Source organism: Kocuria sp. CH-021, from assembly GCF_049716185.1.
Lineage (GTDB): Bacteria > Actinomycetota > Actinomycetes > Actinomycetales > Micrococcaceae > Kocuria > Kocuria cellulosilytica.
In genome coordinates this window covers 1-56,802 of sequence record NZ_JBNAFK010000001.1, presented here as the reverse complement: position 1 = coordinate 56,802, position 56,802 = coordinate 1, and the positions used below count along the sequence as shown (strand labels likewise).

The following is a 56,802-nucleotide window of genomic DNA, read 5'->3' as shown; positions in this document are numbered from 1 at the left end:
CCTAGTGGCGGACTGCATCGATTTACATGCACCAGCGCACCGGCACGCTTGTCCCCCGAACGGCGTCAGTACAGCCCTGGCAGAAGGTACTCCCGCGCCAGCAGCTCTCCCCAGACGACCGCCACCAGGGCGCCGGCCAGCATCGACGGGCCGAACGGCACGTCGCTGCGCAGGCCGCCGCGGCGGGACGCCAGCACGGCGAGCCCCACCACCATGCCGACCACCGATGCCAGCACCGCCCCGACGAAAAGGGCTCCCCACCCCTGGAAGCCGAGGAACAGCCCGAGCACCGCGGCGAGCTTGACGTCCCCCATGCCGAGCCCTGCCGGCGAGATGAGCGCGAGCACGAGGTAGAGGACGAACAGCGCGAGCGCGCCCAGCGCGGCGCGCAACAGCGCACCCCAGGTGCCCTCCCCCATAGCGGCGAGCGCGAGCAGCACGAAGCCGATGCCCAGCGCCGGCAGCACCACGGCGTTGGGGAGCAGATGGTGGCGCAGATCGATCACCGTCAGCACCACAGCGACCGCCGCGAAGAAGAGATAGGCGGGAAGTTCCCAGCTGAGCCCGAAGAACGCGGCCACCAGGACGAAGAGCGCCGCCGTGGCGACAGCCAGCAGCGGATGGGACGGCGCAGAGGTGGATTCGTCCGTGACAGGGCTGTACCGGAGGACGACACGGGGCAGGAACCACCCCACGACGGCGCCGACGAGACCGGCGGCCAGCACCAGGACAAGAGGCGCTGATCCGAGCATGGGCTCCACGCGAGTGTTCCTCCGGCTTGTGGGCGCTTCGACTGACACCCGGTGAATGGTTGTCCCCCATTCGGGGTCCCCGTACGGGACAGAGACTAACCGAGCGGACGACCTTTTCAGTGTTTGAGCACGTCAGTCAGCATTTCCCGACAATGCGGCCTTCCGGTCGAGACATTTCTGACTCGAAATCGACAGGAATTGCTGTCCCCGAGAATTCGGGTTTGACGCCCTGCTCGATCGAGCTTCGACAGTGGTGTTCCTCAGGCGCTGGCTTTCTCGGGCGGACCACCGGCATCAGGTGACGAGCCAGGCCAGCAATGGCGGGACGAGCACGCACCCGAGGGCCATGGCCACGACGACTGATCCCAGCACCAGCTGCTCCCGGCGTGCCGCGGCGGCACCGGAAAGCTCCAGCGACGGACGGGGGCCGAACTCCCAGTCGAGGGCCTCCTGCTCCCACCGGGTGCCGGCCAGCTCGTCGGCTCCGCTCAGCAGGCGCAGACGCTCGGAGGTGTCACCGTGATCGCGTGCGCCGAGCGGGGGCAGCGCCCAGGTGTGCCGCAAGCCCTGCAGGAGTGAGAGCACCGCCTCCAGCGGTCTGTTCTCGAGGTAGCTGCGCTGGGTCCAGGCCACCTTCGCCCGCTCGAGCGGAAGGCCGAGCGCCGCCTCGGCCCCGTCCCTGCGGACGACGAAGACTACCCGGTGCGCTCGCCGGCGGGACGGCCCGGGCGGGTCCTCCGGTGCCGTGATCTGCCGGACGTGCAACCAGTGGAAAGCCGCCACGACGCGGGGGCGCGCGCCGCGGCCCAGGAACAGGACGCCGTTGCGCTCGACCACCACGGTGACGAGCCGCGGCAGGCCGGCGTGGCGAACACCGGCGAAGAGGTCCGGGCGCAGCGACCGCAGGGCGCGCAGGAACGGCGCGTCCCGCCGCCCCTGCAGCACGGTGTACCTGCTGAGTCCCTCGGCGGCGCGGAAGAAGGCCTGCGCCCGGGAGTCGAGCAGGGCGGCCAGGGCAGCACCGGCGACGGCTCCCATCAGGCCGGCGAGCACGATGAGCCGGCCCGAGAGTTCCAGGGAGACCGCCCGAGCCGACCACCAGAAGACCACGATGGCAACGATCGCCAGCGCCGTCGACAGCTGAGTCCGGTGCTCGCGCGCCCATAGAGTCCACCCCCTGTGGGACAGGTGGTTCTGCTCGGCCTCGCCGGCGGTCCGGGGCCGCCCCGGACGCCCGGAGACGACGAAGGACGTCCGCGCCGCGTCCGCCCGCCCCGCAGTGGCCGGGGGCTGCCGCCGGGCGGCGTCCCCGGTCGGTCCCCAGGAGGTGTACGCGCTGCTCAGCTCCGGCAGCCGGTCCCGGAGCTTCGAGAGCTCGGTCCGCAGGCGGTCGCCGTCGAGATCGGTGGGCGAGATCCCGTAGGCGTCCAGCCGCCCGCGCGCCGCCAGGGCCACCAGCCGGTCGGGATCTGGCCGGGACCGCAGGAGGTGCCGGGCGAAGGGGGTGGTCATGAAGTGGCAGGCGTCGAGGGCGTCCGCGTAGGCGTCCATGCCGGAGTAGCCCATGGACGCGGTGATGTGGGCGGAGGTCCTGCTGAGCTGCACGGTGGCGAGGGATGCCGCGACGTCGAGCAGCAGGAACACGCTCGCCGCTCCGTACTCCGCGAAGCCCGTCTCCGCGAGGCTGTCGTGCGGGGGCAGTCCCAGGGCCTCCTGGAGGTCGCGCACGGACCGGTCGAACATCGTGGTGCCGTGGGCGATCCGGATCTCCCGGAAGACCAGCGTGTCCAGCAGCCTGGCTCGGATCTGTGGGACCGGCGTGCTCGGTCGGTAGCGGGAGGCGGGGAACGCCGCGGCGTAGCGCGGGCCGAGAAAGGCCGCGAGGCCACCGTGGGCTCCCCCGCCCGGCCTGGTGATCATGCTGTCCGGGCGGGCGAGCTCCCGCTCGATCTCCCGCAGCGTCCGGAGGTCGAGCTCCCCGAGGAACGCGAGGGCGTGCTCCAGCTGCTGAGCACCCTCCGCCCCGTCCCGCGCGTCGGCGCGGGCCACGCCCCTCAGCCGTTCCAGCACCGTGGCGCGCTCTGCCGGCTCATCACCGTCCATGGGGGTCCCTGCTCCTCGGCGCACCGGGCCGGACGCCCGGCGACAACGTGTTTCCAGACGCAAACTACACGGGTTGCCGCCGTCCGGAGATCACCAGGACGTGAGCACCGACAGCGCCGTCCGCAGGCCGTGCTCCGTCCGCACCGCACGACCCACCCGCTCGGCAGTGGAACGGCACCCCAGGGCCTCGTCGATCGCCGCGGTGAGCCGATCGACCGTCAGCTTCTTCTGCGGGATCGGAGCCGCCGCGAGCCCGAGCGCGTGGAGCTGCCGGCCCCAGAACGGCTGGTCGGCGAGGAACGGCACCACCACGTGCGGGACGCCGGCGCGGGCCACGGTGTGCACGGTCCCGGCTCCGCCGTGGTGGACGGCGAGCGCCGCACCGGGCAGCACCGCGTCGAGCGGCAGGGACGGCACGGCCAGCACGTCGTCGCCCCGGAGGTCGTCCGGCAGGGCGAGCCCGCCCCATCCGGTGAGCAGGAGAGTGCGCAGCCCGTGGGTCCGGGCGCTCTCCACCACGGCCCTCCCCCGGGCCTGCGGGTCCCCGGAGGCCATGGAACCGAACGTCGCCACCAGGTACGACCCGCCCCGGAAGAACTCGAGCACGTCCGGATCGAGAACCGGCACCGGGCCGTCGGAGTGCCAGGACCCGGTGAGGTGCACCGAGGCCGGCCAGTCGGCCGGGCGCGGCAGCAGCTGCGGACTGATCGGCAGCAGGGTTGCGGCCGCGGCGGACACGGAGGCCGGCACGCCACCGGGCAGCTGGGCGCACGCCCGTTCGATGTCGCGGCGGAACATTCGTTCGGCACCGCGAGCCACCGCATAGGTCGCGCGGTTGAACCGGCCGAGGTCCCGGTTCAGCACGCCGGGCGCCGGGAACTGCCGGGTGGGCGTGAGCACGGGCACGGCCTCCACCACCACGTGCGGAACGCCCAGGGCGTCCGCCGCCGCCGGCGCCGTGAGCACCTTGGCGTGGCGGACCACGACGTCCGGCTCGAAGGCGAGGGTCTCCCGCACCGCGGCGGCCAGCATCCGGCGCATGCCGGGGCCCACCTCGGTGCGGAAGTGCCGCACGGCCGTCCACGGCGAGATCCCGTGCGTCTGGACCAGCCGGTGGAAGTCCACCTCGAGACCGACGGTGTCGAGGCCGGCCAGGTCCACCCCCGAGTTCTCGGGCACGCCCAGCCGGACCTCGTGCCCGCGCTCGGTGGCGAAACGTGCCAGGGCGGCGAACGGCTCCACGTCCCCGCGGGTGCCGGAGGTCAGCAGCATCATCCTCATGGAGTCAGTGTGCTCCTGAAGCGTCCGGCCCGCAGGCAGCTCAGGAGGACGGCGCGGTGCAGCCCTCCTCGGGGCCCCAGCGCAGCCAGCCGGGCAGGTCGGCCGTGAAGGCGTCCCGCACGGCGGAAGTGTTGGTGGTGGTCCAGTCCACGGGTCCGTCGATCTCCACCTCGTGCTTGTCCCACTCGAACCAGCTGAGCATCTTCAGCTGCGGGAAGTCTTCCGGAATCGACTCGTCGAAGACCTGGCCCCACCACGCCTGCTTGATCGCCAGCTCGTCGGCGCCGCCCTCGGCCGGGTTGTACAGGGCGGCGGTCTCCGGGACGGCCACGGGCTTTCCCCGCCGCTGCCCGTACTCGGCGTAGAAGTCGGCCACAGCGCGGTCGTCGCCTCCCGCCCCGGCGTAGGTGCCCGTGAGCTGCTGCAGGAACTTGCCGTCCTCCGGCAGCTCGTTCTCGCCCCACGGGTGGGCGGAGCCCCAGTGGTACAGGGACATGCCCACCCAGTCCACGGCGTCGTCGCCCGGGTAGTACGGGGCGTAGGCGTCATCGGCCATGGTCAGCTCCCCGTTGCCGTCGGTGTCGAGGGCGGCGAAGTCGGCGGTGCCGGGCTCGGCCTCGTACCGCCCGCCGGCGAAGGGATAGCCGCCCCCGTAGTTGGGCGCCCACATCATCGCCGAGCCAGGTGCCTGCTCGTGCACCGCGTCCGCCACCTGCCGATAGGCCTCCACGTAGGCGGTCGGCTGCTGACCCCACGCGTACCAGGAGCCGTTCATCTCGTGGGCGAAGCGCACGATGACCGGCACCCCGGAGTCGTTGATCGCCGCGAGGTCGTTCACCAGCGCCTGCACAGCGGCGTCGTCGATCTCCTCGAGCCCGCCCTCGGGTTCGAGGGTCAGCAGCATCATCCGGCCATCGGCCCGAACCTGGTCGGCCCCCATGCGCAGGTAGCCGGCCCCCTGCTCGTCGTAGGGGAAGCCGGTGAAGGAGACGGACACGGCCGGCTTGTGCCCCAGCCGCTCGGCGTAGTCGGCCAGCGAGCGGTCCTCCCAGTCCAGGTTCACCCCGTAGAGGGCACCGGTCTCGGGCTCCAGCTGGGACCGGTCCAGAACGGTGCACTCCGGAGGCGCGGCAACTTGAGTCTCCTCCGCCGACTCGGAGGAAATCTGCGCCGCGAGGGTGCCCCCGCCCAGGGCGAGGGTGGCGACGAACACGACGGCGACGAGCGAGGATTCCTTCACTGCGTCAGCTTAAGAAGAGGTCGATAGAAATACATGGAAATGAGCGTCCGGCGGCGCGGTCCATGACGGACGACGACGACGCCCCGCCCGCCGCGCCGGCCGGTCAGCCCGGCCGGCTCAGGGCCCGTCGTCGAGATCGGGGCGGTCGTCGGTCTCGCCGGCCTGGCGCCGGCGGTAGGCGGTCATGTTGGTGCGGTTGGCGCAGCGCTGGCTGCAGAAGCGCTTGGACCGGTTGCGGGAGAGATCCAGGAGCACCCCGTCGCAGTCCTCGGCCCCGCACTCGCGCAACCGGTCCGTCTCGTCGGCACGGATCACGTCCACGAGCGCGAACGCCGTCTCCAGGCGCAGGCGGGCGGCCAGGGGGGCGTGCGAGGGCGAGGCGTGCAGGTGCCAGTCCTTGCCGTCGTGCCGGGCGAGGTGGGGGGCGAGCTCGGTGGTGTCGAGCACGGCGTTGACCGCGTCCACCATGGCGTCCCGGTCCAGGGCCCAGACCCGCCGCAGCTCGCCGCGCACCTCGCGCACCTCGGCCAGCTCCTGCTCGTCGCGGTCGAAGCGCCCCGACCAGCCGTGCTCCTCCAGGAGGACCCGCAGCTGCTCGGTGGTCACCAGCTCGTCCTCCCCGGAGCGCGACGCTCCCGGCGCGGTGTTCATCAGCGCCACATCGGACTCGAGCACGTCTTCAGTGTCATAGGCAAAATGCACTTGACTACTTATCCTCTCCACGACTAGCGTGAGTGTCATCAACAGTTTAGACCCTTACGCGACGATGGTCGCGAGAAGGAGTTCCTCATGGTCGGCGGACTCTACCTCCTGGCGCTGCTCTTCGTGTTCGCCACCGTGGGTCGGCAGTCCGTCCCGCGGCGGGAGCGCACGGCCCTGCGCAGCTGGACGCTCCGGGACGTGTACTACAACGTGCGGCGCGGACTGATGGTGCTCGGCGAGCACGGGCCGTCCTACCCCGCCCTGGACAGCGCGGAACGGCCGGCGGCGCAGCGCACCCGCTGAGCGACACCGGATCGGCCGGAGGCCCCGGCAGTTCTCGGCTCCGGGCGGCTCGAGGTCCCCGCGTCATGACGGGGTCGGCAGATCAGGGCGGGGCCCCCGGTCAGAGCGCGACCTTCTCGAACAGGGCGGCCGTGCCCATCCCGCCGGCGGAGCTGATCATCGCCAGCAGCAGGCTCCCCGGCGGCAGCGCCCGCGACCGGGCGAGCAGGCGCACCATGGACACCGCTCCGGAGGCGCCGTAGGCGTGGCCCAGGGCCAGGGCGCCGCCCTCGGCGTTGAGCACCTGCTCGTCGAGGCCGAGCAGGTCGGTGCAGGCCAGGACCTGCCCGGCGAAGGCCTCGTTGAACTCGACCGCCGCCAGCGCCTCCACGGGCACGCCCTGCTCCGTCAGCAGCTGCCGGGCGGCCACGGCGGCCCCGAGGCCCAGGCGCGCCGGGTCCACCCCGACCGTGGCCGCGCCGCGAAAGGCCAGTCCGGCCGGAACACCCAGGCCCTGCGCCGTGGCGGGGTCGGTGACAAGGACGGCGGCCGCGCCGTCGGCGTCGCCGCAGGAGTTGCCGGCCGTGACCGTCCCGCCGGCCTCGAACGCGGCCGGGAAGCGCGCCAGCAGCCGGGCGGTCAGCGCCGGCCGCGGGCCGTTGTCGGCTCGCACCTCCCCACGCGGTCCGGCCACCGGCACGAGCTCGTCCTCGAACGCTTCCGCCTCCGCGGCGGCCAGCGCCCGCCGGTGGCTGCGCAGCGCGTAGGCGTCCTGGCGCTCCCGGCCGATCCCGTGCTCGCGGGCGACGGTCTCGGCGGCCGCACCCATGTCCGGGTCGCCCAGGTGCTCCGGGGCGAACTGGGCGCGGCGGTAGAACTCGACTCCCCCGTCCTGGCGTCGTCGTCCGCGCAGCGGTGCGGTGCTGATGCTCTCCGCCCCGCCGGCGAGGAAGGCCCGGCCGGCCCCGGCCTGGGCGAGTCGGCAGGCCAGCACCACGGCGTCCAGGCCCGAGCCGCACTGCCGATCCACCGTGAGGCCCGGCACGGACAGCGGCAGACCGGCCTCCAGCGCCGCGAGCCGGGCGGGATTGCCCCCGGCGCCCACGGCGTTGCCGACCACCACGTCCGCCAGGTGCTCGGGATCCAGCCCGGAGTCCACCAGCAGGGACCGGAGCACCGGGGCCAGGAGCCGGTGGACGGGCACGCCGTCGAGCAGGGTCCCGGCACGGGCCAGGGGCGTGCGCCGGCCCAGCACCAGCACGGGGGCATCAGCCGAGGGGACGGGCACGGGGGTCTCCTTCGAGAATCCAGTCGCGGAGCAGCGAGCGGCTGAGCTTGCCGGCCGCGGTGAGGGGCAGCTCCTGCAGCTCCAGGTACTGCTGCGGGCGCTTGGCCGGCGCCAGGCGCCCCTCCAGCCCGGCGCGGAGCCGGAGCCGGTCCGGTCCGCCGTGGCGAGTGGGGAGGATCCCGGCCACGATCCGCTGACCGCGGGCGCCGTCGGGAAGCCCCACGACGACGACGCCGGCCACTCCCGGCACCACGGCCAGGGCCTCTTCCACCTCGTGCGGATAGACGTTGTGCCCGCCGCTGTTGATCATCTCCGCGGCCCTGCCCAGCACGTGCAGCCGGCCGTCGCGCAGGACGCCCCGGTCCCGCACGGTGGCCATGCCGCCGAGCCGGCCGAAGGCCCGGCCGTCGTCGCCCCAGAGGTAGCCGTCGCAGACCAGCTCCGAGCGGACGGCGACGGTCCCGGCCGTCCCCTCCGGCAGCGGGGCGCCGTCGTCGTCGAGGACGGCGAGCTCCACCCCCGGGAACGCGGTGCCCACGGCGGTGCCGGCGTCGCTGGCAGCCTCGGGGACGGCCTCGCCCGCCGGGTGGCAGCGGGCAGCGACGAAGCCGAGCTCCGCGGCGCCGTAGTACTCCCATATCATGGCGCGCGGCGCCCAGCGGCGGGCCGCCGCCAGCGTGCCGGGGTCCAGCTTCTGCCCGGCGCACACGATCGTGCTCACCCCGCTCGCGTCGGCACCGCCGGCCGGGCCGCGCTCGGCGAGGACCCGCAGCATCGTGGGCACGAGCACCAGACGGGTGACGCCGTGCCCGCTGATCGCGGCGCGGGCGGCCGCCACGTCGAAGCGCGGCAGGGTGACGAACGTGGCTCCGGCGTGCAGGCACTCCGACAGGGCGTAGAGGTTCAGGCTCGCCGAGAGCGGGCCGGGGGCCAGCACCCGGTCCTGCGGTGCCAGGCCGAAGTGCTCGGCGGACGCCGCGAAGGAGCGCTGCCAGGAGGCGCGGCTGCGGCGGAAGCCCTTGGGCAGGGCCGTGGTGCCGGAGGTCAGGCCGATGAGGAACGCCGAGGCGGGGTCGCCGTCGCGCAGCCGCGCCGAGGCCGAGTGCTCGGGGAGCCGGTCCGCGCAGCGCTCCTGCACCGGCGCGGCCACCTCCTCCGGCCAGGACGGGTCGAGGACGGCGCACTCGCGCTCCTCGGCCACGCCCGCGGCCCACCGGACGGCGAAGTCGGTGCCGTTGCCCTGCCGCAGGACAACCGTGGCCTCGCCGGAGGCCGCCAGGGCCGAGGCCTGGGCCCGCAGCTCGCTCCAGCTCAGCCGCTCAGTTCCACAGACGACGGCGGGCTCGTCCGGGCGCTCGTCGGCCCAGCGGTTCAGGCGGTCCAGGAAGGGCATGTCCTCGTCCTCGTCGGTGGTCCCACGGTCCGGGTGCGGCGCTGGGCGGTGAGCAGGGTGTCGAGATCGCCGCAGCGGACGGCGCTCCCCCGGCGGTCAGCGACCGGCGGTCGGCACCCCGCCGAGGAGGCGGCGGTAGCTGCGGTGGACGTTGATCGCGGCCAGGGTCGCCACGACCGCCTTGAGGAGGTCCCCGGGAACGAACACGAGCGAGCCCAGGGCGGAGGTGGCCAGCGGCAGCCCGGTGACCACGGCCGTCCACGGCACGCCGAAGGCGTAGATGACCACGATGCCGCCGAGGACCACGCTGAGCAGCACGGCGGCGAAGCGGGCCGTGCGGCCGGTGCGCCGGATCGCCCAGTACTTGACCAGCAGGCCGACGACCAGGGCCGCGGGGATCCAGCCGACCAGGTAGCCGCCGGTCGGGCCGAGGAACACCCCGAGCCCGCCCCGGCCCCCGGCCAGCAGCGGCAGTCCGGCCAGCACGAGGGCGTGCAGGACGACGACGGAGAGCATGCCGCGCACCGGCCCGAGCAGCGCGCCGGCGAGCATCACCCCGAGGGTCTGCAGGGTGATGGGCACCGGGACGATCCCGACCGTGATCGGCGGCACGAGGCCCAGCGCGGCGATGAGGGCTGCGAACACCGCCACGAGCACCGTGTTCTGGGTGCTCTGGGAGGTGTCCGCGGTCCGGGAGGTCGTGGTGGTCGGGGTCCTGGTGGTCATGAGGTCCTTCGGGTCGGGGCCGGGCCGGTGGGCCCGGCCGCTGGGAGGCAGCGAATGCGGAGAGTTCGGACGGAGCAGGGAGCGGACGAGGCGGGACCGGACGCGGTGGAAACGGACCGGGCGAAAACGGACGGAACAGGTCAGTCGGGCGCGGCCGCGCCGCGACGCGGGGGCGGCGCGGCGTCGTAGCAGCGGGCGTCGAGGGCGGCGGCGATCTGCTGGGCCGACTCCAGGGTGCGCACCAGCAGCGGCACCAGCACGGCGAGCGGGCTGTTGTGCAGGCCGCGGGCGAACTGCGCCTCGCGGACCTCGAGGTACTGGCCGCGGATCTGCGGGATGAACCGGATCGTCATCGACAGGGCCAGGCTCATCTGGGCCGGGTTCAGCCCGAGGTGCCGGGTCGGGGCCAGCAGCCGCTCGAACAGGGAGAGCATCTCGCCGAACGTCGTGGACAGGCTCACGGCCCAGGCGAACAGGCACAGGCTCAGCAGCCGCAGGGCCGCCACGGACGCGGCCTCCCAGCTCGTGCTGACCCCCAGGGTGACGAAGACGATCCCGACGATGAGCGCCAGCCCCGCCAGCATCCGGGCCAGGCGGGCGAGCGGGGTGCGGGTCAGCACCGCGGCGGCCACGGCCAGGGCGAAGACCGCGACCAGGACGCCCAGGTCCGTCACGGCGTAGATGCCGAGGCTGGCCGCGAACAGGAACGCGAACTTCCACCCGGCCGGGATCCGGGTCAGCGGCCCGGTGCGCTGCGGACCGGTCACCGGTCGCTGATCCCGCAGTAGAACTCCACGGCCGGCTCCGGGGCGCCGTCGAAGGCGATCCGGCCCTCGTGCACCACCAGGACCCGCTGGTAGTTCTCGATCAGGTCCAGGTCGTGGGTGACCACGACCGCGCGCTGGTCGAGGCCGTCGATGGTGGTCTGCAGCCGGCGCCGGTTGCGCCGGTCGAGCATGGTGGTCGGTTCGTCGAAGACGATTGTGGACGGCTCCATGACCAGCACCGAGGCCAGGGCCACCAGCTGCTTCTCGCCCCCGGACAGGGCGTGGGACTCCCGCTCGCGCAGGTGGCCGATGCCCAGCCGCTCCAGGACTCCGTCGACCCGTGCGGTGAGCTCGACCCCGCGCAGGCCCAGGTTCTTCGCCCCGAAGGCGAGGTCCTCGTCGACCAGGGGCATCACGATCTGGTTCTCCGGATTCTGGAACACGAAGCCGACCTGGCGCCGGATGAGTTTGGCGTCCTTCGCGGTGGACAGCCCGTCCACGTGGACCGTGCCGCGGGTGGGCAGCAGCAGGCCGTTGAGCAGGCGAACCAGGGTGGACTTGCCCGAGCCGTTGAGCCCGATCACCGCGATCCGGTGCTCGTCCAGGGACAGGTCCACGTCCGTCAGGACGTCGTGGCCCTCCCGGGTGACGGTGACCCCGCTCAGCCGGATGCCCGAGCGCTGCGTGCCCGGCGCCGACGGTGCGGCAGGCTCGCCCCGGCGCGGACGGTTGCGGAGCGGGTGCTTGATCGACACCGTGGACGCCTTCCTCTCCTCGTCGTGCGCGCTCGCCCGCGGACGTCGCCGTGTCCCGGTGCCACTCGGAGGCACAGCCCACCGGCCCGGGACGTCCCGGATCCGAGGGGCACGGGGCCGATGGGGCTCAGTCCCGGGGTCCCGGCTCGAAGTACAGGTCGGCGTGCAGGGCGCACCCGGGGTTGAACCGTGCCGCGCACCGCGGGCACTCGTCCGCCGCCAGGTAGGCGCGGACGGAGAGCTCGTGTCCGCACACCCCGCAGAGCACGGCCTCGGCGTCGTGGTCCTCGGCCGGCCACTGCGCCGCCGGGTGACCGGCGGTCTCCTCGTGGCACAAGTGACAAGGATAGTACTCCCGGCAGCACCAGAACTTGATCGCGATCACGTCCAGCGGCGTCCGGTAGTGCACACACCGCGTCTGCTCGTCCACCGGACGTCCCAGGATCCGTCGCATCGCTGCTCCTCTCGCGGGGTCCGCGCCCGGCTCCTCCCTCGGGCGCCCGGCCGGAGGTTCTCGTCCGACAGCGACCACTGTACGGAGCAAGGACCGCACGGAGCAGGGACCGCACTCATCGGGCACTGAACGGAGCAGGGCCCACTCGGAGCGGGAACCGCACGGAGCGGGAACAGCACGGAGCGGGAACAGCACGGAGCAGCAGATGTACGGCCCGGAACCGCCGCACGGGTGGGGCCGGAGCTCAGCCGAGCAGGATCACGTCGAGCGTCCGGGGCCCGTGCACGCCCTCCACGCGCTCGAGCTCGATGTCCGAGGTCGCGGAGGGCCCGGAGATCATCGTGACCGGGGCCGTGGGCTCCACCCGGGCCAGGGCCTCGGGGATCAGCTCGACCACCGTGTCCAGCGGCACCACGCAGATGTGGTGGTCGGGGACCAGGCTGATCGCCCGGCGGCCCTCGTCGGGACGGCCGGTAAGGAAGATCGTGCCGGTCTCGGCGCAGGAGACGGTCGATGAGGTCACCACGGCGTCCACGGCATTGAGCTCCCGCACCCCCAGCGCGGACGCGGCCCGGGCGTCGCCGGGGTCCGCCAGCGCCCGGCGGGCGGCGGTGTCCTCGGGCAGCCAGGACAGGTCGAGGCCGGCGGGGACCACGTAGCGGGCCGAGGCGCCCAGCAGCTCGGCGATCCTGCCCGGCAGGGACTCGGGCGTCTCGTGGTGCACGGCGGCCCGGTAGTCGACCAGCCGGTCCTCGAGCATCTCGACGACCTCCTCGCGCGGACGCTCCGAGGCCCAGCGATAGCGGCGCTCCGCGGGCGCGGGCGCCGGGGTGTCGTGCAGGGCCCCGCGGATCCGGTTCAGGATCTCGGTCTTCGCGTCAGTCATCGCTCTCCCCCGTCGTGCTGCGTGTTCTCCCGGGCCGCGTCCTGCGGGCCGCGGGCGGTCCCGGCCGGGGCGCCGTCGGACGTGGTGCCGGCTGTGGCGCCGTCGGACGTGGTGCCGGCCGTCGCACCGGCGGCGCCGGACGGGGTGCCGCCGGAGACGGCGCCGCCGTCGGCGGCCACCCGCTGCGCGGTCTCGCCGGCGTGCTGGGCCCACCAGTTGCGGAAGGACTCCTTGGGCGGGGCGGGGATGTCGCGCTCGTCGGTCCATCCCCCGGCGGTCCCGGGCAGCCAGCTGATCGCCCGGTCCCTGCCGGCGACGGCCCGGCCCAGCGGCAGGGCCTTCTCGGCGAGCGCCATGCGCCGGCCGGAGGACATCACGAAAGAGGCCCCCTTCATCATGAGGTCCATCTCGGACGGGGCCTGCGGCAGGCGCCGGGTCCGGGCCGGTGCCGCGGCGGCGCCGTCGTCGGAGCGCTCGCCGTGCCGGGTGCGCACGTCCTCGTCGCGCAGGTGCACGAGGATCTCGGGGATGTTGATCTTCACCGGGCAGACGTCGTAGCAGGCCCCGCACAGCGAGGAGGCGTAGGGCAGGGACGCGTTCTCCTCGGAGGTGATGCCGGTCAGCTGCGGGGAGAGGATCGCCCCGATCGGCCCCGGGTAGGTGGAGCCGTAGGCGTGACCGCCGGCCTGCTCGTAGACGGGGCAGACGTTCAGGCACGCCGAACAGCGGATGCAGTGCAGCGCGGAGCGCCCGGCGGGGTCGTCGAGCACCGCGGTGCGGCCGTTGTCCAGCAGCACCACGTGCACGTTCTGCGGCCCGTCCCCCGGGGTCACGCCCGTCCACATCGAGGTGTAGGGGTTCATCCGCTCCCCGGTGGAGGAGCGCGGGAGCAGCTGCAGGAACACCTCCAGGTCCTGGAACGTGGGCACGATCTTCTCGATGCCCATCACCGTGATCAGGGTCTCGGGCAGGGTCAGGCACATCCGGCCGTTGCCCTCGGACTCCACCACGGTCAGCGTCCCGGTGGAGGCCACCCCGAAGTTCGCCCCGGAGACCGCCACGGAGGTGGAGAGGAACTTCTCCCGCAGGTGCGTGCGGGCGGCCTCGGCGAGGTCCCGCGGCTCGGACGTGAGCGTCTCGTCGGTCTCGGCCATCTCGGCGAGGAAGATGTCGCGGATCTCGTGCCGGTTCTTGTGGATCGCCGGGACCAGGATGTGGGAGGGCTTGTCGTGGCCCAGCTGCACGATCAGCTCGGCCAGGTCCGTCTCCGTGGCGGTGATCCCGTGCTCCTCGAGGTGGGCCTCGAGGCCGATCTCCTGGGTCGCCATGGACTTGATCTTGATGACGTCGGTGGACCCGGTGGCCTGCACCAGCTCGGTGACGATCCGGTTGGCCTCCTCCGCGTCGCGCGCCCAGTGCACCGTGCCGCCGCGGGCGGTGACGTTGCGCTCGAACTCCTCGAGCAGCTCCGGCAGGTTCGCCATGACCTGCTCCTTGATCGCGGAGCCGGCCGAGCGCAGCTCCTCCCAGTCGGGCAGCTCTCCCGCCACCGCGGCGCGCTTGCCGCGGATCGTGTGGGTGGCGTGGCGGATGTTGGCGCGCATCTGCGTGTTGCCCAGCTCGGCCTTCGCCGCGGCGGGGAACGCGGTCCGCGCGTGCAGGTTCCCCTGCCCGTGGACGGGGCGGACGGCGGGCATGCCCAGGGCCGTGCGGCTCATCGAGCACCTCCGGTGGTGTGGGGGGCCGACGGCGACGCCGATCGGCGCGCCCCCGGGCCCGGAATGGACAGCTCGACCGGCCCGGAGACCTCGAGCGGGTTTCCCCGGGTGGACGCGAGGATCTCGGCGAAGTGGACGGTGCCCGCGCCCGTGCCCCGGCGGTTCATGGCCCCGCCCAGGTGCATCAGGCAGGAGGCGTCCCCCCCGGTGCACAGCTCGGCGCCGGTCGAGACGATATTGCCGATCTTCTCCTCGGCCATCGCCGCGGAGACGTCGGGGTTCTTGAAGGAGAAGGTCCCCCCGAATCCGCAGCACTCCTCGGCGTCGGGCAGCTCGACGAAGTCGATGTCGCCGACCGAGGCCACCAGGTCCTTCTGCCGGTCCCCCAGGCGCAGCAGCCGCATCCCGTGGCAGGACGGGTGGTAGGTCACCCGGTGCGGGAACCAGGAGCCGAGCTGCGCGGCCGCGTCCGTCACGCCGAGCACGTCGGTCAGCAGCTGCGAGAGCTCGTAGGTGGTCGCGGCGACGGCCGCGGCGTCCCGGGCGAGGTCCTCGTCGCCGCCGGCGCGGGCGATCATCGGCTGCTGGTGGCCCAAGGAGGCCACACAGGAGCCGGAGGGGGCCACGGCCACGTCGTAGTCCGCGGCGGAGAAGGCCTTGACGTGGTTGCGCACCACGGGCAGGGCGTCGTCGAAGTAGCCGCTGTTGACGTGCATCTGGGAGCAGCAGCCCTGGCCCGGCGGGAACACCACCTCGTGGCCGAGCCGCTCGAGCACCCGCACCGTGGCCAGGGCGACCCGCGGGTACATCGCGTCCACGATGCACGTGGCGAACAGGGCGATTCTCATGGGACCTCCGGAACGAGGAGCGGAAGGGACGACGACGGGGGCGCCGCGTGTGGTCTGACCATGCTAGACCAGTGAGACGAGCGCCACAACGAGCCGGCGGCCGGCCGGTTTTCCCGGGGCCGAAGGGGTTGGGGTTGTGACGTGGGTCATGTACTCTTTGTGGTCAGACCATTGTGGTCCGACCATAGCTTCATCCGGTGACCGGACCTGCACCGCACACCCGTCCTCTTCCCCCGCCCGTCCTCGACGAGGCGGGCCCAGAAAGGATCTCTCCGTGGACAACCTCGCTGTGCTGAGCCTCCTGGCTCTGCTGCCCCTGCTCCTGGTGGGCGTGCTCCTGGCCGGTTTCCGATGGCCGGCGAAGTTCGCGATGCCGGTGGGCTACCTGGCCGCCGTCGTGGTGGCGCTGACCGTGTGGCAGATGAGCTTCACCGGCGTGCTGGCCGCCACCGTGGAGGGCCTCATCGTGGCCATCACCATGCTCTACATCGTCTTCGGTGCCCTGCTGCTGCTCTCCACCCTCACCGTGGGCGGGGCGATGGCCACGATCCGCGCCGGCTTCAACAACATCTCGGCCGACCGGCGGATCCAGGCCATCATCATCGGCTGGCTCTTCGGCTCGTTCATCGAGGGCGTCTCGGGCTTCGGCACCACGGCCGCAGTGGTGGCCCCGCTGCTGCTGGCCATGGGCTTCCCCGCGATGGCCGCGGTCATGGTGGGGCTGATCGTCCAGTCCACGCCCGTGAGCTTCGGCGCGGTCGGCACACCCATCCTGGTGGGCGTCGCGGGGGGCCTGGGCGGGGATCCCGCGGTCGCCGAGCGCGTCGAGGTCCTGGGCGTGACCATGCCCGAGTTGGTCAACTCGATCGGCTTCTACACGGCGGCCATGCACGGCATCGTGGGCATCCTCATCCCGCTGATCCTCGTGACCCTGCTCACCGGCTTCTTCGGCCCCGACCGCCGCTTCCGCGACGGGCTGGCCGTGTGGCCCTTCGCCGTGTACGCCTCCCTGGCCATGACCGTCCCCTACGTGCTGGTGGCCCGCTTCCTCGGCCCCGAGTTCCCCTCGATGTTCGGCGGGATCCTCGGCCTGGTGCTGGTGATGTTCACCTCCAGCAAGGGCTTCCTCATGCCCAAGGACACCTTCCAGTTCGGCCCCCGGAACTCCTGGCCCGCCCGCTGGATGGGCACCATCGAGCCGGCCGAGGCCACGGACGTGTCCACGCACATGAGCACGCTCCGCGCCTGGGCTCCCTACGCCCTGATGGCAGGGCTGCTGGTGGCCACCCGCGTCATCGCCCCGCTGAAGGAGTGGCTGACCGGCCTGGCGATCCCGTTCGAGAACATCCTCGGCACCGAGATCAGCACCACCGTCCAGCCGTTCTACCTCCCCGGCTTCGTGCTGATCCTCGCCTCGGTCTTCGCCTACCTGCTGCACCGGATGAGCTCCCGCGAGATCGCCCAGACCCTCAAGATCTCGGCCGGCCAGCTCGCCGGCACCGCCGCCGCCCTGCTCTTCGCCGTGCCCCTGGTGCGCGTGCTCATCCAGTCCGGCCCGGCCCTCAACGACTCGGGGCTCTCCAGCATGCCGGTCACCCTCGCCGAGGGCGCCGCCGCGATCTCGGGCGGCTCCTGGCCGCTGATCGCACCCTGGATCGGCGCGCTGGGCGCCTTCATCGCCGGGTCGAACACCGTGTCCAACCTGACGTTCTCCCAGTTCCAGTTCTCCACCGGCGCCGCGATCGGTCTCGACCGGCCCGAGCTCGTGGTGGCCGCCCAGGCCATCGGCGGCGCCGGCGGCAACCCGATCGCCATCCACAACATCGTGGCGGCCTCCGCCACCGTGGGCCTGCTCGGGCGCGAGGGAGACCTGCTGCGCAAGACCATCATCGTGACCACCTACTACTGCCTCGCCGGCGGCGCGGTCGCGTACCTCTTCATCCACGGGGTGGGTCTCAACCTGGGCACCGTCATGCTGGTCCTGCTCGTCGCCGGACTGGCCCTCATCGCCCGCTGGTTGTGGCGCAAGGACGCGCCCGCCAGGAGCGAGCTCCGGGTCTGATCCGGCACGTGGGGCCGGTGCCGACGGCATGTCAGGTGCCGGCCCCACGCCTCCGGGGCCCCGAGGCTGCGCCCGACCCATCCGGTCAGGTGCAGCCTCGCGGTCTCTCTAGAATGGTCCGGTTCCCCATATACCCTCCAGGAGCCCCTCGTGCCCGCGGTCACACGCACCTACACCCTCGTCCTTGACTGGCTCGAGGAACGCCTGCGCTCCGGGGAGATCTCGGTGGGCGACAGACTGCCCGCAGAACGCCACCTGGCCGAGGAGTTCGGGATCTCCCGCGCCTCGGTCCGCGAAGCATTCCGGGTCCTCGACGCCATGGGGCTGGTCCGCTCCTCGACCGGGTCGGGGCCGAACGCCGGGGCCATCGTGATCTCGGACCCCTCGGCCGCGCTCGGGTGGGCGCTGCGGATGCACGTGGCCACCCGGTCCCTGCCGGTGCGGGACCTCATGCAGACCCGGCTGCTGCTCGAGACCCAGTCCGCCCACGAGGCCGCCGCCGCGGCCGAGACCCCGGAGCGGGCGGCGGTGCTCGATCACGCGGCGGAGCTCGTCGCCGCCATGGAGGATCCCGACCTGCCGGACGAGCGCTTCCACGCCGCCGACGCGCAGTTCCACATCCTGCTCGCATCCCTGGCCGGCAACGTGGTGGTCGAGACGATCATGTCCTCGCTGCGCCAGGCCACCATCGGGTACGTCCAGGAGACGGTCGCCGGCCTCGACGACTGGCCGCAGGTCCGCCGCACGCTGCAGGAGCAGCACCGGGCCATCCTGCGCGCCACCCAGGAGCGCCGCGGGGACGACGCCGCCGCCGCGCTGCGGCACCACATCACCTGGTTCTTCGGCCACAGTCCCGCCGCTCAGGAGGAGCACGGCCGACAGCACTGAACGAACGACCCCGGGAAGGCCGTGCGCCGGACCCGGCCGGACGCCCCGCTGGACAGCCGGAGGGTGCGAAACGCACGGAAGAGTGCGGAACGCACGAGAGCGGCCGCACCGGTTCCGGTGCGGCCGCTCTCGTGCGTGGAGTCGCGGGGCAGAGGTTGCACGGTAGGGGGCCATCGGCCGAGGGGGGGTGCAAGGTGATCCAGGCCTTGCGCGGCCGCATCCCGATCCAGGGGGGACTGTCCCGGGGCGGCCCCCTACCGTGAGCAGGTCGGTGGACCATCCGGTCCGGGGCTCGGCCTCATGGGGGGTTGGGCCGTGCTCCGTGGGGATGTCTCTCACTCATCCACCGACTTTTCTTCTCTGCTCGCACTACTGATCATGCCGGGCTTGCCGATGCAGATGAATGCACTTTCGTCTACAAGTGCGCTGGACTTCCGTCCGGATCCGGGGTGACGGAAGTCGGAGGGGGCTCAGAGATCGCGCAGCTGCGGGTCCACGAGCCCGCTCTGGTACGCCTTGATGAGCGCCTGGACGCGGTCGCGGACGCCGAACTTCTCACAGACCCGCCCGAGATAGGCCTTCACGCTGCCCTCGGAGACGTGCATCTGCTCGGCGATCTCCCGGTTGCTCAACCCCTGCGCCAGGAGCGTCACGGTCTCCATCTCGCGATCGGTCAGCAGGGAGCGCAGGCCGTCGTCGGCAGAGCGGGCCTGCTGCTGGTCCGGGACGGAGATGACGTTGTCCGCGAGCGCCCGCGCGATCGCCGGGGAGAGGGCGAGCTCGTCCTTGAGCACCTGGCTCACGGCGTCGATGATCTCGTCCGGCCGGGCGTCCTTGACGAGGTAGCCAGCGGCACCGGCGCGCAGCGCCGGCACCACGAACTCCAGAGTGGAGAACGTCGTGAGCGCCAGCACCTTGGACCGCGGGCTGCGCGAGGTGATCTCCCGGGTGGCCTCGATCCCGTCCATCACGGGCATCTTCATGTCCATCAGCACCACGTCCGGGTCGGCCGCCAGACATCGGTCGACGGCCTCGCGGCCGTTGGCCGCCGTCGCGATGACCTCGAACCCGGGCTCGGCCGAGAAGAAGGACTTCAGGGCCTCCAGCATCAACGGCTGGTCGTCCACGACAAGCACTCTGCAATCAGTCACTCGCACAGTCTATTTTTCCGTGTCCCCCAAAGTGCAACACGTCATATTCGCCAAAAGTCACAAATGGTCTGGACAAAGGTCGATAGGTTCGCTCGGTTAACGTTGGCAAAATGGAAAGCACCAGGGCAGCACACCCCCCTCGCAGCCGGGACATCTCTCCCCCACACCGGCCGCAATCCCCCCGATCCGGTGCTGCTCTCGTGATCCAAGGAGCCCCCCATGTCCAAGAAGAAGCTTGCCACCGCCGTCGCCTCTGCCGCCCTCGCCGCGTCCTTCGTCGTCGGCCCCGTTGCCCCCGCGAACGCCGGCGGCATGGTGGTGACCCCCCAGTTCACCCGCGGTGTTGTCTGCTCTTATTTCTCCTTCTTCTGCCGATGAGATAAGTCTCTGGGTGTGACTGATGTAATTGCACCCATGCGCCGATCACCACGCACAATCAGCAGCGCGTCGTTCCTCGATGCCGAGCCCGTGGCTCGCTGGCTGTCCGTGGTGATTGTGCTTGCAGCGGTCGTCTGGTTCGCCGCAGACCTCCGTTCGCTGTACTCGGACTTCCAGGAGGGCGAACCCCTGGAAGGCCTGGAAGCCCTTAACGCCTTCCTCTCCTACGGTGCGCTGGCACTGACCGCCTGGCGGTCGACGTGGGCATCAATCTTCTCCATTACCTGCCTCATCACCTCACTGGCCCTCGGCGACTACGGATCTCTGGTGACCGGCTTCGCCGTGGTGACCATCGCGGTCGTCGCGACGGCATCTGCCCCGTTCGTCAAAACGCACATGATCGTGTACGGCATCTGGTGCGTTCCCGCGTATCTCCGCCGTCCCGACGAACCCAACATCTTCATCGGTCTGACAGGCCTGTTGCTGGTTTCTTTCGTGATCGGGGCAGCCGTCCGGTACTTCACACAGCAACGACGCCACAACGAGCAACAGGTCCGGGACCTCGAGATTCTCAACGAGCGGCTCCGGGAGGACGAGCGGCAGGCGCTGGCCCGCGACCTGCACGACGTCGTCGCCCACGAGCTCACCCTCATCACGATGCAGACGATGAGCCGGCGCCGTTCCGGCAATGTCGGCGAGCTGCACCAGGTCCTCGAGACCGTTGAGGACGCCGCGCGCTCGGCCCTGCACGAGCTGCGGGTGATGCTGCGGCTGCTCCGCAACGAGAACGAGGGCGAGCACCCGCGGGACGTCACGGGCGCCGGCCTGTCCATCGGCAGCCTGGAGCACGTGGTCACGTCGCTGGCGGCGAGCCTGCGGGACCTGCGCTTCGAACCGGACCTCGTCCTCACCGGGGACCTCGAGGCCATGCCCACCACCGTGCGCGGCACGGCCGCCCGCATCCTGCAGGAGTCCGTCACCAACATCATCAAGTACGCCCCGCGCGGGTCCGGCTGCCGGATCGAGGTGGCGGCGGACGAGCACGAGCTGCGCCTGCGCGTGCTGAACCCAATGCCGCGCAGCCACCAGCGCACGGGCAACCACTCCTCGGAGCTGTCCTCGGGGCTCGGCCTGCGAGGCATCACGGAGCGCGTGTCCCTGCTCGGCGGCCGCGCCGAGAGCGGGCCGCAGGACGGGCAGTGGGTCCTCGACGTGTGCCTGCCCGTGGACGGCCGGGACGCCCTGTGACCCGGCGGGCCGAGCCGGACCCCGGCCTGGCGCGGCGCGTGGCGGACGTCGTCGCCGGGATCCCTCCGGGTCGGGTGCTGTCCTACGGGGACGTCGCGGAGCTGGCCGAGTGCCGCTCGCCGCGGGTGGTGGGCACCGTCATGGCGCGCAATCCGACCGGCCAGGAGCTCCCGTGGTGGCGGGTGGTCACCGTGCAGGGCACCCTCGCCGACCACCTCCAGGCCGAGGCCCGGGTCCGGTACCGGGACGAGGGCACGCCCCTGCGCGAGGACGACCGGCACCTCGTGCGCGTGGACATGGGCCGCGCGCTGTGGACCCCGGATCCGTCCGGCGGGTAGCTGCCGTTCCGCGCCCCGGCTCAGAAGTCCAGCGGGCCGGCCACCTCGAAGAACTTGCCGTCCGGGTCGAAGGTCCTGCCGGTGAGCCGCTCGAACGCCTCGACGTAGCGCGCGCGGGTCCGTTCCACCACCTGCTCCGGCAGCGGGGGCACGGGGCCGGTCCCGTTCCAGCCGGACTCGTCGGAGCGCAGCCAGTCCCGCACGTACTGCTTGTCGAAGGAGGGCTGGGCCTGGCCCGGCTCGTAGGTCTCGGCGTCCCAGAAGCGGGAGGAGTCGGGGGTGAGCACCTCGTCCCCGAGGGTGATCGCGCCGCGGTAGGAGTCCAGTCCGAACTCCACCTTGGTGTCGGCCACGATGATCCCCCGCTCGCGGGCGATCCGCTCGGCGGCGCTGTAGATCTCCAGGGTCAGCTCGCGCAGCCGGTCGGCCACCGCGTGGCCGACCCCGTCGGCCATCTCCTGGAACGTGATGGGCAGGTCGTGCTCCCCCACCTCCGCCTTGCCGGTCGGGGTGAAGATCGGCTGCTCCAGCCGGGAGCCGTCCACGAGCCCGGGGGGCAGCGCGATCCCGCACACCTCGCCGGTCTCCCGGTAGTCCTTGAGCCCGGATCCGGTCAGGTAGCCTCGGGCGATGCACTCGACGGGGAACATGGACAGGTTCTTGCACACGACGGCGCGCCCGCGCACGGACTCGTGCACGTCGGTCGACAGGACGTGGTTGGGCACGCCCGCGAGCTGCTCGAACCACCACAGGGACAGCTGCGTCAGGATCTTGCCCTTGTCCGGGATCTCCGTGGGGAGGATCTCGTCGAACGCGCTGATCCGGTCCGTGGCCAGCACCAGGACCGAGCCGGCCCGGTACTCGGCGTCGTCGTAGATGGCCACCCCCGTGGCCCGCAGCCGCGACTCGTCGGGAACGTAGAGCTCCCGGACCTTGCCGGAGTAGATGTGCGTCCACCCGGGGATCTCCGGAGGCGTGCTGACGGTGCCCTGCTCGGTCATGCCTGCTCCTGACGGGGTCGGGGATCGGAGGCGCCGGGGACGGTGACGAGGCCCCGGGCTGCCTTCAGCGCGATGTCGGTGCGGTGCTGGGAGCCCTCGAGCGCCACGAGCCCCACGCCCCGGTACGCGCGCTCGCGGGCGTCGTGGAGGTCGGCCCCGAGGCCGACGACGGCGAGCACGCGCCCGCCGGCGGAGACGATCCGCCCGGCATGCTCGCCCTCGCGGGCCACGGCGGTGCCGGCGTGGACCACGTGCACGCCCTCGAGGGCCTCCGCCTCCTCCAGTCCGCCGATCGGATCGCCCTTCCGGGGGCTGTCCGGGTAGTCCTGCGCGGCGACCACCACGGCGACGGCCGTCTCGGGCCGCCAGCGCAGCCGCTCCGCCTCGTCGAGGCGACCGGCCGCGGCGTCCCGCAGGAGCCGTCCGAGCGGAGTGGTGAGCCGGGCCAGCACGGCCTGGGTCTCGGGATCCCCGAAACGGGCGTTGAACTCGATGACCCGCAGGCCGCGGGTGGTCACGGCCAGCCCGCAGTACAGCACGCCCACGAACGGGGTGCCCCGGCGGCGCATCTCGTCGACCGTGGGGCGGGCCACCCGCTCCACGACCTCGTCCACGAAGCCCTGCGGCAGCCACGGCAACGGCGTGTAGGCGCCCATGCCGCCGGTGTTCGGGCCCTCGTCGTCGTCGTGGATCCGCTTGAAGTCCTGGGCGGGGCTCAGCGGGATCACGCGGGAGCCGTCGGTGAGCACGAACAGGGACACCTCGGGGCCGTCGAGGAACTCCTCGACCACCACGCTCCCGCCCGCGGCGAAGCACGCGGTGGCGTGCTCGAGCGCGGCCGCGCGGTCGGAGGTGACGACCACGCCCTTGCCGGCGGCGAGCCCGTCGTCCTTGACGACGTAGGGGGCGCCGAAGGTGTCGAGGGCGTCGGCGGCCTCCTCCTCCGTGCCGGCGACCCGCGCCATCGCGGTGGGCACCCCGGCCGCGGCCATGACCTCCTTGGCGAACGCCTTGGAGCCCTCGAGCCGCGCGGCGGCCCGCGAGGGACCGAAGACGAGGAAGCCTGCCTCGCGCAGGGCGTCGGCCACGCCGGCCACCAGCGGGGCCTCGGGCCCGACGACGACGAGGTCCACCGCGAGCTCGCGCGCGAGCGCGGTGGCCGCGGCGGGGTCGTCGGCGTCCACCGCGTGCACGGGGACGAGCTGGGCGATCCCGGCGTTGCCCGGCGCACAGTGCACCTGCGCGACCTCGGGGTCCGCCAGCAGTGCGCGGATGATTGCGTGTTCGCGGCCTCCGGGGCCCAGTACCAGAACCTTCACGCCCTCAGGCTAGTTGGCGGCAGCGGCTTCTGACACATCGATGCCCCCGCCGCAGGCCAACCTCCCATTGTAGGTAAGCACCCTGACGATGTGCTCACAGTTCCCGTGCCCCGCCGACGTCCTCGGACATCTTCGCTGGTGAGCCCGGCCACCGGCCTACCGTGGAGGAATGAACAGGCAGCGACGACTCACAGCAGCATCCGCCGCAGCGGTCCTGGGCCTCTTCCTGGCCGGCTGCGACAACACCGACAACTCCGGGACGGAGGCGCCGCCCGAGGCTCCGGCCGAGACGGCTCCCGCGACCATCCTGGACCAGTCCGGGCCGGCCTCCGACCCCACCGCGGAGCAGACCGGCATGGGCGACGACGCCACGACCGACACGGGCGCCGAGGGCACTGCCCCCGAGGGCGACGCGGGCGACGCCGGCGGCGCGGGCACCGGGGCGGACACCGACGCCGAGGCCGGCACCGACAACTGAGCCCGGGGCGGGCCCGGCCCGGCTGACATACTGGGGCGATGCAGACCTTCACCTCGGACCGTGCCGTGGACCTCGCCGTCGTCGAGCGCAGCGGCTTCGTCGAGTCCCGCCACCGCGGCTCCGCCGTGGTCCTGGCCCCGGACGGGTCCGTGGCGGTGGAGCTGGGCGACATCGGCACCCCGATCTTCCCCCGCTCCACGCTCAAGCCGTTCCAGACCATCGCCGCCATGAAGGCCGGCGTCCCGCTGCGCGGAGCCCAGGTGGCCATCGCCTCCGCGTCCCACATCGGCTCCTTCGAGCAGCTCGACGCCGTGAGCTCGATCCTGACGGCCGCCGGCCTGACGGAGGAGGCGCTCCAGTGCCCGCCGGACTGGCCCGAGGACGAGGAGGTCCGCACCGAGCTCGTCCGGGCCGGACGCGGCCGGGCCCGGATCTGCATGAACTGCTCCGGCAAGCACGCCGCGTTCCTGTGGGCCTGCACGGAGAACGAGTGGCCCACGGACAGCTACCTGGACCCGGAGCACCCCCTGCAGCGGACCGTGCTGGAGACCGTCGCGGAGTTCTCCGGCGAGCCCGTGGCCCACGTGGGCGTCGACGGGTGCGGCGCGCCCCTCGCGGCGATCTCCCTGACCGGTCTCGCCCGGGCCTACTCGACCCTGGGCCGGGCCGCGGGCAACCTGGACGCCGACGCCCGCGCCGCCACGGTGGCCCAGTGCATGCTCGACTACCCCGAGCTCGTGCACGGTCCCGGCAAGTACAACACCGTGGTCATGGAGGAGCTGGACGTCGTGGCGAAGCTCGGGGCGGAGGGCGTGCTCGCGCTCGGCACCCGCAGCGGGTGGTCGGTGGCGCTCAAGGTCCTCGACGGCGGCTCCCGCGCCAACGCGCTCGTCGGCCTGAGCCTGCTCGCCCACGCCGGGGCCGTGCCCGCCCCGGCGGCCGCCGCGGTGATCGGCCGCGTGGTGCGCCCGGTCATGGGCGGCGCCCGCCCCGTCGGGCGGCTCCGCCTCGCCGAGCCCCTGCTGGAGCTGCTCGGGCCGGAGGCGGTCTGGGCCCTCGGGCAGGACTAGGCCGTGGCCCGCCGCCGCGTCGACCCCGCGGACGGGACCCTGGCCCTGAGCGCCTGGCGTGCGGACCCGGACGGCGCCCCGCGCCGGACCGTGGCCACCGCCGTGCGCTACGCGCTCGAGGAGCTCGCCGAGCGGGTGCCCGGCAACAGCGTGGAGGTGCGCGTCCCGCCCTTCGGCGTGACCCAGTGCGTGGCCGGGCCCCGGCACACCCGCGGGACCCCGCCCAACGTCGTCGAGACCGACGCCCGCACGTGGCTCGGCCTGGTCACGGGCGCCGTGACCTGGCCGGAGGCCGTCGCCTCCGGCGCGGCTGTGGCCTCGGGCACACGGACCGATCTCGCGGACGCCCTGCCCCTCTTTCCCCGGTAGCCTTGAGGACATGAGCTCCACTCCCTCATCCCCCTCCGCGCGCCCGTCCCCGCGGAGGTTCCCGCGCCGGCGCCGCCGGGAACGGGCCGTCGTGCCGCTGGCCGCCTCCGGCAACCAGCAGATGACCCTGCGCCGCGCCCCCAACATCTGGGCGTTCGTCCTGCTCGGCGGCGTCCTCGGCGCCGTCGTGGGCGTGCTCGTGGGGCTGGCCGGCGGGGGCAGCGCCGAGTTCACCCAGGGGGCCGTGACCCTGTTCATGGTCTCCGTCTGCACGGTCCTGGGCCTGGCCGCCGGCGCCGTCCTGGCCCTCGTGCTGGACCGGGTCTCCGTGGCCCGGGCACGGGCCGTCACCACCGAGGTCGTGGACGGGGACGGCGGCGCCCCCTCCGGCGCGCCGGCGGACGATCCCCGGCCCACCGACCCCCGACGCTCGAGAGAAGGCTGATCGACGTGGTTCGCCCTGATGGACAACTCAGCCACGACCTGCTCCCCGGAGAGAAGGGCCCCCAGGACGCGTGCGGCGTGTTCGGGGTCTGGGCCCCCGGCGAGGAGGTCGCGAAACTGGCCTACTACGGCCTCTACGCCCTGCAGCACCGCGGCCAGGAGTCCGCCGGCATCGCCGCGAGCGACGGTAGCCGGATCGCGGTGTACAAGGACATGGGGCTCGTCTCGCAGGTCTTCGACGAGGCGACCCTCACCACCCTGACCGGGCACCTGGCCGTGGGCCACTGCCGGTACTCGACCACGGGCGGGTCCCACTGGGCCAACGCCCAGCCCACCCTGGGCGCCACCCCGCACGGCACCGTGGCGCTCGCGCACAACGGCAACCTGACCAACTCGGCCGAGCTGTACGAGAAGCTGATCGACAAGTCCGGGTTCCCCTCCCAGGGCGAGATGGCGCAGGGCAACACCACGGACACCGCGCTGGTCACCGCGCTGCTGGCCGAGCACCCGCACGGCTCCCTCGAGGACGCGGCCATGCATTTGCTCCCCCAGCTCGTGGGCTCCTTCTGCCTGGCCTTCATGGACGAGAACGCCCTCTACGCCGCCCGCGACCCGCAGGGCATCCGCCCGCTGGTGCTCGGCCGGCTCGAGCGCGGCTGGGTGGTGGCCTCGGAGACCGCCGCCCTGGACATCGTGGGCGCGTCCCTGGTCCGCGAGATCGAGCCCGGCGAGTTCGTGGTGATCGACGAGCACGGCCTGCGCTCCCAGCGCTTCGCCGAGACCCGCCGCGCCGCGTGCGTGTTCGAGTACGTCTACCTGGCCCGCCCGGACACCACCATCAACGGCCGCTCCGTGTACGAGTCCCGCGTGGAGATGGGCCGCCGGCTCGCCCGGGAGCACGGGATCGACGCGGACCTCGTCATGCCGACCCCCGAGTCCGGTACCCCTGCCGCCATCGGCTACGCCGAGGAGTCCGGCATCCCGTTCGGCAACGGCCTGGTCAAGAACGCCTATGTGGGACGGACGTTCATCCAGCCCTCGGACACCATCCGCCAGCTCGGCATCCGGCTCAAGCTCAACCCGCTGAAGTCCGTGGTGGCGGGCAAGCGGCTCGTGGTCATCGACGATTCCATCGTGCGCGGCAACACCCAGCGCGCCCTCATCCGGATGCTCCGGGAGGCCGGGGCCGCCGAGATCCACGTGCGGATCTCCTCCCCGCCCATCAAGTGGCCGTGCTTCTACGGCATCGACTTCGCCTCCCGCGCCGAGCTGATCGCCAACGGCCTCGGGGTCGAGGAGATCAGGGCGTCCCTGGGCGCGGACTCCCTCGGCTACATCTCCGAGGACGGGATGATCGCCGCCACCGCGCAGGAGCGCACCGAGCTGTGCACCGCGTGCTTCTCCGGGACCTATCCCACCCGGCTGCCGGACGCGGACAAGCTCGGCAAGAACGTGTTCGAGACCCGCAGCACGCCCGTGGACTCCTCGCCCCGCCGCGCACCGGGCGGACCGTCCGTGGCGCAGCGGCCGGAGCACGCCTCCGCCGTGTCCATCGACACCCGCCCCTCGGCCACCGACGGCCGCTCCCCCCGGCCCGCCGAGCGCACCAGCATCTCCGACGAGGACCCGGGCGTGCAGGAGACCTCCACCGGGTGCGACCCCGGGCCCGACTCCGACCTCGAGGACCTGATCCTGCCCGAGGACCGCGTCCCCGCCGGACCCGCGGCCGGACCCGCCACCGGGCCCGCCGCAGCCCCCGGATCCCAGCACGCCGCCCAGCACGAGACCGCGAAGGACGCCTGACATGGCCCAGCCCCCCTCCACGAACCGCACCGTCACCTACGCCAGCGCGGGCGTGGACGTCGAGGCGGGAGACCGCGCCGTCGAGCTCATGAAGAGCGCGGTCAAGGCCACGCACACCCCCCACGTGATCGGCGGGGTCGGCGGGTTCGCCGGGCTCTACGACGTCTCGGAGCTGCTCGCCTACCGCAAGCCCTACCTCGCCACCTCGACCGACGGCGTGGGCACGAAGGTCGCGATCGCCCAGACGCTCGACGTGCACGACACGATCGGCTTCGACCTCGTGGGCATGGTCGTCGACGACATCGTCGTGGTGGGCGCCAAGCCCCTGTTCATGACCGACTACATCGCCACCGGCCGCGTGGTGCCCGAGCGGGTCGCGGACATCGTGCGCGGCATCGCCGCCGCCTGCGAGCAGGCCGGCACCGCCCTGGTCGGCGGGGAGACCGCCGAGCACCCGGGCCTGCTGCGCCCGGACGAGTACGACGTCGCGGGAGCCGCCACCGGCGTGGTCGAGGCCGACGAGCTGCTGGGCCCCGACCGCGTGCGCGCCGGCGACGTGGTCATCGGCATGGCCTCCTCCGGGCTGCACTCCAACGGGTACTCCCTGGTGCGCAAGGTCATCAACGTGGCCGGGTGGTCGCTGGACCGGCAGGTCTCCGAGCTCGGCCGCACCCTGGGCGAGGAGCTCCTGGAGCCCACGCGCGTCTACGCCGCGGACGTCCTGGACCTCGTCGCCGCCTTCCCCGTCAACGGACCCGAGCGGACCACGGGCCACGGTGTCCGCGGCTTCAGCCACGTGACCGGCGGCGGCCTGGCCGCGAACCTCGCCCGGGTGCTGCCCGGCGGGCTCGAGGCCACGGTGGACCGCAGCACCTGGGAGCTGCCCGCGATCTTCCAGCTCATCAGCCAGCTCGGCAACGTCCCGCTGCCCGATCTCGAGCGCACCCTCAACCTCGGCGTGGGCATGGTCGCGATCGTCGACCCGGCGGTGGCCGACGACGCCGTCGCACACCTCACCGCCCGCGGCCTGCCCTCGTGGGTCATGGGCACCGTGGGCGAGCTCGACCCCGGCGCCGACCACGACGGGCCCGACTGGGTGCAGGGCGCGAAGGGCGTGGACGGCGGCGCGGTGCGCATGGTCAACGCCTACACGGGCTGATCCGGCGCGGCGGAGCGACAAGCAGCACAGGAGAGCAACGAGCAGCACAGGAAGAGCCCCGCCGGCCGGCGGGGCTCTTCCTGTGCTGCGGACACGCGAAGAAGGTGCTCGTCCTGGACGGGCACCTTGTTGCGTCGTGCGGTGGAGACGGGGTTCCCGGCACTTACCGGCGGTAGTCCTCGTCGTAGTCGTCGGCGTACTTGTCGACGTAGGCCGAGTACTCGTCCTCGTCCTCCTCGACGGTCTCCTGGACCGGCTCCCGCAGCGGGGGCATCTGCTCACTGCCGCGCAGTTCCCGCTGGAGTGCTGTGAGGTCGGTCTGCGGGCTGAAGTACTTCATCTCCCGCGCCTGCCGTGTCGCCTTCGCCTTTTGACGGCCGCGCCCCATGGCGTGACCCCCTCTGTCTCTTGGTCCGGACGGCGGCACTCAGGCACAGAGTACGGCCCCGGAAATGTCGTATGAATGGTTCGTGAGACCAGGGTACATGGTTTGTCAGTCCGTTGCGCCCGCCCGGCGGCCCGTGCGGTGGACTGTCGGCAACCTCACGGGAGGCGGGCGGAGCCCCGTCCGGGAGCGGCGGTGACGGGCCGGCTCCGGGCCCGCCCGGAGCCGCACCCCTGCCTCGCGGGGCCGTGCGCGCCGCCGCTCACGGCGCGCACGGCCCCGCGGCTCAGCGCGCGGCGCGGGCCTCCTCCGCCGCGGCCGTGACGGTGAGCCCGTCCGCCACGACGTCGTCGTCGACGTCCACCCGGACCGTGTCGCCGTCCACGACCGCCCCGGAGAGGATCGCCCTGGCGAGCTTGTCCCCGATCTCCCGCTGCACCAGCCGGCGCAGCGGCCGGGCACCGTAGGCCGGGTCGTAGCCGGTGAGCCCCAGCCACTCGGTGGCCGCCGGGGTGACCTCCAGGGACAGCCGGCGCTGCCCCAGGCGCTCGGCCAGCTGCGCGACCTGGATGTCCACGATCTTCGACAGGTCGGACGTGGACAGCGGGTCGAACAGGATCACGTCGTCGAGCCGGTTGAGGAACTCGGGCTTGAACGAGGCGTTGACCACGTTCATCACCGCCTGCTTCTTCGCCTCGGGCTCGATGGTCTGGTCCACCAGGAACTGACTGCCCAGGTTGGAGGTGAGGATGAGGATCACGTTGCGGAAGTCCACCGTGCGCCCCTGCCCGTCGGTCAGCCGCCCGTCGTCGAGCACCTGCAGCAGGATGTCGAAGACGTCCGGGTGGGCCTTCTCGATCTCGTCGAGCAGGACCACCGAGTACGGGCGGCGCCGCACGGACTCGGTGAGCTGGCCGCCCTCCTCGTAGCCGACGTAGCCCGGAGGGGCGCCGACCAGCCGGGAGACCGTGTGCTTCTCGCCGTACTCGGACATGTCGATCCGCACCAGCGCGCGCTCGTCGTCGAACTGGAACTCCGCCAGGGACTTCGCGAGCTCGGTCTTGCCCACACCGGTGGGGCCCAGGAACAGGAAGGAGCCGATCGGCCGGTTCGGGTCGGAGATGCCGGCGCGCGAGCGGCGCACGGCGTCCGCGACGGCCTGCACCGCCCGGCGCTGGCCGATGAGCCGCTTCCCGAGCACCTCCTCCATGTGCAGCAGCTTCTCGGTCTCGCCCTGGAGCATGCGCCCGGCGGGGATGCCGGTCCAGGCCGAGATCACCTCGGCCACGTCGTCGGCCGTGACCTCCTCGGAGACCATGGTGTCGTGCGGGACGGAGGTGTCCTCCTGCTCCTGGGCGACGTCGAGCTCCTTCTGCAGCGCGGGGATCTCCCCGTAGAGCAGCCGGGAGGCCTCCGCGAGGTCGCCGTGGCGCTGGGCCATCTCCGCCTGCGAGCGCAGGTTGTCGATCCGCTCCTTGAGGTCGCCGACTCGGTTCAGGCCGGCCTTCTCCTCCTCCCAGCGGGCGTTGAGGGCGTCGAGGTCCGCCCTCTTGTCCGCCAGCTCCTGGCGCAGCGCGGCGAGGCGCTCGACCGACGCGGGGTCGGTCTCGCGCTCCAGGGCGAGCTCCTCCATGGTCAGGCGGTCGACGGCGCGGCGCAGCTGGTCGATCTCCTCCGGCGCGGAGTCGATCTCCATGCGCAGCCGCGAGGCGGCCTCGTCGACCAGGTCGATGGCCTTGTCCGGCAGCTGCCGGCCGGGGATGTACCGGTTGGACAGCGCGGCCGCCGCGACGAGCGCGGAGTCCGCGATCTGCACCTTGTGGTGGGCCTCGTAGCGCTCCTTGAGCCCGCGCAGGATCGCCACGGAGTCCTCCACGGAGGGCTCCCCGACGTAGACCTGCTGGAAGCGGCGCTCCAGGGCGGCGTCCTTCTCGATGTTCTCGCGGTACTCGTCCAGGGTGGTCGCCCCGATCAGGCGGAGCTCGCCGCGGGCCAGCATGGGCTTGAGCATGTTCCCGGCGTCCATCGAGCCCTCGGCGGCGCCGGCGCCGACCACGGTGTGGATCTCGTCGATGAAGGTGACGATCCGGCCCTCGGACTGCTTGATCTCTTCGAGCACGGCCTTGAGCCGCTCCTCGAACTCACCGCGGTACTTGGCGCCGGCCACCATGGACCCGAGGTCCAGGGAGATCAGCGTCTTGCCGCGCAGCGACTCGGGCACGTCCCCGGCGACCATGCGCTGGGCGAGGCCCTCGACGACGGCGGTCTTGCCGACGCCGGGCTCGCCGATCAGGACGGGGTTGTTCTTGGTGCGGCGCGAGAGCACCTGCACCACGCGCCGGATCTCGGAGTCCCTCCCGATGACGGGGTCCAGCTTGCCCTCGCGGGCCATGGCGGTCAGGTCGGTGCCGAACTTCTCGAGCGCCTGGAACGTGCCCTCGGGGTCGGGGGTGGTCACGCGGCGGTCTCCTCTCACGGACGGGACGGCGGTCTTGAGCTGGTCGGGTCCGGCACCCGCGTCCCGCAGGATGTCGCCGACCTTCCCCTCCTGCTGGGCGAGGCCGTACAGGAGGTGCTCGGTGGAGATGTACTCGTCACCGAGGGACCGGGCGAACTGCTCCGCGGCTTGGATGACCTGCAGGGCGCCCCGGTTGAACTGGGCCTGGGCCGTGGCGGCCCCGGACGCGGAGGGCAGGGCCTTGATGGCGGCGCTGGCCTGGGCCGAGACGGCGTCGACGTCGGCCCCGGTGGCCTTCAGGACGGCGACGGCCACGCCCTCGCGCTGGTCCATGAGGGCCTTGAGGACGTGGGCGGGCTCGACCTGCGGGTTGCCCGCGGTCGAGGCGTTGGTGGAGGCGGCGGAGAGCGCCTCCTGGGACTTGGTGGTGAACTTGGTCTCCACTGCGGCTCCTTGGGGTGGACGGTCGGGGACGAACCGACCCGGTCGCTGCTCCTCTGCGGGTGCGGCCGAGCAGTTCAGCTAACCTGAGTCTATCTCACTCAACCCTGGAGGAACAGAGCGTATTCCTTCCTCCGGAGTCGACACCCGCCGCACGCGAGCGGCCCCTGTCGGACGAGCTCGGGGAGCTCGTCCGACAGGGGCCGCCGGCGAACGGGCGGTGGGGCCCGGCGGCCTAGCCGGTGCTCCGCCCCGTCAGCTTGTCGCGGAGCCGGTCGACCATGCCGACGCCGGGTCCGATGGTCTTGTGGAACAGCTCCGAGTGCGGCGCGTGCGGGTGCGGCCGGGTCGGCGCGACCTTCTTGGCGGTCTCCACCTTCTCGCCCAGCTCCACCAGGTCCCCGGCGGGGATGTGCGCCCGCAGCTTCGGGAACTGGTCCGACTCCTCGTCCTCGATGTGGTGGCGCAGCTGCGACTGCATCTCCCGGATCAGCTCCAGGAACGCGGGCTCGGACGCGTCGACGCCCTCGATCTGCTTCATGACCTGCACGAGCTCGTCGTGCTCCTGCTTGTCGTGCTCGACCTCCTCGGCGCCGTCCGGCAGGTGCTTCGCCATGGCCGGGTAGACGTACATCTCCTCCGCGACGGCGTGGCGCATGACCTCCGCGATCACGGTGTCGGTCAGGTCCCTGCGCCGGCCGGCGTCCGTGGTGCCCTCGATCTGGCCGAGCAGCTCGAGCATCTCCCGGTGGTCGGCGGTGAGGATGTCGACGACATCCGTTCCCGCAGCGTGGGTGTCGGTCATGGGACGTGCCTCCTTGACGTGGTGGTGCGCGGTTCCGCGGCCGACGGCGCCGGCGCAGGAGCGCCGCACGGCCCCGTGCCGCCGTTCAGCAGTGTGCTGATCATCTTCGACTCTAGGTCACGGCGACGGCCGCGGACCAGACCTCGCCGGCGGATGACGCCCGGCACGGGACGGTGGGCCACCGTCCCGCGCCGGCCGTGCAACGGCGTCTCAGAGGAACTCCACGCCCTGGGCCAGGGGCAGCTGCCCGGAGTAGTTGACGGTGTTGGTGGCCTGGCGCATGTAGGCCTTCCACGAGTCCGAGCCGGACTCCCGGCCGCCGCCGGTCTCCTTCTCCCCGCCGAACGCCCCGCCGATCTCCGCGCCCGAGGTGCCGATGTTGACGTTGGCGATGCCGCAGTCGGACCCGGCCGAGGAGAGGAACCGCTCGGCCTCGAGCTGGTCGTTGGTGAAGACGGCCGAGGACAGCCCCTGCGGCACCCCGTTCTGCAGCTCGATGGCCTCGGCGAACTCGCTGTAGGTGAGCACGTAGAGGATCGGGGCGAAGGTCTCGTCCTGAACGATCGCGGTCTGGGCGGGCATCCGCACGATGGCCGGCTCGACGTAGAAGGCCCCGGGGTGCTCCTCGGCCAGCACCCGGGTCCCGCCGGTGAGCACCGTGCCGCCCTGGTCCTGGGCGTCGCGCAGGGCGTGCTGCATGGCGTCGAAGCCGCCCTCGCCGACCAGCGGGCCCACCAGCGTGGCCGGATCGCGCGGGTCCCCGATGTTCAGGGTGCCGTAGGCCTGCACGAGCTTCTCGACGAGGGTCTCGACGACGGACTCGTGCACGATCAGCCGCCGCAGCGTGGTGCAGCGCTGCCCGGCGGTGCCCACGGCCGAGAACACGATCCCGCGCAGGGCGAGGTCGAGATCGGCGCTGGGCGCCACGATCGCGGCGTTGTTCCCGCCCAGCTCGAGCAGGGCCCGGCCGAAGCGGGCGGCCACGCGCGGGGCGACCTCCCGCCCCATCCGGACCGACCCGGTCGCCGAGACCAGCGCGACGCGGGGGTCGTCCACGAGGCGCTCGCCGCCCGCGCGGTCGGCGAGCACGAGCTGGTGGATCCCGTCCGGCGCCCCGCAGTCCTCGGCGGCACGGCGCAGCAGCGCGTCGGCGCCGAGGGCGCAGAGGACGGCCGTCTCGGAGGGCTTCCACACCACGGTGTCCCCGCAGACCAGGGCGAGCGCGGTGTTCCAGGAGTGGACGGCCACCGGGAAGTTGAAGGCGGAGATGACGCCCACCACGCCCAGCGGGTGCCAGGTCTCCATGAGCCGGTGCCCGGGGCGCTCGGAGGGCATGGTCCTGCCGTAGAGCATGCGGGACTGCCCGACGGCGAAGTCGCAGATGTCGATCATCTCCTGGACCTCGCCGAGGGCCTCGGAGGTGATCTTGCCGGCCTCGGCCTGCACGAGCACGGCGAGGTCCTCCTTGTGCTCGGTGAGCAGCTCGCCCCACCGCTTGACCACGTTCCCGCGCACCGGCGCCGGGACGTCCCGCCAGTGCGGAAAGGCCTGGTGAGCCGCACCGACGGCCGCGGTGACGTCCTCCTCACCGGCCTGCGGCAGGGTCACGAGCACCTCGCCGGTCAGCGGGCTGCGGGCCTCGAGCGGGCCGGAGAGGGCGTCGGCATCGACGCCGCACGCCCGGAGGGCGCGGCGGACCTCGGCGGCGAGGGTGGTCTCCTGGACGGTCTGGGACATGGTGCTCCTCCTGGTGCTGACGGGTGCTCGAACGGGCTGGGGTCCGGCGTCCGTGGCGGGCACGGGATCCGGGGCCGGGGGTCGGGGTCCGCCGCTGCGGGGTCAGCGCGCGACGACGGCGGAGAGCTGCTCGCGCAGCCGGGCGATCGAGGCGTCCTGCTGGCGCCGGTAGAGGTCGTGGGGGTCGGCCACCGTCCGCCCGACGACCTCGGACATGACGGTGAGGTCGTAGGCGGTGCCGGTCTGGGCGTCGTCGCGGGAGCCCTCGTCGGTGAGGTTGGACCGGAAGATCCCGGCGGCCGAGCGCGGGAGGAAGTCCTCGTAGACGATCGGCTCCGGCACCGCGATGCCGGCCTCGACCAGGCCATCCAGGCCGGCGTCCGGGTCGGGGACGGCGTGCCCGGCGCGGGCCAGGGCCTCCTCGTCGAGGGTGTAGCTGAAGTACGCCAGGCCCTGCACGGCCAGCTCCTGCTCGGTGCGGGGCAGGTGCTCCTCCCACACGGTGCGGGCCACGTCCACCCGGATGCCGCTGCCCTCCCCGGCGGCCAGGCGCCGGTCGGTCTCGGCGACCATCCGGTCGTAGAGGTCGCGCCCGGTGGGCGTGAGGGCGATGCCGCGCTGCTCCACCTCCCCGAAGCGCACCCGCAGCGCACCGGGACCCACGGTGCCGTCGGCGAAGCGGAACACCCGCTCCTCGGCCAGGGCCCGGAAGGAGGTCTGGCGCAGCAGCACGTCCGGGCCGTCCCACCGGGGCGGGCCCTGGATCTCGTCGATCATCGTGATCCCGAGGGCCTCCATGCGGGCGTAGAGGTCGTCGATGTCGAGCACCCGCGGGGTGAGGTGGTTGATGTGGGTGGTGGTCACCCCGCCGATGTCGGCGGCCACCGCCGAGACCTTCTCGAGCTCCCGGTACCAGGTGTGGTCCACCGGGTCGCCGGAGAGCTCGAACGCGGCGGTGGCCAGGTCCAGCAGGCGCTCGGCGTCGGTCTCCCCGAGACCGCCGTGCTCCGTGGCGCGGTCCGCCAGCTCCAGCAGCTCGGGCGGGAAGAGGGTGCGGCGGTCGATGAACTCCTGCAGCCGCTGCCGGAGCTCTCGGTCGAAGAAGCGGGGGTCGTCGGCGGCCAGCATCGAGGTGAAGACCCGGAACGGGTTCCTCGCCAGCTCCTCGGGGTCGGTCGGGCGGAAGGCGGTGGAGACCACCGGCACGGAGGAGGCCGAGGCGTCGCGCAGGTCGTAGAAGCCCACCGGGTGCATTCCGAAGGCGGCGAAGACCCGGGCCACCTGTGCCATCTCGCGCGGGGAGCCCACCCGGATCGCGCCGTGCCGCTCGGCCGTGACGCGGTCGATGCTGCCCAGCCGTTCCGCATCCGCGCCGTGGCGGGCCAGGAAGTCCTCGTTCACGGCGGCCGAGACGTCCACCAGGGTGGTGTAGGCCGGCACCTCCTGGCCGTACATCGTCGACAGCCGGCGGGCGAACTCGGCCCGCAGCTGCCACAGCTGCTGGAAGGTCATGGCGGGGGTTCCTCTCGTCGGGCGCGGGACGGATCAGATGATGTTCACCTCGCGCAGCACGGACTCGGCGGCGCGGAAGCGGTCGGCGGAGAAGCGGCGCGGGTCCAGGAAGGACGGGCGGCCCAGATAGAGGTCGGCCACCAGTTCGCCCACCGCCGGCCCCTGCAGGAAGCCGTGCCCGGAGAAGCCGGTGGCGTAGAAGAAGCCGGGCAGCCCCCGTGCCTCGCCGATGAGCGCGTTGCGGTCCGGGGTGTTCTCGTAGAGACCCGCCCAGCCGCCCTCCAGGTCGGGGTGCTCGAGCTGCGGGGCGCAGACGGCGGCGGCGGCGTTGAGCTCGGGCAGCCAGCCGAAGTCGAACTCCCGGGCGAAGCCGGGTTCCTGCTCGTGGGAGATGCCCAGCAGCAGGCCGTTGCGGTAGTTGTGGTGGTAGAACGTGGTCGAGAGGTCCAGCGTGAAGGGCACCCGCGGGTACGGGACGGGCCGCTGGCGGGTCAGGCCGATGAGCCGCCGGACCGGGGTCACGGGCAGGTCCACCCCGACCATGGCGCCGATCCCGGCGCTCCACGCCCCCGCGCAGCACACCACGGCACCCGTGCGGATCGTGCCCCGCTGCGTGGTCACCGACTCGACGGCGTCCCCGGTGCGCTGGATGTCCAGCACCTGGGTGCGGTCGAGCACCGTCACCCCGAGCGCGACGGCGGCGGCGGCGTAGGCGGCGACCACGGCCCCCGGAGCGGCGAACCCGTCCCCCGGGGAGAACGAGGCCCCCACCAGCGCGGCGGGGTCCAGCAGCGGATTGATCTCGGCGGCCTCGGCGGGCGACACCATGCGGCTGTCGACCCCCAGCGCGTTCTGGACCTCGGTGGCCCCCTCCAGGTCGGCCGCCTCCGCCCCGGACCGGCAGAGGAAGAGGTAGCCCACCTGCTGGAAGCCGATGTCCGCCCCGAACCGCTGGGGGAACCGGCGGAAGGCCTCCAGCGAGCGGCGGCCGAGCTCGATGTTGCCGGGATCGGAGAAGTTGGCCCGGACACCGCCCAGGGGCTTGGCGGAGGACCCGCTGCCCAGTTCGGCGCGCTCCACCAGCACGATGTTGCGCACGCCCCGGGACGCGAGGTGCCAGGCGGCGCTCAGGCCCATGATCCCGCCGCCGACGACGACGACGTCGGCCGCCGACGGCTGGACCGTGGCGAAGCCCGGGTCCAGCGGGACGATCTGGTCCGGCACGGGGACCTCCCTCGGCACTGCTCCGCGCGGAGGGCGCCTTCGGCCCCGACCACTTCAGCTCATCGGTTATCGATAACCAGCATGACCGGGAGGCACCGGCGGGTCAAGAGTTGGCGCCCCGCCCCCGCACGCCCTGCCGCAGGACCGCACCCCAGGCGGTCCGGGGCGAGCGTCCGGGTCCGCCCGGAACGCTCGCTGACTCCTGGAGCCCGCCCTGGGTGATCAGGGAGCTCAGGGAGCTCAGGGAGCTCAGGGACGGGCGTAGTCCAGGTGACGGATCATCCGCTGCGCCGCGAGCTCCGGGTCACCGGCGACGACGGCCTCGGTGATGCCCCTGTGCTCCTCGGCGCTGCTCCGGACCAGCCCTCGTTCCTGCAGACGGTAGGACCCGTTGATGCGGGACTGGTCCCGCAGGTTCTCCACGATCGCCGTCCACCGGCTGTTGCCGAGCAGGTCCACGAGGGCCGCGTGGAAGCGCTGGTCGGCCTCGAGGTACTCCAGCATGCCGTCCGCGGCGGCGGCCTCCACGGTCCGTTCGGTCAGCGTCCGCAGCAGCGCGGCCTGCTCGGCCGGGACGCCGGCCGCGGCCACGCGGCGGACCGCCTCCACCTCGATGAGGCGGCGGAGGTCGTAGACCTCCTGCTTGTCGCGGTCGGTGAGCTCCACCACGCGGAAGCCGCGGTTGCGCACGAGCTCGAGCAGTCCCCGGTTGGCCAGCGACATCATGGCCTCCCGGGCGGGGCTGTTGGACACCCCGAGGCGGGCGGCGAGGCCGTTGGCGGAGTAGATCTCCCCCGGCTTCATGGCCCCGCTGAGCAGGGCCCGGCGGATCAGGGCCTCGGTCGAGTCCTTGAGGGTGGCGCGGGAGAGCTCCGCGGGCCGGAGATCGTCGCCCCACGCGTGGTCTCGCCCCATCTGCCCTCCCGGCCGGTCCTGCGTCCCGAGCGGCCCCCGGTGGAGGCCTGTCGACTCCTGGGAAACATAGCAGTCGGCCCGGCGGGCACCGGCCCCGCTCCGTACGTCCGGGGCTCGGTGCGAGGACCGCGCACGCCCTGGCCCTCCCGGCCGGGCCACCGGGACGGAGCGCGATCCATATCACACGCGAGCCCGATCTGTCCAAGATCACACGCCCGAACCGTTGGATGCGCTCGACATCGCCCGTAGCATCGAGTTTTCCACCAGTTCGGCCCGACGACGCGCCTTCCACACCCCCCTTGTTTCACACGGAAGGATCTGCCATGTCCGCACCCCGCACTGCCGTGCTCCAGGTGCTCAACGCACCGGACCGCACCGGCACCCGATTCGCCCTCTTCGCCCTCGCCCTCGGCGGCTTCGGCGTGGGCACCACCGAGTTCGCCTCGATGGGCCTGCTGCCGTTCATCGCCGAGGACCTCCACGCCTCGATCCCCTCCCTCGGGCACGCCATCTCCCTCTACGCCCTCGGCGTGGTCGTCGGCGCACCCCTCATTACGTCCCTGACCGCGCGGGTGGAGCGCAAGCGGCTCCTGCTCGGCCTGATGGTCGCGTTCACCGCCGGCAACGTCCTGTCGGCGACCGCGCCGACCCTCGAGTGGCTGTACGTGGCGCGCTTCCTCTCCGGCCTGCCGCACGGCGCCTACTTCGGGGTCGCCGCGGTGGTGGCCTCCTCACTGGTGCCGCGGGAGCGGCGCGGCACGGCCGTGGCCCGGGTGGCCCTCGGACTGACGGTCGCCAACATTGTGGGCGTCCCCCTGGCCGCCGTGCTCGGCGGGACCCTGGGCTGGCGGGCCGGGTACGGGCTCGTGGTGGTCATCGGCCTGCTCACCGTCACCGCGCTGGCCCTCTGGATCCCCCGCACCCGCAACGGCGGCGGCGTCTCCGTGGCCCAGGAGGTCCGTGCCCTGGGCCGGCCCCAGGTGGCCCTGACCCTGCTGGCCGGGGCCGTCGGCTTCGGCGGCATGTTCGCCGTCTACACGTTCGTCTCCCCGATCCTGACCGAGCTCAGCGGCCTCGACATCTCGGCGGTGCCGTGGGTGCTGGCCGTGTACGGCGTGGGCATGACCGCGGGCTCCCTGCTGGCGGGCCCGCTGCTGGACCGCTCCATCGAGCGGACGGCCCTGGGCGCGGGGGCCGTGTCCGGCGTGGCCCTCGCCTTCTTCGGGCTCTTCGCCCACTCCGCGGTCGCGGCCGTGCTCGGCGTGCTGTGGATCGGCCTCATGGGCGCCCTCTTCAGCACGGCGCTGCAGATGCGCCTGCTGCGCGAGGCGAAGGACGCCCCCTCCCTGACCGCCGCCATGAACCACGCGGCGTTCAACCTGGCCAACGCCATGGGCGCCTTCCTCGGCGGCGCCGTCATCACCGCGGGCTGGGGCTACCGCTCCCCCGCCTGGGTGGGCGTGGGCCTGGCCGTGGCCGGCCTGCTCATCCTGGCCTACGCGACCCGTCTGCACCGGACGGGGGACGCGCCCGTGTCCTCCTCCGGCCGCACCGGATCCTCCTGGGCCGCCCGCGCCGTCGCCGACCTGGACGTGCTGCTGCCGGAGCGCGCGCTCCCGCGCCCGGTCCTCGCGAGCGGCGCCCGGATGACCGACTGGGCCGACCTGGGCCGGTGACCCGGTCCGCCGGTGCCGTCGCCCGCTCGGGACGCGGGCGGCGGCACCGGCGGAGCGGCCGCTCCGGACCGTCCTGTGCTTGTTCCCGCCGCGGGCCGTGGGCCACGATGGGAGGGTCGGGACAGGGGGTCGGCCCATGAGAATCGCACTGGTCGGCGACGTCATGCTCGGCCGGCTGGTCAACGAGCGGCTGCGGCGCGAGGCTCCGGACCGCCCGTGGGGCGACGTCCTCCCCCTGCTCGGGCAGGCGGACCTGCGGTTCGCGAACCTCGAGTGCGTGCTCGCCGACCACGGCGCTCCCTGGCCCGGCAAGCGGTTCCACTTCCGCTCGGACCGCAAGAACGTCGCGAGCCTCGGGGCGGCCCGGATCGACGTCGTCTCGCTGGCCAACAACCACGTGCTCGACCACGGCGCCGAGGCGCTGCGGGAGATGCTCCCGGTGCTCGACGAGCACGGCATCCTGCACACCGGCGCCGGACGGGACGCCGAGTCGGCCCGGCGTCCCGCGGTCTGCACCCGGGCGGGGACCGCGGTGGGCTTCCTGGCCTTCACGGACAACGAGCCGGGCTGGACGGCAGGTCCCGCGTCCCCCGGCGTCCACCACGTGCCCGTCCGTCTCGCGGACGGGCGCGCGCAGGACCTCCTCGAGCTCGTCCGCCGGACCCGGGACCGCACCGACCTCCTCGTCGTCTCCGCCCACTGGGGCCCCAACTGGGGCGAGGACGTGCCGGAGGACCACCGCGCGTTCGCGCACGCGCTGGTGGAGGCCGGGGCGGACGTGGTCTTCGGCCACTCCGCCCACATCTTCCGGGGCGTCGAGGTGCACCGCGGCAGGCCGGTGGTCTACAGCGCCGGGGACTTCGTCGACGACTACGCCGTCCACCCCGTGGCGCGCAACGACCAGTCGTTCGTCTTCCTGCTCGACGTCCGGGACGGCCTGCCGCACCGCCTGCGCCTGCACCCCACGGTGATCGAGGACCTCCGGGCGAGAACGGCCACGGCCGAGGCCCGGCCCATCGCGCGGCGGATGGAGCGGCTCAGCGCCGAGCTGGGCACGCCGTGCACGTGGCGCGACGACGAGCAGTGCCTCGACATCCCGCTGGGCTGACGCCCACCGCGGCCGCCGCCGAGCGGCGCACGGCCTCCGGCGCCCGTCCGGGACCGTCTCCTGCGCGCCGGCTCCCGGGCCGTCTCCCGCACAGGGCTCCGAGCGGATCCGGCCGGGGATGGCACACTCGGTCCCATGCGTGAGCTCGTCGTCCTCGGCACCGCCTCCCAGGTCCCGACACGGACCCGCAACCACAACGGGTACCTGCTGCAGTGGGACGGCGAGGGCCTGCTCTTCGACCCGGGCGAGGGAACGCAGCGGCAGATGACGCACGCGGGCGTCCCCTCCCGCCGGATCACGCGCATCTGCCTCACCCACGTCCACGGCGACCACTGCTACGGGCTGCCCGGCGTGCTCTCGCGCATGGCCCTCGACGACGTGCCGCACCCCGTCCACCTGCACTACCCGGCCTCCGGCGAGGACGTGGTCCGGGCCCTCGTCTCCCTCGCGACTCCCGGCACGGACCTCCGGCTGCATCCGCACGGCAGCGGCGGAACCGTGGCGCCGGCCCTGGAGGTGCGGCCGCTGGACCACCGCGTGGAGACCTACGGCTACCGGCTCGTGGAGCCGGACGGCCGCACGTTGCTGCCGGACCGGCTCGCGGCGGCCGGGATCACGGGCCCGGACGTCGGCCGGCTGCAGCGGGAGGGACGGCTGGGCGGGGTGCGTCTCGAGGACGTGAGCCGGCCGCGGGCGGGCCGGCGCTTCGCCTTCGTCATGGACACGGCGCCGTGCCCGGGCGCCGAGGAGCTCGCCGACGGGGCCGACCTGCTCGTGGCCGAGTCCACGTTCGCCGACGACGACGCCGGCCTCGCCGCGCGGTACCGCCACCTCACCGCCGGCCAGGCGGGCGCGCTGGCCGGCGGTGGTGGCGTGGGCACCCTGGTCCTCACCCACTTCTCGTCCCGGTACACCGACGTCTCCCCGCTGGTCGCACAGGCCCGCGACCGCGCCGGCGGAGCCACCGTGCTGGCCGCGGAGGACCTGGACCGGGTGCCGTTCCCGCGCGGACGGTGACGGGGCGCCCCGTCCCAGCGTCCCCTTCGCACCGCCCCCTTCCCACCGTCCTCGCCGGCAGCTCGCCTGCACGTCACCGGCGCCCGTCCGGGAACGCGCCGACGTCGTACCGGCAGCGAACCGACGCCCCACCGGCCCCGGCCGGGAACCTTCCGACGCCGTGCCGGAAGCTCACCCGCCGCACCCCACGGACACTCCGCCGGGACCCCGCTGGAGGCGTCCGGGAGCGGTCCTCGCCCCGTCCGTGCCGCCCGGCGGTCTCCGTCGACCCTGACACGACGTTAGAGTTGTCCCAGACTTCTCGGGGCAATCCGGCCCCGCACGCGGCCCGAGCTCGACGAGAGCCGGCCGCGCCACCTCGCACGACCCCACGACGAAAGCGGAATCCTTTGACCAATTCCTCCCGCAAGCTCAAGTCCCCGCCCTCGCTGCCCTCCGGGGGCCTGCGGATCACCCCGCTGGGCGGCCTGGGGGAGATCGGGCGCAACATGACCGTGTTCGAGCACGCCGGCAAGCTGCTGGTGGTGGACTGCGGGGTGCTGTTCCCGGAGGAGCACCAGCCGGGCATCGACGTGATCCTGCCCGACTTCACCTCGATCCGGGACCGGCTGGGCGACATCGTCGGGATCGTGCTCACGCACGGCCACGAGGACCACATCGGGGGCGTGCCCTACCTGCTCAAGGAGCGCCCGGACATCCCGGTGATCGGCTCGGAGCTGACCCTGGCGTTCATCACGTCCAAGCTCAAGGAGCACCGGATCACCCCGAAGACGGTCCATGTCGAGGCCGGCGACACCCACAAGGCGGGCCCGTTCGAGTGCGAGTTCGTCGCGGTCAACCACTCCATCCCGGACAGCCTGGCCGTGGCGATCCGCACCGACGCCGGGCTGGTGCTGCACACCGGTGACTTCCGGATGGACCAGTTCCCGCTGGACGACCGGATCACCGATCTGCGCCACTTCGCGCGACTGGGCGAGGAGGGGGTGGACCTGTTCCTCACCGACTCCACCAACGCCGAGGTCCCCGGGTTCACCACCTCGGAGCAGGAGCTGACCCCGGCGATCGACCACGTCTTCGCCACCGCCCCGAAGCGGATCATCGTCTCCAGCTTCGCTTCTCACGTCCACCGGATCCAGCAGGTCCTCGACGCCGCCCACGCGCACGGGCGCAAGGTCGCCTTCGTGGGCCGGTCCATGGTCAAGAACATGGGCATCGCCCGGGACCTGGGCTACCTGAAGATCCCGCGCGGGCTGGTGGTCGACTTCAAGAAGCTCGCGTCCATGCCCGACGCCAAGGTCACCCTGGTGTGCACCGGCTCCCAGGGCGAGCCGCTGGCCGCGCTCTCGCGGATGGCCAACGAGACCCACCAGATCCAGCTCAACCCCGGGGACACGGTGCTCATGGCGAGCTCGCTGATCCCGGGCAACGAGAACGCGATCTACGGGATCATCAACAAGCTCACCGACCTCGGGGTGAAGGTCGTGCACAAGGGCAACGCCAAGGTTCACGTCTCCGGTCACGCCTCGGCCGGGGAGCTGGTCTACTGCTACAACATCGTCCGGCCCACCCACGTGCTGCCCGTGCACGGGGAGTCCAAGCACCTGCACGCCAACGCCGAGCTCGCCATCCGCACCGGTGTCGATCCCGAGCGGGTGCTGATCGGCCGGGACGGCACCGTGATCGACCTCGTGGACGGCCGGGCGCGGATCTCCGGGCAGGTCGAGGCCGGCCTCGTCTACGTGGACGGCCACACCGTGGGCAAGGTCACCGAGGAGACCCTGGTGGAGCGCCGGCTGCTGCAGGAGGGCGGGGTGGTCACGGTCGTGGCGATCGTCGACGCCGACACCAACGCCCTGGCCGAGCCGCTGGAGTTCATCGCCAAGGGCTTCGTGCACGACGAGCACATCTTCGACGGGGCCGCCGACAAGGTGAAGAACGCCCTGGCGCGTCCGGCCACCGCCAAGGTCAGCGATCTCGACAAGCTGGAGTCGATCATCGCCGAGACGGTCTCCCGCCACCTCGAGCGCGCCTACCGGCGGGCCCCGCTGGTGACGGTCGTCGTCGTCGACGCCTGACCCACGCGTCCCGCCCGGCACCCGCCCCGGGGCCGGGCGGGACGTGCGGAGCCGGTGCCGCGCCCCGAGGCCGGCACCGGCCGATTGGTAGACTCGGGGTCCCCTGATCTCTGGAGGTCGTTCGATGCCGCAGCGCGTCCGCGGAGGCACCATGCAGATCGGCGAGCTCGCCGAGCGGACCGAGCTGTCCCTGCGCACCATCCGCCACTACGACGAGGTGGGCCTGCTGCCCGCCTCGCGCACCGAGGGCGGCTTCCGCGTGTACACCGAGCGCGACGTCGAACGGCTCACGCACATCAAGCGGATGAAGCCGCTGGGCTTCTCCCTCGAGGAGATGGCCGAGGTGCTCGACCTGCTCGGCGCCGACGAGCCCGCCGAGGCGCGGCTGGCCGACTACCTCGAGCGCGCGCACCCGGAACGGGACCGGCTGGCCAGGAAACTGGCCCAGGCGGACGAGTTCATCGCGATGCTGGAGCAGCGGCTCGGCCGCTGACCGGCCGCCCGGCACGGGGCACCGGCCGCGCGCGAGCCGGCACCCCGCGGCCGGCGCACGCAGGAGACCTCCAGGCAGCCGTGATCGACTGCTCGGGCCCCCACCAGGGGACGCGCCCGCCGGGACCGCCCCGTTCCGGTGGGTGACGCGCCCGGCGGCAGCGACGCGCCGGACGCAGGACTCCACCAGGCCGCCCGACACCGACCCGGACAGGCACCGCATCCCATGACGTTCCCCACCGCGACCGCCCCGGCCTCCCCCGGAACCGTGCCGGCCGCGCCGGCGCCGCGGGTGCAGCACCGCGCGAACCTGCAGGGGCTGCGGGGCGTGGCGGTACTGCTGGTGGTGGTCTTCCACGTGTGGACCGAGAAGGTCTCCGGCGGGGTGGACGTGTTCTTCGTGCTCTCGGCGTTCCTGCTCACCGGGTCCTTCCTGCGCCGGATCGAGCACGGCCGCCCGCTGGGACTGCCGGCCTACTGGGCCCGGACCTTCGCCCGGCTGCTGGGGCCGGTGGCGGTGATGCTGCTGGCCGTGCTCGCGGGAATGCTCGCCGTCTTCCCGCCCAGCCGGTGGGCGGAGCTGCTGAGCCAGGCCTGGGGATCGCTGTTCTACGTCGTGAACTGGGTGCTGGCGGCCCAGGCCGTGGACTACTACGCCGGCAACACCGCGGCCACCACCCCGCTGCAGCACATGTGGTCGCTGTCGGTGCAGGGCCAGGTGTTCCTGGTGTGGCCGCTGCTGCTGGCCGGAGCCGCGTGGGCGGGGCGGCGGACCGGTGCGGGCGTGCGCCCGGTGGCCTGGGCTGTGTTCGGCGCGGTGTGCGCCGGTTCCCTGGCCTGGTCGGTGGCTGCCACCGCGTCCGGGCCCGAGGCCGCCTACTTCAGCACCCTCACCCGTCTGTGGGAGTTCGCCCTGGGCTCGCTCACCGCCCTGGCCCTTACCCGCCCGGCCCGCCGGCAGGACGCCCCGGCGCCCGCCGCTCCGTCGTCCGCTGCCCGCACGGTGGCGCCCCCGTCCGCAGGCACGGCCCCGGGGACTCCTCAGCAGGGCCTGGGGACGCTCCCGCAGGCCCCCGGGGCGGCTCCGGAGGCCCTGCGGGTGGGCCTGGGCGTGGTCCTGGGATGGACCGGACTGGCCGCGATCCTGGCCACCCCGTTCCTCATCGGTCCCGAGGCCCGTTTCCCCGGCACCGTGGCCCTGGCACCCACCCTCGGAGCCGCGGCCGTGCTGGCCGGCGGAGCCCTGGCCCCCGAGGCCCGGGCGGGGGCCGGGCGGGTGCTCTCCCTGGCCCCGCTGCAGTGGTTCGGGGACCGTGCCTACGGGATCTACCTGTGGCACTGGCCGCTGCTGATCACCTACCTGCTGGTCACGGCCCGCGACAGCGTCCCGGTCACGCACGGCCTGGGGATCCTGGCCGCCTCGGTGGCCCTGACCCGGGTCACCGCGCTGCTGCTGGCCGGCTGGCGGGCCCTGCCCGGGATCCGGGCCGGCCACGGGGTGCGCCTGGCCGCGACCGGTCTGGTCGTGGCGGTCCCGCTCACCGGCGCCCACTCCTACACCACCCTGCGCGACCCTGCCGCCGGGGTCGAGCGCACTGCGGCGAACTATCCGGGGGCCGCCGTGCTGCGCGGGGACGTGACCGAGGTCCCGGACGTGCCGATCATCCCCACCGGCGCCGAGCGCGAGCAGCAGTGGGGCGACACCGGGACGCGCTGCGACACCGGGGAGGTCCCGGCCGGGATCGGCGAGCTGGGCAACTGCTGGGTGATCGCCCCGGAGGACAGCACTGCCCCGGACCGGACCCTGGTGGTGCTCGGGGACTCCCACGCCCAGCAGCTGCTCACCCCGATCCACCGCGCCGCCGACGCCCAGGGCTGGCGGGTGGTCTCCTACCTGCGGATGGCCTGCCGCTACACCGCCGCCTCGACGAGCCCGGACGAGGAGTGCAGCGAGTTCAACGCCGCCGCCCGGGACGCGGCCCTGGCGGCCGACCCGGACGCGGTGGTCACCATCGGCACCCTGTCCCTGCCCGAGGCCCCGCACGAGCAGCTCGTCGAGGGCTACGAGGACGGCGTCCGGCCCTTCCTGGACGCCGGGATCCCGGTGCTCGGCTTCCGCGACAACCCGCGCTTCCCCTTCAGCATGTTCGCCTGCGTGGAGACCTACGGCCCCGACCACGACCGCTGCAACCCGCCCCGGTCCGAGTCCCTGCTGCCGGTCAACCCCCTGGAGGCCCTCGCCGCCCGGCACGAGAAGCTGCACAGCATCGACCTCACCGACCGGCTGTGCACCGAGGACGTCTGCCCCGGCGTGATCGGCAACATCCAGGTCTACATGGACCTCGACCACGTCACCTCCGCCTACGGCGAGACCCTCGCCCCGGACGTCGAGCAGCGCATGACAGACGCCCTCGGCTGGGCGTGATGTCCGTCTCGTCCGCGCCGCAGCCGCAGACTCTACCCTGACGCCAGGGTAGAGTTGCGGTGCGGCCGCGCCGGCGCGCTCCCGCGCCCGCCCGCCGCACCTCTCGCGCGACGCCGCGCCCACCTGCCCGCACACCACCCGGCGTGCCCCTGCCCTTTCCGCCCCGCCCTCCCCTCCTGCGAACGGAGCCTCCTTGGCCACCACGACAGCCGGCCCCGCAGCCGATCCGACGCCCGAGCAGCGCCAGTCGGTGCGCCTGACCCTCCGCTCCCCCCGCCACCTCAAGACCGAGGTGCTGGCCGGGCTCGTGGTCGCCCTGGCGCTCATCCCCGAGGCGATCGCGTTCTCGATCATCGCCGGGGTGGATCCCCGGCTCGGCCTGTTCGCGTCCTTCACCATGGCGGTCACCACCTCCGTCCTGGGCGGCCGGCCGGCGATGGTCTCCGCGGCCACCGGTGCGGTGGCCCTGGTGATCGCCCCACTGGTGGCCTCCCACGGGCTGGACCACTTCATCGCCGCCGTGATCCTGGCCGGGGTGTTCCAGGTGGTCCTGGCCCTGATCGGGGCGGCACGGCTGATGCGCTTCATCCCCCGGTCGGTCATGGTGGGCTTCGTCAACGCCCTCGCCATCCTGATCTTCAGCTCCCAGATCCCCGAGCTGATCGGCGTGCCCTGGGCCGTCTACCCGCTCACGGCCCTGGGCCTGGCCATCGTGTTCCTGTTCCCCAGGCTCACCGGGGTGGTCCCGGCCCCGCTGGTGGCCATCGTCGTGATCACGGCGATCGTGGTGCCCATGGGCATGGACGTGCCCAGCGTCGGCGACAAGGGCGAGCTGCCGGAGTCCCTGCCCTCGCTCTTCTTCCCCGACGTCCCGCTCGACCTGGAGACCTTCCGGATCATCGCCCCGTACGCGCTGACCATGGCGCTCGTGGGCCTGCTCGAGTCGCTGATGACGGCCAAGCTGGTCGACGACATCACCGACACGCGCTCCGACAAGACCCGCGAGTCCTGGGCCCAGGGCGCGGCCAACATCGTGACCGGCTTCTTCGGCGGGATGGGCGGCTGCGCGATGATCGGCCAGACCATGATCAACGTGCGCGCCTCCGGAGCCCGCACCCGCATCTCCACCTTCCTGGCCGGGGTCTTCCTGCTGATCCTCGTGGTCACCCTCGGCGAGGTCGTGGCGGTCATCCCGATGGCCGCGCTGGTGGCGATCATGATCTTCGTGTCCTGGGCGACCTTCGACTGGCACTCCGTCCGCCCCTCGACCCTGTCGCGGATGCCGGTCCCGGAGACCCTGGTGATGCTCTCCACCGTGGCCGTGACCGTGTGGACGCACAACCTCGCCCTGGGCGTGATCGTGGGCGTGCTCGTGGCGATGGTCGCCTTCGCCCGCCGGGTGGCCCACTTCGTCACCGTCGACCGCGCGCTCGAGCAGCGCGACGGTGAGGAGACGGTGGTCTACACCGTGCACGGGGAGCTGTTCTTCGCCTCCTCCAACGACCTCTACACGATGTTCGACTACGCCGGGGACCCCCAGCGGGTCGTCATCGACCTCTCCGACTCGCACCTGTGGGACGCCTCCACCGTGGCGGCCCTCGACTCGGTCACCGACAAGTACGCGCACTACGGCAAGGACGTCCGGGTCGCCGGCCTCAACCAGGCGAGCCGCCGGATGCGGGTGCGCCTGGGCGGGATGCTCAGCGGCGAGCACTGATCCCGGAGCGCCCTGCGCGGAGTGCATTTGTGATCACAACCGTTTGTGTCTGCATGTGAACTGGGTCACACCGAGGGTCTTGCCGATCCTCGCGGGATCGACCATTCTTGCTTCTCACCAGGGGATTCTGTGGTCGGATGAGGACCATCCCCCGGCTCCCGCACCGTCGACCGGCAGTGCGCCGGCTCCGGATTCACGGAGCGCCGCACGGACACGGTCCGTGCGTGGGAGCAGCAAGGAGCGGGGCCGGCTGGGGGGGGGGGCCGCCCCGCTCCTTTTCTGCGTGTCCGGGAGGTCCGGCCCTCCCGTCCCCCCTGGTCGTCCGGCCCCGGCTCTTCCCGCACCCCTTCCTCGGGCATTCCGGGCACCACCACGGGGCCGGGCCGCCGCGCCACCCCGGTGCGGGTGTCCGGGGGAAGCACCGACGGTCCGGAAAACGCACCGGCCGGGGCCGCGAATGGTGTCCCCGGGACCGTCCCGGAACCATGGTGGGGGCGGCGGTGCGATCGCACCGCCACGGACGGTCCCGGACCGCTGCGCAGCGTCGCGCCCGGTCCGGGACCGTCCCCGGACAGCAGCACCACAGTGGGGGATCCGTGGACGACGACAGGATCGGAGCCGTGCAGGCACGCCTCGCCCGGCACGCGGTCGAGCGCGCCGAGCTGGAGCTGACCCGGGTGTGGTGGGAGTACTTCCAGCTCGGCGGCGAGGCCGGGGTGCTGGAGGTCGACGCGTACCTGTACGGGTGCATGGGGCTGCCCGCCGCGCACCGCAACCTGCTCGCGCGCGCGGTCAACGGGCTCGTCCGGGGGGCACCCGTCGCCCGGGTCCCGTTCTCCTGGGAGATCGAGGGCTCCCCGAACGACGCCGGGCCGCAGGGCCGCGGCAGCACGCCGGGCACCGGGCCGCGCGCCTGAGCCGGGCCGCGCGCCTGAGCCGGGCCGCGCGCCTGAGCCGGGCCGCGCGCCTGAGCCGGGCCGCGCGCCTGAGCCGGTCCGCCGCCCGGAGCGTCTCCCCGCCCCGGTTCCTCCGTGAGGCCTGCGCCGCGGCGCCCGCTCCGCGGCTGCGGCGCCCGCGATGGCAGAATGGGCCGGGGCGCCGGTCCCGACGTCGGTCCGCACCCGGTCGTGCGCGCCGAGCCGGCCGCAGCGCCCGTCGTCGTCGCCGTACCCCACCTCGACCCTAGGATGTCGGATGGCCCACCCCTCGCCCCGCACCACTCCGCCGCCCGCACCGACCGGGTGGTCGACCCTGCACCGCCACCACATCGGGGTGGACGTCGGCGGGACGCTCATCAAGTACGCGGCCGTGGACATGGCCGACGGCACGCTCACCACCCCGGTCCTCCAGCGCCCCACCCCCGTGCCCGCCACTCCGGAGGCCCTCGCGGAGCAGCTCCGGCTCCTCGTGCAGGAGCTCTCCGCCGCCCCGGGGGCACCGCACCCGGAGGCGAGCGTCGGAGTCGCGCTCCCGGCGATCATCCGGCACGGCGTGGCGCGCTCCGCCGCGAACATCGACGACGCCTGGATCGGTCTGGACGTCCACCGCTTCCTCACCCAGCGGCTGGGGCGCACCGTCCACGTCCTCAACGACGCCGACGCCGCGGGCCTGGCCGAGCTCCGCTACGGCGCCGGGCGCGGGAGCAGCGGCACCGTGCTGGTCATCACCCTGGGCACCGGCATCGGCTCGGCGCTGTTCGTGGACGGGAAGCTCGTGCCCAACCTGGAGCTGGGCCACCTGGAGCTCGGCGGGGTCGACGCCGAGGTGCGGGCCTCGGCGGTGGCCAGGGAGCGGGAGGGGCTGGACTGGCCGGAGTACGCCGAGCGCCTCCAGCAGTACTTCGCGCACCTGGAGTTCCTCTTCTCCCCCGACCTGATCGTGGTCGGCGGCGGGATCTCCGCCCGGCACGAGGACTTCCTGCCCCGTCTGCGCCTGGACACGAGGGTCGTCCCCGCCGAGCTGCGCAACGCGGCGGGCATCATCGGCGCCGCCCGGCACGCCTACCTCGCCGTGCCCCCCGCGGAGGCCTGACCCCGGAGGGCCTGGCGGAAGTACTGCACGCCCGCCACCACGTGCAGGACGGCCGCCGCCTGGACCATCACCCGGCCGACTTCCGTCACCTCCGGGCTGGACCACGCGGGTCCCGCCAGGACGAGCACGGTCCCCACCATGAGCAGGGCGGTCTTCGCCTTGCCGACCACGGTGACCCGCAGCACGCCGAGGGAGCGCCGGACGAGGGTGGCGATCCCCACCACGACGTCGACGACCGCGATGACGATCAGGACCCACCAGGGGAACAGCCCGACGATGCTCGCGGCCACGGCGATCGCCACGGTCCCCAGCCGGTCGGCGATGGGGTCCATGACCTCGCCGATCCGGCTGCGCTGCTGCAGCGCCCGGGCCAGGGTGCCGTCGACCCAGTCCGTCAGGGAGAAGAGGGCGACGAGGACCAGCGCGCGCACCGGCCGCTCGTCGATGTCGAGGACGGCCAGCACGGCCGGGACGATGAGCGCGAAGCGCACCACCGAGACGACGTTGGGCACCGTGAGCACGCGGTGGTAGTACGGCGACTCCGCCGGCTCGACCGCGTCCTGGTGCTGTGTCATCTGGCCTTCCCGCTCTCCTGGCGCCCGGTGCGGGCGGTCCCGGGACCGCCCCTGCTGCTTCCGAGGGTAGCCCGTCGGCGCTCCGCACGACGGACGTGCGGCCGTCGGTGATCGGCAGGGGCGTCGTCCGCCGGGACCTCGACCACGTCGTCCCCGGGTCGCGGAGCCACGCTGCCCTGACGTCGAGGAGCGCCGGACGCCTACGCTGGGCAGGTGAGGCGGGAACGCCCCCGCCCCGGGAGCTCCAGGAGGCCGTCGTGGACCCTCGCGTGCACTTCTTCACCCTGTCCACGCCGGACCTCGACGCCGCCCGGGAGTTCTACGTGCGGGGTCTCGGCTGGGAGCCGCTGCTCGACGTCCCGGGCGAGATCCTCTTCTTCCGGATCGCCCCCGGGACAGTGCTGGGCCTGTTCGACGCCGGAAAGTTCGCCGAGGACCTCGGCCTCCCGGCGGCGACCCCGGCGCAGGGCCTGACGCTCGCGCACAACGTGGCGGACGAGGACTCCGTCACGGCGGTGGTCGAGGCCATGGCCGCGGCGGGCGGCACCGTCCTCACCGGCCCGCGGCCGGGCGCCTTCGGGGGCGTCTTCCACGCCCACGTCGCGGATCCCAACGGCGTGGTGTGGGAGATCGCGCACAACCCGGGCTGGCGGGTCGACGACGACGGGACCGTGCACCTGGGCTGAACGGCTCGGCTCCGGCCGGCGCCGGGCTCGGCAGCGGCGGGCTCAGCCGCGGACGTCGAAGCGCAGGTGGTGCTCGACGTCGTGCAGGAAGTACGCCGCGAAGCTCGCCACGGTGAAGTCCTTGCCGTCCCCGCGCCGGCCGGGCCGGGCCCACTGCTCCCCGCTCACGGCGTCGAAGGCGTCCGCGGTGGCGCGGACCTCCTGCGCGAGCTCCCCCGAGACCTCGTAGGGGTCCTGCCGGTTGTACTGCTCCCCCACCGCGGCGGCGTCCTGGTCCCAGTCCGGGAAGACGGGGTTGTCCTCGTCGAGCATGAGCCGCAGGCGCTCGCGGAAGACCCGGCAGAGGTCCCGGACGTGGCACGCGTACTCCAGCGGGGACCACGTCCCCGGACGGGGCCGGTCCGTCATGCCGAGCCGGTCGAGGACCGTCGCCCAGCGCTCGATCGTGTCCCGCGCCCGCTCCCCGGTGGTCGTGACGTCGTAGCGCGGATCGAACCCGCAGTCGGGGCAGCCCCGCTCGAGCACCACGGTCCAGTCCTTGGTCTCCGGAGGGACGGGCGAGGTGTCGGGCAGGTCGGCGCGCTCGGTGGTCATGCGGTCAATCTACCGGGGCCCACCGGGCGCGGCGAGACCCGTGGCGGCCCGGGCGGGTCACAGCCCCTGCAGGTCCAGGATCTCGTCCTCGCTGAGCGGCTCCCCGCGCTGGATCCGGCGGGTCCGGCGCAGGTCGGACGCGGCGAGCACCACCGTGGTGCTCGCCAGGACGAACGAGAGGATGCCCAGGGTGTTGGCGAACCCCGCGGACAGGCCCAGGTGGACGGGGTCGGTGGCCCGCGTCAGGACGGAGGCGCCCGCGCCGTCCACGCGGTCCGGGAGGACGGCGCCGAAGCCGAGGAGGACGGCCCACGCCGCGGGCATCGTCAGCGCGGAGCGCAGGGACGCCCCCCGCGGGACGTGGGCCCGGGCGTCCCGGACCAGCAGCGCGCTCGCCACCACGAGCAGCCCGGTCAGCGGCAGGGCGAGCGTCAGGGTGTAGAGCAGCACCAGCTCCCCGGCGGCTCCGGCGAGACCGCGGCCCACCGCGATCCACGTCCCGAGGAGCAGGGCCACCGGGAGACCGAGGACGGGCACGGCACGCTGCAGGAGGGTGGGGTGGTGCGGCACGCGGTCGAGGGCTGTTTCCACGCCCGCCAGTCTATTCGGCGGGGCTCCCGGCGCCCGGGCGCCCCGGTAGGCTGGAGCTCATGCCATCGACAGGATTTCCCCACGCCGTCCTCTTCGACCACGACGGGACCCTCGTCGACACCGAGCCGCTGTGGGACCGGGCCAAGCAGAACCTCGCCGCCGAGCACGGTCTGCTCTGGACCCCCGAGGACTCGCTCGCCACGCTGGGCCGGCCGGTCGCCGCGACGATCGCCCGGATGCAGCAGGTGGGCGTGCCGCTCGGCGAGGACGAGCTGTTCCGGGCGGTCTTCGAGCACAGTGTCCGCGTCCTGGAGGGCACGGAGCTGACGTTCATCGACGGGATCGAGGAGCTCCTCGAGGACCTGGCGGCCGCGGGGATCCCGGCGGCGATCGTCACCAACGCGAGCTCGGCGATGGGCCGGCACACCGCGTCCACGGCGCCGGAGGACCTGTTCCGGGTGGTCATCGGCACGGACGAGTACGCGCAGGGGGTGCGCCCCAAGCCCGACCCGGACGCCTACCTCACGGCGGCCCGCCGCCTCGGGGTGGACCCCGCCGGCTGCGTCGTGGTCGAGGACTCCCCCGCCGGGGCCGCCGCGGGCGTCGCGGCCGGCATCCCCACGGTGGTCGTTCCCGGCGAGATGGAAGTGGAGCGCGGCCCCGGGCTGCTGCACCTGGGATCCCACCGGGAGCTGACCCTCGAGCTGCTGCGCTCGCTGGATCCGCAGTCCCCGTCGTCGCCCTTCCACACCGTGCAGGAGACCCGCCCGTGAGCTCCCCCGACTTCCCCGCCGCCGTCCTGTTCGACCACGACGGCACCCTCGTGAACTCCGAGCCCCAGTGGGCCGTGGCCAAGCGCGCGGTGGCCGGCCGCTACGGCGTCGGCTGGAGCACCGAGGACGACCTCGCCACGCTGGGGCGGACGGTGCCCACGTCGGCGCGGCTGATGGTCGAGCGCGGCGCCGAGGGAACCGTCGAGGCCATCACCGCGGAGCTCGGCCGGGAGGTCGCGGCCTCGCTCACGGGCGAGGTGCCGTTCCTGCCCGGCATGCGCGACCTGCTGACCGAGCTGGAGCGGGCCGGCATCCCCGGGGCCGTCGTGACGAACGCCCTGACCGTGGTCGCGGAGGGCACCGCGTCCGGGGCGCCCGAGGTGCTGCGGGTCGTGGTCTCCCAGGAGGACGTGGAGCAGGCCAAGCCGCACCCGGAGCCCTATCTGCTCGCGGCGCGGCGGCTGGGCGTGGACCCGGCACGGTGCGTGGCGGTCGAGGACTCGCAGACGGGGGCGGCGAGCGCGGCGGCCGCCGGGATGCCGGTGGTGGTGGTCCCCGGTGAGCTGCCGGTCGAGCCCGCGCCCGGCTTCGTGCTCGTGGCCGCCCACACGGACGTCACCCTGGAGTTCCTGCGCGGGCTCGCGCCCTCCCGGCCGGCGACCTCCGGCTGACGACGACGAGGGCCCGCCCCCGGCCGTTCCGCGGAATGCGGTGCGGCCGGGGGCGGGCCCTCGTGGGTGGTGCCTGCCTCAGCGGGTCGCGGTGCCCTGGGGGGAGGACGCGCGGCGCGGGCTCCGGGTGCGGCGGCGCGCCGCGGCCTGGGTGGAGCGGTCCGGCGCGGACTCGGTCGAGTACGCGGGTGCCGCGGAGCGGGTGGGCGCCGCGGAGCGCGCCGGCGCCGCCGAGCGGGAGGCCGAGCCGTTGCCGGGGCGGGAGCCGGCGCGGTTGCCGGTCTCGGTGCGCTGGTCGCGGGAGGCGTTGCGCGGCTGCTCGGAACGGGCCTGGCCGCCACGGCCGCGGCTGCCGCCGGAGCGGGCGCCCGAACGGCCGCCGGAGCGGCCGCCTCCGGAGCGCTGACCGCTTGCCGGACGCCCCTGGTCCTGGACGGGCTGCGGGACGTAGGCGACCTTCTCTGCGGTCTCGCCCACGAGCGCCGTGACGGCCGGGGAGCCGACGGTCACGGTGTCGAAGTTCGCGGTGACGCCGGCGGCCTTCATGAGCTGGGTGACCTCGCGGCGCTCCTCCTTGGTGGCGACCGTCACGACGGAGCCGGAGGCGCCGGCGCGCGCGGTGCGCCCGGAGCGGTGCAGGTAGGACTTGTGCTCGGTGGGCGGGTCGATGTGCACGACCAGCTCGACCTCGTCCACGTGCACGCCGCGGGCGGCCACGTCGGTGGCCACGAGCACGCGCACGTCACCGGCGGAGAACTGGGCCAGGTTGCGGTCGCGGGCGTTCTGGGACAGGTTGCCGTGCAGGTCCACGGCGGGGATGCCCATCTGGCTGAGCTTGCGGGCCATCTTCTTGGCGCGGTGCTTGGTGCGCGTGAACATCACGCGGCGGCCCGTGCCGGAGGCCAGGGCCTCGATGAGCTCCTGCTTCTCGTCCGCGTCCACGACGAGCACGTGGTGGTCCATGGTGGACACGGACGCCTGCGGGGCGTCCACGGAGTGCTTGACGGGGTTGGACAGGAACTGCTTGACGAGCTTGTCCACGCCGCCGTCGAGCGTCGCGGAGAACAGCAGCCGCTGGCCGCCCTGGGGGGTGCGCTTGAGGATGCGGGTGACCACGGGCAGGAAGCCCATGTCGGCCATGTGGTCGGCCTCGTCGATGACCGTCACGCGGACGTCGTCGAGCGTGAGGACGTTCTGCTTCAGCAGGTCCTCGAGCCGGCCGGGGCAGGCGATGACGATGTCGGCGCCCTTGGCGAGCGCCTTCTCCTGGTTGCGCTGGGAGACCCCGCCGAAGATGACGGTGGTGGTCTGTCCGGCGGCCTCGGCCAGCGGGGCGATCGCACGGTCGATCTGGGTGGCCAGCTCGCGGGTGGGTGCCAGCACCAGGCCGGTGGGCCGGTTGGCGCGGCGGGCGGCGCGGGCGCCGTTGCCGGTCAGCCCGGCGAGCCGGGACACGAGCGGCAGCGCGAACGCCACGGTCTTGCCCGAGCCGGTCTTGCCGCGGCCGAGCACGTCGCGGCCGGCCAGCGAGTCGGGGAGGGTCTTCTCCTGGATGGGGAACGCCTGCTCGATGCCCTGCTGGGCGAGGACGGCGGAAAGGGCCTTGGGCACGCCAAGGTCGGTGAAAGTAGCCAAAACTGGGATACGTCTTTCGATCGGATGTCCCGGCAAGGGGGTAGCGCGCCGGGTTGCGCCGAATGACTCCTGGAGCCCCTGCGAGCGGGCTGAAACCGTCTGGAACGGTGCCGCGCTGGAAGAAGAAAGGGGTGCTCGACGCCTGCCTGCTCACCCGGGAACGGGGAGCAGTGCCATGTGCAATACCGACCACCCTACAGCACCGGGCGCCCGGCACGACCGGGATGTGGTGCAGCACACGGCGGTGCCGCCACGCTGCTCCGCCCGCCCCCACGCCCGGGGCGCCGAACTCACCGCACCGGCGCGAGAGGCGGGCACCTGTGCGGGCGTCTCGCGCCGGTGCGGTGAGTTCGCGT

Annotated in this window: 52 protein-coding genes; 24 read left to right on the top strand and 28 right to left on the bottom strand. The window is 73.1% G+C overall.

Annotated elements, in window-relative coordinates; translation table 11 throughout:
• Window positions 1-65 precede the first annotated feature (65 nt).
• From ACPYN7_RS00260 to ACPYN7_RS00240, 5 genes are all read right to left on the bottom strand, one after another.
• Window positions 66-752, bottom strand: a complete 687-nt coding sequence (locus ACPYN7_RS00260; protein ID WP_424346455.1) for a prepilin peptidase — start codon at window positions 750-752, stop codon at window positions 66-68.
• A 294-nt stretch (window positions 753-1,046) separates the two neighbouring features.
• Window positions 1,047-2,855 (bottom strand): hypothetical protein, encoded by a 1,809-nt coding sequence (locus ACPYN7_RS00255; RefSeq protein WP_424346344.1) that lies wholly within the window; start codon window positions 2,853-2,855, stop codon window positions 1,047-1,049.
• A 90-nt stretch (window positions 2,856-2,945) separates the two neighbouring features.
• Window positions 2,946-4,136, bottom strand: a complete 1,191-nt coding sequence (locus tag ACPYN7_RS00250; RefSeq protein ID WP_424346343.1) for a glycosyltransferase — start codon at window positions 4,134-4,136, stop codon at window positions 2,946-2,948.
• A gap of 40 nt (window positions 4,137-4,176) precedes the next feature.
• On the bottom strand, window positions 4,177-5,376 hold the full coding sequence (locus ACPYN7_RS00245) for a glycoside hydrolase family 26 protein (RefSeq protein ID WP_424346342.1): 1,200 nt from the start codon (window positions 5,374-5,376) through the stop codon (window positions 4,177-4,179).
• Window positions 5,377-5,493: 117 nt separating this feature from the next.
• Window positions 5,494-6,051: a CGNR zinc finger domain-containing protein gene (locus ACPYN7_RS00240; RefSeq protein WP_424346341.1), complete on the bottom strand. Its 558-nt coding sequence runs from the start codon at window positions 6,049-6,051 to the stop codon at window positions 5,494-5,496.
• Between the two features lie 114 nt (window positions 6,052-6,165).
• Here ACPYN7_RS00240 and ACPYN7_RS00235 point away from each other — a divergent pair, with 114 nt between their 5' ends.
• Window positions 6,166-6,381: a hypothetical protein gene (locus tag ACPYN7_RS00235; protein ID WP_424346340.1), complete on the top strand. Its 216-nt coding sequence runs from the start codon at window positions 6,166-6,168 to the stop codon at window positions 6,379-6,381.
• Between the two features lie 100 nt (window positions 6,382-6,481).
• On the opposite strand, the gene ACPYN7_RS00230 is transcribed toward ACPYN7_RS00235, so the two are convergent.
• From ACPYN7_RS00230 to ACPYN7_RS00190, 9 genes are all read right to left on the bottom strand, one after another.
• Complete coding sequence (locus tag ACPYN7_RS00230; RefSeq protein WP_424346339.1) at window positions 6,482-7,648, bottom strand: thiolase family protein; 1,167 nt, start codon at window positions 7,646-7,648, stop codon at window positions 6,482-6,484.
• Entirely contained in the window at window positions 7,629-9,041 is a 1,413-nt protein-coding gene (locus ACPYN7_RS00225; protein WP_424346338.1) for a class I adenylate-forming enzyme family protein, read from the bottom strand. Before ACPYN7_RS00225 ends, ACPYN7_RS00230 begins: the two co-directional genes overlap by 20 nt.
• Window positions 9,042-9,137: 96 nt before the next feature.
• Window positions 9,138-9,767 carry a biotin transporter BioY gene (locus ACPYN7_RS00220; RefSeq protein ID WP_424346337.1) on the bottom strand — a complete coding sequence of 210 codons (630 nt, stop codon included), beginning with the start codon at window positions 9,765-9,767 and terminating at the stop codon, window positions 9,138-9,140.
• Between the two features lie 140 nt (window positions 9,768-9,907).
• Window positions 9,908-10,534 (bottom strand): energy-coupling factor transporter transmembrane component T family protein, encoded by a 627-nt coding sequence (locus ACPYN7_RS00215; RefSeq protein ID WP_424346336.1) that lies wholly within the window; start codon window positions 10,532-10,534, stop codon window positions 9,908-9,910.
• A complete protein-coding gene (locus ACPYN7_RS00210) occupies window positions 10,531-11,289 on the bottom strand; it encodes an energy-coupling factor ABC transporter ATP-binding protein (RefSeq protein ID WP_424346335.1) in 759 nt (252 codons plus the stop codon). Before ACPYN7_RS00210 ends, ACPYN7_RS00215 begins: the two co-directional genes overlap by 4 nt.
• Before the next feature lie 127 nt (window positions 11,290-11,416).
• A complete protein-coding gene (locus ACPYN7_RS00205; protein WP_424346334.1) occupies window positions 11,417-11,743 on the bottom strand; it encodes a CHY zinc finger protein in 327 nt (108 codons plus the stop codon).
• Between the two features lie 244 nt (window positions 11,744-11,987).
• Window positions 11,988-12,629 (bottom strand): LutC/YkgG family protein, encoded by a 642-nt coding sequence (locus ACPYN7_RS00200; protein ID WP_424346333.1) that lies wholly within the window; start codon window positions 12,627-12,629, stop codon window positions 11,988-11,990.
• On the bottom strand, window positions 12,626-14,347 hold the full coding sequence (locus ACPYN7_RS00195; RefSeq protein WP_424346332.1) for a LutB/LldF family L-lactate oxidation iron-sulfur protein: 1,722 nt from the start codon (window positions 14,345-14,347) through the stop codon (window positions 12,626-12,628). Before ACPYN7_RS00195 ends, ACPYN7_RS00200 begins: the two co-directional genes overlap by 4 nt.
• A complete protein-coding gene (locus ACPYN7_RS00190) occupies window positions 14,344-15,195 on the bottom strand; it encodes a (Fe-S)-binding protein (RefSeq protein WP_424346331.1) in 852 nt (283 codons plus the stop codon). The genes ACPYN7_RS00195 and ACPYN7_RS00190 overlap by 4 nt, the downstream gene beginning before the upstream one ends.
• 274 nt (window positions 15,196-15,469) lie before the next feature.
• Between ACPYN7_RS00190 and ACPYN7_RS00185 the strand changes: the two genes are divergently transcribed.
• Together ACPYN7_RS00185 and ACPYN7_RS00180 are read left to right on the top strand one after the other, a co-directional pair.
• A complete protein-coding gene (locus ACPYN7_RS00185) occupies window positions 15,470-17,257 on the top strand; it encodes an L-lactate permease (RefSeq protein ID WP_424346330.1) in 1,788 nt (595 codons plus the stop codon).
• Window positions 17,258-17,407: 150 nt separating this feature from the next.
• Window positions 17,408-18,145 carry a FadR/GntR family transcriptional regulator gene (locus tag ACPYN7_RS00180; RefSeq protein ID WP_424346329.1) on the top strand — a complete coding sequence of 246 codons (738 nt, stop codon included), beginning with the start codon at window positions 17,408-17,410 and terminating at the stop codon, window positions 18,143-18,145.
• A gap of 470 nt (window positions 18,146-18,615) precedes the next feature.
• Here the strand turns inward: ACPYN7_RS00180 and ACPYN7_RS00175 are convergent, their stop codons facing one another.
• Window positions 18,616-19,296, bottom strand: a complete 681-nt coding sequence (locus ACPYN7_RS00175; protein WP_424346328.1) for a response regulator — start codon at window positions 19,294-19,296, stop codon at window positions 18,616-18,618.
• Window positions 19,297-19,515: 219 nt separating this feature from the next.
• Here ACPYN7_RS00175 and ACPYN7_RS00170 point away from each other — a divergent pair, with 219 nt between their 5' ends.
• Genes ACPYN7_RS00170 through ACPYN7_RS00160 form a run of 3 tightly spaced genes read left to right on the top strand, consistent with a single transcriptional unit; the run spans window position 19,516 to window position 21,260 of the window.
• A complete protein-coding gene (locus tag ACPYN7_RS00170) occupies window positions 19,516-19,674 on the top strand; it encodes a hypothetical protein (RefSeq protein ID WP_424346327.1) in 159 nt (52 codons plus the stop codon).
• A 36-nt stretch (window positions 19,675-19,710) separates the two neighbouring features.
• Complete coding sequence (locus ACPYN7_RS00165) at window positions 19,711-20,922, top strand: sensor histidine kinase (protein WP_424346326.1); 1,212 nt, start codon at window positions 19,711-19,713, stop codon at window positions 20,920-20,922.
• Window positions 20,919-21,260: an MGMT family protein gene (locus ACPYN7_RS00160; protein ID WP_424346325.1), complete on the top strand. Its 342-nt coding sequence runs from the start codon at window positions 20,919-20,921 to the stop codon at window positions 21,258-21,260. The genes ACPYN7_RS00165 and ACPYN7_RS00160 overlap by 4 nt, the downstream gene beginning before the upstream one ends.
• 20 nt (window positions 21,261-21,280) lie before the next feature.
• Here ACPYN7_RS00160 and ACPYN7_RS00155 read toward each other — a convergent pair whose 3' ends face one another.
• Both ACPYN7_RS00155 and purD read right to left on the bottom strand, forming a co-directional pair.
• Entirely contained in the window at window positions 21,281-22,261 is a 981-nt protein-coding gene (locus ACPYN7_RS00155) for a phosphoribosylaminoimidazolesuccinocarboxamide synthase (RefSeq protein WP_058873763.1), read from the bottom strand.
• Window positions 22,258-23,580, bottom strand: coding sequence for a phosphoribosylamine--glycine ligase (gene purD / locus ACPYN7_RS00150; protein WP_424346324.1), 1,323 nt, complete (start codon window positions 23,578-23,580; stop codon window positions 22,258-22,260). The genes ACPYN7_RS00155 and purD overlap by 4 nt, the downstream gene beginning before the upstream one ends.
• Before the next feature lie 169 nt (window positions 23,581-23,749).
• Between purD and ACPYN7_RS00145 the strand changes: the two genes are divergently transcribed.
• From ACPYN7_RS00145 to purM, 6 genes are read left to right on the top strand one after another with little or no spacing between them, the layout of a single operon-like run.
• Entirely contained in the window at window positions 23,750-24,058 is a 309-nt protein-coding gene (locus ACPYN7_RS00145) for a hypothetical protein (RefSeq protein ID WP_424346323.1), read from the top strand.
• Between the two features lie 38 nt (window positions 24,059-24,096).
• On the top strand, window positions 24,097-25,128 hold the full coding sequence (locus ACPYN7_RS00140) for an asparaginase (protein ID WP_424346322.1): 1,032 nt from the start codon (window positions 24,097-24,099) through the stop codon (window positions 25,126-25,128).
• Between the two features lie 3 nt (window positions 25,129-25,131).
• The gene (locus ACPYN7_RS00135; protein ID WP_424346321.1) at window positions 25,132-25,497 is read left to right on the top strand and encodes a sterol carrier family protein; all 366 of its coding nucleotides are present in this window, start codon (window positions 25,132-25,134) and stop codon (window positions 25,495-25,497) included.
• A gap of 10 nt (window positions 25,498-25,507) precedes the next feature.
• Window positions 25,508-25,942, top strand: coding sequence for a hypothetical protein (locus tag ACPYN7_RS00130; protein ID WP_424346320.1), 435 nt, complete (start codon window positions 25,508-25,510; stop codon window positions 25,940-25,942).
• Between the two features lie 5 nt (window positions 25,943-25,947).
• Complete coding sequence (purF, locus tag ACPYN7_RS00125) at window positions 25,948-27,744, top strand: amidophosphoribosyltransferase (RefSeq protein WP_058873769.1); 1,797 nt, start codon at window positions 25,948-25,950, stop codon at window positions 27,742-27,744.
• A 1-nt stretch (window position 27,745) separates the two neighbouring features.
• Window positions 27,746-28,903: a phosphoribosylformylglycinamidine cyclo-ligase gene (gene purM / locus ACPYN7_RS00120; protein ID WP_058873770.1), complete on the top strand. Its 1,158-nt coding sequence runs from the start codon at window positions 27,746-27,748 to the stop codon at window positions 28,901-28,903.
• A 163-nt stretch (window positions 28,904-29,066) separates the two neighbouring features.
• On the opposite strand, the gene ACPYN7_RS00115 is transcribed toward purM, so the two are convergent.
• From ACPYN7_RS00115 to ACPYN7_RS00085, 7 genes are all read right to left on the bottom strand, one after another.
• On the bottom strand, window positions 29,067-29,291 hold the full coding sequence (locus tag ACPYN7_RS00115; RefSeq protein WP_058873771.1) for a DUF3073 domain-containing protein: 225 nt from the start codon (window positions 29,289-29,291) through the stop codon (window positions 29,067-29,069).
• A gap of 283 nt (window positions 29,292-29,574) precedes the next feature.
• Entirely contained in the window at window positions 29,575-32,190 is a 2,616-nt protein-coding gene (gene clpB / locus ACPYN7_RS00110; protein WP_424346319.1) for an ATP-dependent chaperone ClpB, read from the bottom strand.
• Between the two features lie 232 nt (window positions 32,191-32,422).
• Entirely contained in the window at window positions 32,423-32,992 is a 570-nt protein-coding gene (locus ACPYN7_RS00105) for a hemerythrin domain-containing protein (RefSeq protein ID WP_424346318.1), read from the bottom strand.
• 210 nt (window positions 32,993-33,202) lie between these two features.
• On the bottom strand, window positions 33,203-34,729 hold the full coding sequence (locus ACPYN7_RS00100; protein WP_424346317.1) for an aldehyde dehydrogenase family protein: 1,527 nt from the start codon (window positions 34,727-34,729) through the stop codon (window positions 33,203-33,205).
• A 102-nt stretch (window positions 34,730-34,831) separates the two neighbouring features.
• A complete protein-coding gene (locus tag ACPYN7_RS00095; protein ID WP_424346316.1) occupies window positions 34,832-36,241 on the bottom strand; it encodes a 2-oxoadipate dioxygenase/decarboxylase family protein in 1,410 nt (469 codons plus the stop codon).
• Between the two features lie 33 nt (window positions 36,242-36,274).
• Window positions 36,275-37,465 carry an NAD(P)/FAD-dependent oxidoreductase gene (locus ACPYN7_RS00090; RefSeq protein WP_424346315.1) on the bottom strand — a complete coding sequence of 397 codons (1,191 nt, stop codon included), beginning with the start codon at window positions 37,463-37,465 and terminating at the stop codon, window positions 36,275-36,277.
• Window positions 37,466-37,714: 249 nt separating this feature from the next.
• A complete protein-coding gene (locus tag ACPYN7_RS00085) occupies window positions 37,715-38,380 on the bottom strand; it encodes a GntR family transcriptional regulator (RefSeq protein WP_058873776.1) in 666 nt (221 codons plus the stop codon).
• 323 nt (window positions 38,381-38,703) lie between these two features.
• On the opposite strand from ACPYN7_RS00085, the gene ACPYN7_RS00080 reads away from it, so the two are divergent.
• The 9 genes from ACPYN7_RS00080 to ppgK all read left to right on the top strand — a co-directional run bounded on the left by ACPYN7_RS00080 (window position 38,704) and on the right by ppgK (window position 50,921).
• Window positions 38,704-40,056: an MFS transporter gene (locus ACPYN7_RS00080; protein ID WP_424346314.1), complete on the top strand. Its 1,353-nt coding sequence runs from the start codon at window positions 38,704-38,706 to the stop codon at window positions 40,054-40,056.
• 136 nt (window positions 40,057-40,192) lie between these two features.
• Complete coding sequence (locus ACPYN7_RS00075) at window positions 40,193-41,164, top strand: CapA family protein (RefSeq protein ID WP_424346313.1); 972 nt, start codon at window positions 40,193-40,195, stop codon at window positions 41,162-41,164.
• 135 nt (window positions 41,165-41,299) lie between these two features.
• Window positions 41,300-42,181 (top strand): ribonuclease Z, encoded by an 882-nt coding sequence (locus ACPYN7_RS00070; protein WP_424346312.1) that lies wholly within the window; start codon window positions 41,300-41,302, stop codon window positions 42,179-42,181.
• Window positions 42,182-42,570: 389 nt separating this feature from the next.
• Window positions 42,571-44,256: a ribonuclease J gene (locus ACPYN7_RS00065; RefSeq protein WP_058873779.1), complete on the top strand. Its 1,686-nt coding sequence runs from the start codon at window positions 42,571-42,573 to the stop codon at window positions 44,254-44,256.
• Between the two features lie 124 nt (window positions 44,257-44,380).
• Window positions 44,381-44,749 carry a MerR family transcriptional regulator gene (locus tag ACPYN7_RS00060; RefSeq protein ID WP_058873780.1) on the top strand — a complete coding sequence of 123 codons (369 nt, stop codon included), beginning with the start codon at window positions 44,381-44,383 and terminating at the stop codon, window positions 44,747-44,749.
• 225 nt (window positions 44,750-44,974) lie between these two features.
• Window positions 44,975-47,173, top strand: coding sequence for an acyltransferase family protein (locus ACPYN7_RS00055; RefSeq protein WP_424346311.1), 2,199 nt, complete (start codon window positions 44,975-44,977; stop codon window positions 47,171-47,173).
• A gap of 193 nt (window positions 47,174-47,366) precedes the next feature.
• A complete protein-coding gene (locus tag ACPYN7_RS00050; RefSeq protein WP_058873782.1) occupies window positions 47,367-48,890 on the top strand; it encodes a SulP family inorganic anion transporter in 1,524 nt (507 codons plus the stop codon).
• Between the two features lie 620 nt (window positions 48,891-49,510).
• The gene (locus tag ACPYN7_RS00045; protein WP_058873783.1) at window positions 49,511-49,807 is read left to right on the top strand and encodes a hypothetical protein; all 297 of its coding nucleotides are present in this window, start codon (window positions 49,511-49,513) and stop codon (window positions 49,805-49,807) included.
• A gap of 277 nt (window positions 49,808-50,084) precedes the next feature.
• Window positions 50,085-50,921, top strand: a complete 837-nt coding sequence (gene ppgK / locus ACPYN7_RS00040) for a polyphosphate--glucose phosphotransferase (protein WP_058873784.1) — start codon at window positions 50,085-50,087, stop codon at window positions 50,919-50,921.
• On the opposite strand, the gene ACPYN7_RS00035 is transcribed toward ppgK, so the two are convergent.
• Window positions 50,891-51,496 carry a CDP-alcohol phosphatidyltransferase family protein gene (locus ACPYN7_RS00035; protein WP_424346310.1) on the bottom strand — a complete coding sequence of 202 codons (606 nt, stop codon included), beginning with the start codon at window positions 51,494-51,496 and terminating at the stop codon, window positions 50,891-50,893. The genes ppgK and ACPYN7_RS00035 overlap by 31 nt on opposite strands.
• Before the next feature lie 257 nt (window positions 51,497-51,753).
• Between ACPYN7_RS00035 and ACPYN7_RS00030 the strand changes: the two genes are divergently transcribed.
• On the top strand, window positions 51,754-52,182 hold the full coding sequence (locus ACPYN7_RS00030) for a VOC family protein (RefSeq protein WP_424346309.1): 429 nt from the start codon (window positions 51,754-51,756) through the stop codon (window positions 52,180-52,182).
• Window positions 52,183-52,224: 42 nt separating this feature from the next.
• On the opposite strand, the gene ACPYN7_RS00025 is transcribed toward ACPYN7_RS00030, so the two are convergent.
• On the bottom strand, window positions 52,225-52,776 hold the full coding sequence (locus ACPYN7_RS00025) for a DinB family protein (RefSeq protein ID WP_424346308.1): 552 nt from the start codon (window positions 52,774-52,776) through the stop codon (window positions 52,225-52,227).
• Window positions 52,777-52,833: 57 nt separating this feature from the next.
• Entirely contained in the window at window positions 52,834-53,367 is a 534-nt protein-coding gene (locus ACPYN7_RS00020) for a hypothetical protein (protein WP_424346307.1), read from the bottom strand.
• 59 nt (window positions 53,368-53,426) lie between these two features.
• On the opposite strand from ACPYN7_RS00020, the gene ACPYN7_RS00015 reads away from it, so the two are divergent.
• Window positions 53,427-54,140 carry an HAD family hydrolase gene (locus tag ACPYN7_RS00015; protein WP_424346306.1) on the top strand — a complete coding sequence of 238 codons (714 nt, stop codon included), beginning with the start codon at window positions 53,427-53,429 and terminating at the stop codon, window positions 54,138-54,140.
• Window positions 54,137-54,811 carry an HAD family hydrolase gene (locus tag ACPYN7_RS00010; protein WP_424346305.1) on the top strand — a complete coding sequence of 225 codons (675 nt, stop codon included), beginning with the start codon at window positions 54,137-54,139 and terminating at the stop codon, window positions 54,809-54,811. The genes ACPYN7_RS00015 and ACPYN7_RS00010 overlap by 4 nt, the downstream gene beginning before the upstream one ends.
• A 78-nt stretch (window positions 54,812-54,889) precedes the next feature.
• Here the strand turns inward: ACPYN7_RS00010 and ACPYN7_RS00005 are convergent, their stop codons facing one another.
• A complete protein-coding gene (locus ACPYN7_RS00005) occupies window positions 54,890-56,422 on the bottom strand; it encodes a DEAD/DEAH box helicase (protein ID WP_058873791.1) in 1,533 nt (510 codons plus the stop codon).
• Between the last annotated feature and the right edge of the window lie 380 nt (window positions 56,423-56,802).

Bases quoted from the DNA above. Each gene is read 5' to 3' on its own strand.
- ACPYN7_RS00085 (WP_058873776.1), bottom strand. From the start codon at position 38,380: ATGGGGCGAGACCACGCGTGGGGCGACGATCTCCGGCCCGCGGAGCTC.
- ACPYN7_RS00255 (WP_424346344.1), bottom strand. From the start codon at position 2,855: ATGGACGGTGATGAGCCGGCAGAGCGCGCCACGGTGCTGGAACGGCTG.
- ACPYN7_RS00190 (WP_424346331.1), bottom strand. From the start codon at position 15,195: ATGAGAATCGCCCTGTTCGCCACGTGCATCGTGGACGCGATGTACCCG.
- ACPYN7_RS00235 (WP_424346340.1), top strand. From the start codon at position 6,166: ATGGTCGGCGGACTCTACCTCCTGGCGCTGCTCTTCGTGTTCGCCACC.
- purM (WP_058873770.1), top strand. From the start codon at position 27,746: ATGGCCCAGCCCCCCTCCACGAACCGCACCGTCACCTACGCCAGCGCG.
- ACPYN7_RS00080 (WP_424346314.1), top strand. From the start codon at position 38,704: ATGTCCGCACCCCGCACTGCCGTGCTCCAGGTGCTCAACGCACCGGAC.
- ACPYN7_RS00105 (WP_424346318.1), bottom strand. From the start codon at position 32,992: ATGACCGACACCCACGCTGCGGGAACGGATGTCGTCGACATCCTCACC.
- ACPYN7_RS00200 (WP_424346333.1), bottom strand. From the start codon at position 12,629: ATGACTGACGCGAAGACCGAGATCCTGAACCGGATCCGCGGGGCCCTG.
- ACPYN7_RS00075 (WP_424346313.1), top strand. From the start codon at position 40,193: ATGAGAATCGCACTGGTCGGCGACGTCATGCTCGGCCGGCTGGTCAAC.
- ACPYN7_RS00070 (WP_424346312.1), top strand. From the start codon at position 41,300: ATGCGTGAGCTCGTCGTCCTCGGCACCGCCTCCCAGGTCCCGACACGG.
- ACPYN7_RS00225 (WP_424346338.1), bottom strand. From the start codon at position 9,041: ATGCCCTTCCTGGACCGCCTGAACCGCTGGGCCGACGAGCGCCCGGAC.
- ACPYN7_RS00115 (WP_058873771.1), bottom strand. From the start codon at position 29,291: ATGGGGCGCGGCCGTCAAAAGGCGAAGGCGACACGGCAGGCGCGGGAG.
- ACPYN7_RS00260 (WP_424346455.1), bottom strand. From the start codon at position 752: ATGCTCGGATCAGCGCCTCTTGTCCTGGTGCTGGCCGCCGGTCTCGTC.
- ppgK (WP_058873784.1), top strand. From the start codon at position 50,085: ATGGCCCACCCCTCGCCCCGCACCACTCCGCCGCCCGCACCGACCGGG.
- ACPYN7_RS00130 (WP_424346320.1), top strand. From the start codon at position 25,508: ATGAGCTCCACTCCCTCATCCCCCTCCGCGCGCCCGTCCCCGCGGAGG.
- ACPYN7_RS00055 (WP_424346311.1), top strand. From the start codon at position 44,975: ATGACGTTCCCCACCGCGACCGCCCCGGCCTCCCCCGGAACCGTGCCG.
- ACPYN7_RS00170 (WP_424346327.1), top strand. From the start codon at position 19,516: ATGTCCAAGAAGAAGCTTGCCACCGCCGTCGCCTCTGCCGCCCTCGCC.
- ACPYN7_RS00060 (WP_058873780.1), top strand. From the start codon at position 44,381: ATGCCGCAGCGCGTCCGCGGAGGCACCATGCAGATCGGCGAGCTCGCC.
- ACPYN7_RS00095 (WP_424346316.1), bottom strand. From the start codon at position 36,241: ATGACCTTCCAGCAGCTGTGGCAGCTGCGGGCCGAGTTCGCCCGCCGG.
- ACPYN7_RS00025 (WP_424346308.1), bottom strand. From the start codon at position 52,776: ATGACCACCGAGCGCGCCGACCTGCCCGACACCTCGCCCGTCCCTCCG.
- ACPYN7_RS00015 (WP_424346306.1), top strand. From the start codon at position 53,427: ATGCCATCGACAGGATTTCCCCACGCCGTCCTCTTCGACCACGACGGG.
- ACPYN7_RS00165 (WP_424346326.1), top strand. From the start codon at position 19,711: ATGCGCCGATCACCACGCACAATCAGCAGCGCGTCGTTCCTCGATGCC.
- ACPYN7_RS00140 (WP_424346322.1), top strand. From the start codon at position 24,097: ATGCAGACCTTCACCTCGGACCGTGCCGTGGACCTCGCCGTCGTCGAG.
- ACPYN7_RS00205 (WP_424346334.1), bottom strand. From the start codon at position 11,743: ATGCGACGGATCCTGGGACGTCCGGTGGACGAGCAGACGCGGTGTGTG.
- ACPYN7_RS00145 (WP_424346323.1), top strand. From the start codon at position 23,750: ATGAACAGGCAGCGACGACTCACAGCAGCATCCGCCGCAGCGGTCCTG.
- ACPYN7_RS00155 (WP_058873763.1), bottom strand. From the start codon at position 22,261: ATGACCGAGCAGGGCACCGTCAGCACGCCTCCGGAGATCCCCGGGTGG.
- ACPYN7_RS00100 (WP_424346317.1), bottom strand. From the start codon at position 34,729: ATGTCCCAGACCGTCCAGGAGACCACCCTCGCCGCCGAGGTCCGCCGC.
- ACPYN7_RS00250 (WP_424346343.1), bottom strand. From the start codon at position 4,136: ATGAGGATGATGCTGCTGACCTCCGGCACCCGCGGGGACGTGGAGCCG.
- ACPYN7_RS00035 (WP_424346310.1), bottom strand. From the start codon at position 51,496: ATGACACAGCACCAGGACGCGGTCGAGCCGGCGGAGTCGCCGTACTAC.
- ACPYN7_RS00220 (WP_424346337.1), bottom strand. From the start codon at position 9,767: ATGACCACCAGGACCCCGACCACCACGACCTCCCGGACCGCGGACACC.
- ACPYN7_RS00195 (WP_424346332.1), bottom strand. From the start codon at position 14,347: ATGAGCCGCACGGCCCTGGGCATGCCCGCCGTCCGCCCCGTCCACGGG.